This window comes from Sphingomonas sp., assembly GCF_036731925.1.
Taxonomy (GTDB): Bacteria; Pseudomonadota; Alphaproteobacteria; order Sphingomonadales; family Sphingomonadaceae; genus Sphingomonas.
Window position 1 is genome coordinate 1783125 of sequence record NZ_DAINDJ010000001.1, and the last position, 55940, is coordinate 1839064.

Genomic DNA, 55940 nt, shown 5'->3' on the forward strand with positions numbered 1-55940 from the left:
AGGTCGGGCGCAGCGACGGCAGCGTGTTCATCGCGTCGCCGATCGCGACACCGCCCGAACGGGTGAGGTCGGCCACGGTAACGGACGTCACCGGGATCGGCGAGTTCACGCCCGGTTGCGCAATGCGCGAACCAGTAACGACGATTTCTGCGGGCTCCTGCGTCTGCGGGGCACCGGCATCCGTGGTATCGGTTTGTGCGAATGCAGGGATTGCGACCTGGGCGGCGATGAGCGCCGCGAACGACGCGGTGAGCTTCAGACCGCTATGGCGGCCTGCGCGAACTGAACGCATTACAAACACCTCTTGATGGAAAACTATGGCACCGCGTGGACGCCACGCACGCTTCACCGATGTTGCCAATGTTTCCGGGAAGCGTCCAAGACGCATCGAACCCTGAGGCTGGAGCGGCCTTCTGAAATGTTACACCGATTTCACGTAAAGTGTGACAAACTCGCAACGCTCCGTTGCGCAGGCGCATCGGCGGAAACGAAAACGGCCGCCCCCGGGAGGGGACGGCCGCTGTCGCACTACGATCGCGGAGCGCGATCAGTAGCGGTAGTGATCCGGCTTGAACGGTCCTTCGACCGACACGCCGATATACGAGGCCTGCTTCTCGCTCAGCTTCGACAGGTGCACGCCCAGCTTCTCGAGGTGGAGCGCAGCGACCTTCTCGTCGAGGTGCTTCGGCAGCACGTACACTTCGTTCTTGTAGTTCTCGCCCTTGGTCCAGAGCTCGATCTGCGCCAGCGTCTGGTTGGTGAAGCTGGCCGACATCACGAAGCTCGGGTGGCCGGTGGCGCAGCCCAGGTTCACCAGGCGGCCCTTGGCGAGGATGATGATCTGCTTGCCGTCAGGGAACTCGACCAGGTCGGTGCCCGGCTTCACTTCGGTCCACTTGTAGTTCGACAGGGCGGCGATCTGGATCTCGCTGTCGAAGTGGCCGATGTTGCAGACGATCGACATCGGCTTCATCGCCTTCATGTGATCGGCGGTGATCACATCGGCATTGCCCGTCGCCGTCACGAAGATATCGGCACGCTTGACCGCCTCGTCCATCGTGACGACCTCGAAGCCCTCCATCGCCGCCTGCAGCGCGCAGATCGGATCGATTTCGGTGACCATCACGCGCGCGCCGCCGTTGCGGAGCGACTGGGCCGAGCCCTTGCCCACGTCACCGAAGCCTGCGACGCATGCGACCTTGCCGGCCAGCATCACGTCGGTCGCGCGACGGATCGCGTCGACCAGCGATTCCTTGCAGCCATAGAGGTTGTCGAACTTCGACTTGGTGACGCTGTCGTTGACGTTGATCGCAGGGAACGGCAGCTCGCCCTTCTTGGCGATCTCGTACAGGCGGTGCACGCCGGTGGTGGTCTCTTCCGAGACACCCTTCAGGTTCTGCACGGTCTTGGTGAGGTAGCCCGGATACTTGGCGATGAATGCCTTCAGCGCGCGCTGGAACTCGACTTCCTCGTCATTCTCCGGCTCGCCCAGCGTCGCGCCGGCTTCGAGCTTGGCGCCCCACAGCGCGAACATGGTCGCGTCGCCGCCGTCGTCGAGGATGATGTTGGCGGTGGTGCCGTCACCGTCCGCGCCCCAGTTGAAGATGTCGCCGACATAGTCCCAATACTCAGCCAGGCTCTCGCCCTTCACGGCGAACACCGGCACGCCGGTTGCGGCGATCGCAGCGGCAGCGTGATCCTGCGTCGAGAAGATATTGCAGGTCGCCCAGCGGACCTGCGCGCCAAGCGCGGTCAGCGTCTCGATCAGCACCGCGGTCTGGATCGTCATGTGCAGCGAACCGGTGATGCGCGCGCCCTTGAGCGGCTGCGATGCGCCGAATTCCTTGCGAAGCGCCATCAGGCCGGGCATCTCGGTCTCAGCGATGTTGATTTCGGCGCGGCCGAAATCGGCGAGGGCGATGTCCTTGATGACATAGTCGTTGGTAGCCACAGGCTGCTTCTCCAGTTCAAGCAAAATGCAGGCGCACCGGGAATCCACCCGGCCGCATGGTTGCGCCCCTAGCCGCTTCGCGAGGGCTGCGCAATGTTAATATAAAGATATCTTTATATGCCGTTTGAGGGTTTCAAGCGGTACCCGTGCTATTGGCCAGCAGCCGCGGATCGATGCCCGCGCCAACAAAGCCCTCGGCCCAGCGCTCGTACACATCTGTATCATACAGGAGTGCGAGGTCGGCCGGCGTATTGAACCAGCCGTGGCGGGTAAGTTCCGTCTCGAGTTGCCCCTCACCCCAGCCGGCATAGCCGAGCGCGACCAACCAGCGGCTTGGCCCCCGTCCCTCGGCGATGGCGCGCAGCACGTCGATTGTGCCGGAGAGCTGCCAGCGACCGGCAACATCGATCGTGTCCTGCCCGCTCCAGTCGTCGGAGTGCAGCACGAAGCCACGGCGCGGCTCCACCGGGCCGCCGAAATGCACGGGCACGTCCGGGACATCGCCCGGATCAATCTCGAACTGCTCCAGCAGATCGTGCAGCCCCAGCCCCTCGATCGTGGCACCGATGCCGATGCCGAGCGCGCCCTCGGTATCATGGGCACAGATCGCGATGACCGCGCGCTCGAAACGCGGGTCGCCGATCCCCGGCATGGCCAGCAGAAACTGGCCAGTAAGTGAAGGCGCCGAATCCATGATCCCTACCATATCGTTTGCACCCTCTACGGGCCACGCTTGAATTTGTTGCGTGGGATGCGATGGAAGCGGCGCGGCCATGCGGTCGCGGGATTCGTACAAGGAGAGAGCAGCATGACGATCCAGACCGGCGATCGCATTCCCGACGCCAAGCTCGTCAAGGTCAGCGCCGAGGGCCCGGACCAGATCGACGCCCCCGCCTTTTTCGCCGGCCGCAAGGTTGCGCTGTTCTCGGTGCCTGGCGCCTTCACCCCCACCTGCTCGGCCAAGCACCTGCCGGGATTCGTCGAGAAGGCCGACGAGATCAAGGCCAAGGGCGTCGACGAGATCGCCTGCACCGCGGTGAACGACTTCTTCGTGATGAAGGCCTGGGGCGACGCGAATGGCGTCTCGGACAAGGTGACGATGCTCGCAGACGGCAATGCGGGCTTCGTCGAGGCACTCGGCCTCACCCTGGACGGGTCGGCCTTCGGCCTGGGCACGCGCGGTCAGCGCTTCGCGATGATCGTCAATGACGGCGTCGTCGAGCAACTTTTCGTCGAGGCGCCCGGCGCGTTCGAGGTCAGCTCGGCCGAATATGTGCTGAGCAAGCTCTGATCCGAGTGCCCCCGCCCCGCGCGGGGGCATCTCGATCCGCCGACTTGCCAGAGTCATCTTCCGCGCTTAGCGATGGAAGATGACTCAAGCCTCCGATATCGTCGCCGACCTCGATCGGCTCTATCGCGCCTCGGTCGAACGACTGCAGCAGGCGCTCAACCGCTACATCACCGATGGCACCACGCCGGATCCCGAGACTCGGACCGACGGCAGTTTTGCCTATCCGGAACTCCGCGTCACCTATCGCGGCGGCGTGAACAAGCCGATCCCGCGCCGATCGTTCGGTCGGCTGGTGGAAGCGGGCGACTACCGCATCACCGTTACGCGGCCCGCAATGTTCGCCGATTACCTGACCGAGCAGCTGACGTTCCTCATTGAGGATTATGACGTCGAGGTGCACGCGGTCACCGGGCGGCAGGAAATCCCCTTCCCCTATGTGCTCGATCCGAACACGATTCTCAGCCTGGACGATGTTTCGGCTACGGAGCTCGGTCGTCACTTCCCGGCGACGGAATTGTCCCACATCGGTGACGAAATTGCCGACGGGATCTGGATGAGCCAGGACGAGACCCGGCCGCTGGCGCTGTTCGATGCGCTGCGCACGGACTTCTCGCTGGCACGGCTCAAACATTATACCGGCACGCCGGTCGAGCATTTCCAGCAGTACATCCTGTTCACCAACTATCACCGCTATGTCGATGAGTTCGTCCGCTGGGCCTGCGCCCAGTTGGGGCCGGACAGCCGCTTCACCGGCGTATCCGGCGCGGGCGGGATCGTGATCGAGGATGCGGCGGATGCCGACCGGCTGGTGAGCGACGGCGCGTGGCGGCGGCACCAGATGCCGGCCTATCACCTGATGGCCGAGGGCCGCACCGGCATCACGCTGGTCAACATCGGCGTGGGCCCGTCCAATGCCAAGACGATCACCGATCACCTGGCCGTGATCCGCCCCGAGGCATGGCTGATGATCGGCCATTGCGGCGGCCTGCGCCCGAGCCAGCGGATCGGCGACTATGTGCTCGCCCACGCCTACCTACGCGACGACCATATCATGGACGACGTGCTGCCACCGGAGATCCCCATCCCCGCCATCGCCGAAGTCCAGCAGGCACTGGCGCGGGCGGCGGAGACGGTCTCGGGCCAGTCGGGCGACGAGCTCAAGCAGCGCCTGCGCACCGGCACGATCGTCACCACCGACGACCGCAACTGGGAGCTGCGCTATTCGCAGTCGGCGCTGCGATTCTCGCTGAGCCGCGCGGTGGGCGTCGACATGGAGTCCGCGACGCTCGCGGCGCAGGGCTATCGCTTCCGCGTTCCCTATGGAACGCTGCTCTGCGTCTCCGACAAGCCGCTGCACGGCGAATTGAAGCTGCCCGGCCAGGCCAACCGCTTCTACGAGCGCGCGATCGCCGAGCATCTCAAGATCGGCATCGAGGCTTGCGAGGAACTTCGCCGCGAAGGCGCCAAGCTGCATAGCCGCAAGCTGCGTGCGTTCAACGAACCACCGTTTAGGTGATCCTGCCTGTCCTCCCCTTCAGAGGGGAGGCAGTCGCATTTGCTCAACACCTCCGTCATCCCCGCGGAGGCGGGGATCCGTTGGCGCTGAACCGGAGGTTCTTTCCCCGAGCGTCCAGGCGAATGGATTGCCGCCTTCGCGGGAATGACGAGTGTGGTTGCCTCGGGCTTGTCGTTACCCGTCGCAAGACCGATCAGAACACCGTTTCGAGCAGCACGACGCTGGGATCGCCCTCCACCTCGCGTGCGACGAAGCCCATTTCGCGCTCCAGCTCGATGGCGAGATGGTTCTCGCGGCTCTCGATCGATTGCAGCCGCTTCACGCCGCGCGCCTTGGCCTCGGCGGTGATGTAGTTGAGCAGGCTCCAGCCTACGCCCTGCCCCTTGCGGTCGGCGCGGATCGAAATCGCGACCTCGGCCGTCTCCAGCGTGTCGTCGCAGGCGAGCATGCCCGAGCCGACCAGCTCCCCTTCAGCGGTGAACGCCAGATAGCTCTCGGTCTTGTGGTGATCGACGTCGATCAGCGCCTTGGCCTGATGCGGCTGAAGGTGCGGGCTTGCGGTGAAGAAGCGGAAGCGGCGATCCTCGTTCGAGACGTGATCGAAAAAGTCCTTGAGCAGCGCCTCGTCGTCCGGACGCACGGTGCGCACGTCGATGACGAGCCCGGAGCGGGTCGGCAGCTGGACAGGCTGTGCGGTGGTCGCGGTCATGGCGGTATCTCCCGGTGTTTGCTGGCCAGTCCCGTACCATGGCGGGGCGGATCGGCCATCCGTAAACGCCCGATGGCTGGCAATTTCCGCGAAAAGCCCTATGTGCGCCAACGATCATGGCAACGCGACTCCCCGAAGCCCCCAAGGTGGGCATGGTGTCGCTCGGCTGTCCCAAGAATCTGGTCGACTCCGAGCGTATCCTGACAAAGCTCCGTTCGGACGGCTACGCGCTGTCGCCGGACTATGCCGGCGCGGACGTCGTGCTGGTGAACACCTGCGGGTTCCTGGACAGCGCCAAGGAAGAATCGCTCGAGGCGATCGGCGAGGCGATCGCCGAGAACGGCCGGGTGATCGTCACCGGCTGTATGGGCAAGGAAGCCGAGGTGATCCGCGCCCGCTTCCCGAACGTGCTCGCGGTGACCGGCGCGCATCAATATGAGGACGTGGTCGGCGCGGTGCACGAGGCGGCGCCGATGCCGCCCTCGCCCTTCGTCAACCTGGTGCCGGACAGCGGGCTCAAGCTCACGCCGCGCCATTACAGCTATCTGAAGATCTCGGAAGGCTGCAACCATCGCTGCAGCTTCTGCATCATCCCGTCGCTGCGCGGCGACCTGGTCAGCCGCCGGCCCGACGCGATCCTGCGTGAGGCCGAGAAGCTGGTGGCCGCCGGCACCAAGGAACTGCTGGTCATCAGCCAGGACACCTCGGCGTACGGGATCGACATCCGCAAGGAGCCACGCGCCTGGAAGGGCCGCGAAGTGGTGCCGCACATGACCGACCTCGCCCGCGAGCTCGGCCAGATCGCGCCCTGGGTGCGGCTGCACTATGTCTACCCCTACCCCCATGTCGACCAGGTGATCCCCCTGATGGCCGAGGGGCTGGTCCTCCCCTATCTCGACATCCCGTTCCAGCACGCGGCCCCCAATGTGCTGCGCGCGATGAAGCGCCCGGCCAACGAGGCCAAGGTGCTCGAGCGGCTGCGCGGCTGGCGGGAAATCTGCCCGGACATCGCCATCCGCTCAACCTTCGTCGTCGGCTTCCCCGGCGAGACGGAGGAGGACTTCCAGTATCTGCTCGACTGGCTCGACGAAGCCCAGCTCGACCGCGTCGGCGCGTTCCGCTTCGAGCCGGTCGAAGGCGCCTCCGCCAATGATCTCCCCGGCGCCGTGCCGGAAGAGGTCAAGGAAGAGCGCTATGCCCGGATCATGGAGAAGACCGCCGCGATCAGCGCCGCCAAGCTCCAGGCCAAGATCGGCCGGCAGCTTGCGGTGATCATCGACGCGGTCGACGCGGAAGGCGGCGCCACCGGTCGCAGCCAGGCCGACGCGCCCGAGATAGACGGCGAAGTATTCCTGCGCGACGCCGGGCATCTGGAACAGGGCGACATCGTCCGGGTCCTGATCGAGGATGCGGACGAGCACGACCTCTACGGCGTGCCGATGGACTGATGTCCGTTGGCAGGCTGCGCGGGCGGCGCTAAGCCTCCGGGATCATCTCCCGGAGGCCCGATGTTCCGTTCCGCTTTTGCCGCCACCCTGCTGATCGCCACTCCCGCCGCCGCGCAGCAGCTTACTGCCGAGCAGAGCGCCAAGGTCGACGCGATTGTCGCCGATGCGCTGAAGAGCAGCGGCGTGCCCTCTGCCTCGGTGGCGATCGTCCGCGACGGGAAGATCGTTTTCACCAAGGCCTATGGGGATCAGGGCCCCGGCATCGCCAAAGGCCCGGACGCAAGCGCCAAATACCAGATCGCGTCGGTCTCCAAGCAGTTCACCGCAGCGGCGATCCTGCTGCTGGAGGATGAAGGCAAGCTCAGCCTCGACGACAAGGTCTCGAAATGGGTGCCGGACGTCACCGATGCGGACAAGATCACCATTCGCCAGCTGCTGAGCCATACCGCCGGGCTGCAGGATTATTGGCCGCAGGACTATAGCTTCAAGGCGATGGAGACGGCGGTGACGCCGCAGCAGATCGTCGATCGCTGGGGCAAAAAGCCGCTCGATTTCGCCCCCGGCACGGCCTGGCAATATTCGAACACGGGCTATGTCGTCGCCGGCATGATCATCGAGAAGGCATCCGGCAGAAAACTGCTCGATTATCTGGAGGCCAAGATTTTCAAGCCGCTGGGGATCAAGGCAGTCGACCAGGACAAGGCCGTCGGCAAGGGCTTCCCCCAGGGCACCCACCGCTATGCGCTGGGCCCGGTGCGCCCGGCGAAGCCGGCGGCGGATGGCTGGCTGTGGGCGGCCGGAGAACTGGCGATGAGCGCCGCGGATCTCGCCAAGTGGGACATCGCACGGATCGATCGCAAGGTGCTGACGCCCGAGGATTGGGCGGTGCAGGAAACCGAAGTGAAGCTCGCCCACGGCGCGCCTACCCATTATGGCCTCGGCGTCTCGCTGGGCGAGCATGGCGGCAAGAAGGAAGTGTCGCATGGCGGCGAGGCGGTGGGCTTCCTGTCGAGCAATGTCGTCATTCCGGAGGAGAAGTTCGCCGTCGTGTCGCTGGTGAGCGCCGACTTCGGTGGCGCACATGACGTGATCGCGCAGGGCATCACCGATCTGCTCCTGCCCGTCGCCAAGCCCGCCGCCCCTCTCACCCTCGACCAGCAGCGAGACGCACTCGCCCGCAAGCTGTTCGACCAGCTCCGCGCCGGCACGCCCGATCGAAGCCTGATGACCGAGGATGCGAACTATTTCTTCGATGCGACGGCGCTCGGCGATTATCGCGACAGCCTCGCCGCGCTGGGCGAGCCGCTGGCCTTTGCGCCGATCGGCAAGCCGCGGCTGCGCGGCGGGTTCGTCAACCGCAACTACATGATCCGCTACAAGGACCGCATGCTGGTTGCCGTTACCTATGCGGAGCCGGGAGCCGAGGGCAAGTTCGAGCAGTTCCTGGTGATGCCGCGATGAGCGAGGAGGCCGAAAGCCGCGCGAAAGACCGGGCCGAAGCGGCCAAGGTGCGCCGCCGCTGGGTCACGCTCGGCGAGGTGCTCGGCGTCGCCGCCGTGCTGATTTCCGGCCTCACGCTCTGGAACAACTGGAGCGATCGTCGGGAAACCAGGGCGGAACAGGCGGCGACGGAGCAGCGGGCATCGGCAAAGGCGGCGAAGCTGGTGCTGCTCGCGGCCGATGGCGGCAAGCAGACGCTGACGCTGAAGCCGGCTGCCGCCGAACAATCGGTCCAGAGCCAGACCGTGCTGTTCCCCAGCGCGCTCGGCGTGTCGCCCGCGGCGACCACCGGCGAGCCGCGCATCGAGGGCGGCTGGTTCGACCATGCGCTGGTCAAGGCCCGCGAAGCCGCAGGGCTGCCCGACAACAGCCGCGGCGACGAGCGGCTGCCGGTGGTGATCGTCACCCAGTTCCTGGCGGACGGCGATCCGCACGAGGATGTGGCGCTGTACGACGTTGGCTATACCATCGCGGGCAAGTTCCTCGGCGGACACAGCGTCACGCTGCGCGGAATCTCGCTGATCGCGAAGGTGAAGCGCGACCATGCGCAGGCCAGGCTCGACGCACGGTGGAAGACGCTGCTGCCCGCGGCGAAGTGATCCGGCGACCCTGCCCAAAAAACCAGGGGGCACCGGACTAGGCGCGGGCCGCGCGGCGTCCTAGATCAGAGGCATGACGGATCTCAACACGCTCGTTCAGCCCGACCGCGGCCAGCCCGCTCGCACCATCCACCTGATCGACGCCAAGCGCTATGATGCCTGGCTCGCCGCGCAGCCGCCGCGCCACCGCGTCGCGGCCGCCGCGCAGAAGCTGGGCGGCGCGGCTTTCTCCAGCGCGATCCTGCCCGGCGACGCGCCCGAAGACTGGTCGGTCGTCAGCGTCGTCGCCAATGTCGAGAAGCTCGGCCCGTGGTGTCTCGCCAAGCTGGCAGAGACGCTGCCCGAGGGCAGCTACCGCGTCGAAGGCGTCGAGCCCGGCAAGGCAATCTATGGCTGGCTGGTCGCCCAGTACAAGTTCGACCGCTACAAGAAGGCCGATCCCAAGGCGCAGGGCCCGCGCGTGCTGCTCACCAGCGATCCGGTGAAGATGGAAGAGGCGGTGCGCATGGCCGCCGTCACCTTCAAGCTGCGCGACCGGATCAACACCGGCGCCAACGACATGAGCCCGGCCGATCTGGAAGACGCCGGCGCCGAGCTCGCCAAGGCCTATGGCGCGGCGCTTACCGTGGTGAAGGGGGATGAGCTGGCGCAAGGCTATGGCATGCTCCACGCGGTCGGCCAGGCCGCCGGCAAGGGCCGCGAGCCGCGCCTCATCGAGCTCGAATGGGGCAATCCCGAGCACCCGCGCATCGCGATCATCGGCAAGGGCGTGTGCTTCGACAGCGGCGGGCTGGACATCAAGCCAGCCAGCGGCATGCGGCTGATGAAGAAAGACATGGGCGGCGCCGCGCACGCCCTCGCGCTCGCCGAACTGGTGATGCAGAACAAGCTGCCGGTGCGGCTGCACATGCTGGTTCCCGCCGTCGAGAACTCGATCTCGGGCGAGGCGACGCGCCCTGGCGATGTCATGATCTCGCGCAAGGGCATCACCGTCGAGAACAGCAACACCGATGCCGAGGGTCGTCTGATCCTGGGCGACGCGCTGACCAAGGCCGAGGAGAAGGATCCGGAGCTGGTGTTCGACTTCGCGACGCTTACCGGCGCCGCGCGCGTGGCGCTGGGCGCCGACCTGCAGGCGCTGTTCGCCAACGACGATACCCTGGCGGCGGAGATCCTGGCAGCTGGCGAGGAAGAGGCCGATCCGATCTGGCGGATGCCGCTCTACGATCCGTACAAGGATCTGCTGAAATCCGACGTGGCCGACATGGTGAACGCCGCCGAAGGTCCGTTCGGCGGGGCGATCACCGCCGCGCTGTTCCTCAAGGAGTTTGTGCCGGCCAAGGCCCAGTGGGCCCATTTCGACATCTTCTGCTGGAACGGCAGCCCCAAGCCGGGCCGGCCCAAGGGCGCCGAGGCGGTGAGCCTGCGCGCCATTTGGAAGGTGCTCAAGGACCGTTACGGCGGATAAGCGCTTCGGCCGCCGGCGGCATCACGCCGTCGGCGAGCCAGTGCTCGACTTCTTCCTTGTCCATGGGACGGCCAAACAGATAGCCCTGCCCCTGTGCGCAGCCTAGCGCGCGCAGCATTTCGGCCGTCTCCAGCGTCTCGATCCCCTCGGCGACCACAGGCAACTCGAGGGTGCTGGCAAGCCCCAGGATCGCGCGAACGATCCGAAGCTTTTCGGCGCTCTCGCTCAGCGACTCGACGAACGACCGATCGATCTTGATCTTGTCGAAGGGCAGCATGCGGAGATGCTGGATCGAGGCATAGCCGGTGCCGAAATCATCAAGCGCCAGCTGCACCCCCTGGTTCTTGAGCGACTCGATGGCGTGGTGCGCCTTTTCCGCATCGATGATCAGCGCATTTTCGGTGATCTCCACCGTCAATCGTTGCGGCGGGAAGCCGGTGCGGGCGAGAACCGACAGGATCTTGTGACTCAACCACTCGTCGCGCAGCTGGCCCGGCGAGATGTTGATCGCGATGCTGGCCGGCACCGGCCAGTCGCGCGTCTCCGCACAGGCACGGTCGAGCAGGTCAAGCATCAGCGTATTGAGCAGCCCGCACTCCTCGGCAATCGGGATAAACTGGTCGGGCCCGATCTCGGCATCCTCGCGCCGCCAGCGGGCGAGCAACTCGAAGCCGGTAACGCGGCCGGTGCGGAGGTCGACGATCGGCTGGTAGCGCGGGTAGAACAGGCCCTGGGTCAGCCCGTCACGCATCTCCGCCTCGATCATCGAACGGCGGCGGATCTCCGCGTCCATCTGGCTGGCGAATGCGCAATAGCAGCCCCGGCCCGCTTCCTTGGCCTGGTACAGCGCGACATCGGCTCGACGCATCAGCGTATCCGCGTCGAGCGCGTCCTCGGGATAGAGGGCGATCCCGACGCTGGCGCCGATATGGTGCATGCGCTCGTCGATGAGAAAGGGCCGCGCCACCTCGCGCACGATCGCATGGGCCACGCTGCGCACCCGGTCCAGATCGTCGCCGTCGAATGCCAGGGTGATCGCAAACTCGTCGCCCCCCAGCCGGTAGCTGCGCCCCCCCTCACCCACCACCCAGCTCAGCCGGCCGGCGACTGCGCGGAGCAGCTGGTCGCCGATCGGGTGGCCGTGCACGTCGTTGATGGACTTGAACCGATCAAGGTCGACCAGCATCAGCCCGAAACGGTGCGGCTCGGCTCCCCGCAGATATTCGGTGAGGGCGCGGCGGTTGGGCAGGCCGGTCAGCGGGTCGTGATAGGCAAGCTGGTGGGCGCGCTGCTCGGCAAGGCGCGCGCGGCGCTGACCAGCGGCCATTTCCGCCCGCGACGCAAGCACCTCGACGAATCCGGCGTGGGTCGCCCCGAACATTCGAAGCACCACCGCGGAAACGAGGATGATGTTGATTCCCAACCCGATCAGGAACCGGTCGCCCGAAAGGATCAGGCAGACGATCACCGGCGAGGCGCCGCATGCCATCACCAGCCACGCCGCGATCGGAAAGGTCTGGAGACAGTAGCAACAGGTGATCGCGCCGATGAAGATATACAGCGCGATACAGGTTCGCCGCGCCAGGTCGGCTTCTACAAACAGCGCCAGCGCCCAGCCGCCGAACGCCAGGCTAAGTACCGCAGCCGCGACGATCGTACCCACCAGATATCCACGGATCCGGCGGAGGCTCGGCACACCATCGCTCCGGCGGGTGATCCAGAGAAGACTGCGGATCGCCGCCGCGATACCGAGCAGGATCGGCGCGATGACGCTGAGTTCCGTCGAAACCGACCCGTAGGACGCGAAGCCAAGGAACACCGCGTCCAGAAACACGAGCGTGTACATCAGCGGAATCTGCTGACCCAGAACCCGATATTGTTCGGTAAGGATCGCTCGATCGAGCCTGGTCCTTCCCGAACGTACGTGGTGAATCCGCTGCGGCATGGGAGCCTTGTAGCGCGAGACCCCCGACAACAGGTTAATCCGCTGTCGCTATCTTCGCGGCAGCTTCGATGATCGGCACGAACTTGTCGGCGGTAAGGCTCGCCCCGCCGACCAGCGCGCCGTCGACGTCGTCGACCGCGAGGATCGCCGCGGCATTTGTACCGCTCACCGAGCCGCCGTACAGGATCCGCATGTCGTTCGCCGAGGGCCCGATCATTCCCCGCAGCTTGGCGCGCAGAATTGCGTGCATTGTGGCGATTTCATCGAGCGTCGGCGTCTTGCCGGTGCCGATCGCCCAGCGGGGCTCATAGGCGACAGTCAGCCAGTCGGGCGCGGCACCGTCCGGCAGCGACTTTTCGATCTGAGACTGAACGATGCGTTCCGCCCGTCCGGCATCATGCTCCGCCTCTGTCTCACCGCAACACAGGATCACGTTCAGGCCATGCCGGCGGGCCGCGGCCGCCTTTGCCCAGGCGTGATGGCTCGTCTCCGCCTGGTCGGCGCGCCGCTCCGAATGGCCGACGATCACGACCTTGGCGCCGGCCTCGACCAGCATCGGCGCAGACACGTTGCCGGTGTGCGCACCATGATCATTCTCGTGGACGTCCTGCGCGCCGATCGTGAAATCCGGCGCGATCTCCGCGGCCGCGGCGATCAGCGTGAAGGGTACGCAGAGCAGCGTGTCGACTTGCGGATGCGCCTTGGCAGCAGCGGCGATCGCCGACACCTCCCGAAGGTGCGAGCGCATGCCGTGCATCTTCCAGTTCCCTGCGACCAGCTTCCGGCGCATCCATCACTCCCCTGTGGTTTCGGCACAGTCGATACCGATTGCGTCGCGCGGCACAAGCTTGAAGGCGCGCCGCACCGGCCCTAAAGCATCCGAAATTCCTCGAACGAACGGCTCTCCATGCTCAACGCCTTCCGGAACTTCACTAAGTCGCGCTACGGCCTGATCATCGTCTTCATCTTCCTGGGCCTGCTCGCGATCGCCTTTGCGGCGAGTGACGTCACCGGCATGCGCCAGGGGATCAGCGGCGCCAACAGCGGGACGCTGGCAACGGTGGCGGGCAAGGACGTGACCGAGCGTCATGTCCGCGAGACGCTGGAGCGTTACATCCGTGCCGCGCAGGCGCAGGGGCAGAACCTTACCATGGCGCAGGTGCTGGCGCAGGGCGGTTTCGAAATCGCGCTGAACGAAGCGATCAACACCGCGGCAATCGAGGCGTTCGCAAACCAGAACGGCATGGCGGTCGGCAAAAAGCTGATCGATACGGACATCGCCAACAATCCGCAGTTTGCAGGGATGGACGGCAAGTTCAGCCAGCAGACCTTCGAGCAGCTGCTCGCGCAGAACCGACTCGCCCCGGCGCAGTTCCGCGAGGGCATGACGACTCAGCGCTACGCCGCCTGGCTGGTCGGGCCGGTCGCGCTGCGTGCGCCCGCCCCCGCCGGCGTGGTGACCCCGTATGTCGCGACGCTGCTGGAGCGCCGCACCGGCATCGTCGGCTTCGTTCAGTCGCTGGCGATGGACCCCGGCCCGGCGCCCGACGCCAACACGCTCGCCGGCTATTATGCGCAGAACCGCAGCCGCTATCAGGTGCCCGAGCGCCGCATCGTCCGCTTTGCCCTCGCCCAGCCCGACGCGCTGAAGGCCCAGGCGACGCCGACCGAGGCCGAGATCGCCGCCGCCTACAAGAAGGACGCCGCCAAGTACGCCGCTAGCGAGAAGCGCGGCGTCGAGCTGGTCCAGGCGATCAGCCAGTCGGTTGCCGCCAAGGTTGCCGCCGCCGCCAAGGGCGGTGACCTGACCGGCGCCGCGAAGGCCGCCGGCCTCGAAGCCCGCACGATCGACGCAAGCGACAAGGCCGCGCTCGCCAAGCAGGTCTCCGCACCCTTCGCCGACGCCGCCTTCGCGGCGTCCGCAACAGGGCTGCAGGGCCCCGTGCAGCTGGGCGGCGCCTGGTTCGTCTACCGGGTGAGCAAGGTCGAGAAGGTCGCCGCCCGCAGCCTGGAGCAGGTCCGCGCCGAGCTCGTCGAGGAGGTGAGCAAGCGCAAGCTCGCCGCGCTGCTGGCGGATTCGCGCCAGGCGATCGAAGATGCCATCGGCGACGGATCGACCTTCGATGAAGCCGTGGCCAAGGCCAAGCTGACCGCCGTTCGCAGCCCGGCGCTGATCGCCAACGGCACCGATCCGGACAACGCAGCCTACCAGCCCGACGCTACGGTCGCGGCCGTGATCAAGGCGGGCTTCGGCTTCGAACAGGCCGGGGACGAGCCGCAGGTGGTGCCCGTAGGCCAGGATGGCAGCTTCGCGCTCGTCTCGCTGGAGAAGATCGTGCCCGCCGCGCCGCGTCCGCTCGCCCAGATCACGGAGAAGGTGAAGGCCGACTATCTGCTGGACCAGGCGCTGGCCAAGGCGCGCACCGCCGCCACCGCGATGCTGCCCAAGCTGCAGAAGGGCATGCCGATGGCACAGGCGCTGGCCGAGGCCGGTGCAACCAAGGGCGCCCCGCCGAAGCCGTTCGACTTCAAGCGCAGCGAACTGCGCGGCAAGGAGAACTTCATCCAGATGGCGTTCGACATGCCGGCGAAGACCGCCCGCCTCGTCGAGGCGCCGAACCGCGCCGGCTATTATGTCGTCTATGTCGACACCATCCAGCAGGGCACCATCGCCGGCGATCCGCAGGGCCCGCAGATGCTGCAGTCGATCACCCAGGCGCTGGGCCAGATGGGCGCGCAGGAATATGAGCGTCAGTTCGCCGCCTCGCTGGTGAGCGCGCTCAAGGTCCGTCGCAACGAAGCCGCGATCGCTCGCCTTCGCGCTGACCTGCAGCGCAATGGCGCGCAATGATCCAGGGCCTCGACGCTGCCCGTGACGCGCTCGCTGCCGGCCGGCCTGCATTGGTCTGGCGGCAGCAGGTTGCCGACACCGAGACGCCGGTTGCCGCTGCGCTCAAGCTGATCGAGCCGGGTCGCGGCGACTTCCTGCTCGAGTCGGTGGAAGGCGGATCGGTGCGCGGGCGGCACAGCCTGATCGGCCTCGCGCCGGACCTCGTGTTTCGGGCAACCGGCACCGAGGCCGAGCTCAACCGCCACTGGCTGACCGATCGTGCGGCATTCGAGCCGCTCTCCACCGATCCGCTGGCGGCGCTGCGATCGCTGGTGGCGGACTGCAGGATGGACGTGCCTGCCGAGCTGCCGCGGGCGCTTGCCTGCCTGGTCGGCTATTTCAGCTACGAGACGGTCGGGCTGGTCGAGAAGCTGCCGCGCCCGCCGCAGAGCCCGGTCGGCGTGCCGGACATGATCTTCGTCCGGCCGACGGTGCTGCTGGTCTTCGACCGACTGGCCGACACGCTGTTCTTCGTGGCGCCGGTCTGGCCGGGTGCCGATCCGGAAGCAGCGGCCGAGCGCATCGACGCCGTCGCCGCGCAGCTTGCCAGCGCGCGCCTGCCCGCGCCGGTTCGCGCCGACCCGCTCGCCATTCAGCCGACGCCGGTGCTGCCGGAAGGCCGCTATGGCGAGATGGTGGCTGCGGCGAAGGAATATATCGCGGCGGGCGATATCTTCCAGGTGGTGCTGGCCCAGCGCTTCACGGCGCCCTTCCCGCTGCCGCCCTTCGAGCTTTACCGCGCCCTGCGGCGGATCAACCCCTCGCCCTTCCTCTACCATCTCGACCTGCCGGGCTTCGCGCTCACCGGATCGAGCCCGGAAATCCTGGTCCGCGCCCGCGACGGCGAGATCACCATCCGCCCGATCGCCGGCACCCGCCCGCGCGGCCGCACCGCCGCCGAGGACGAGGCAAACCGCACCTCCCTGCTCGCCGACCCCAAGGAACGCGCAGAGCATCTGATGCTGCTCGATCTCGGCCGCAACGATGTCGGCCGCGCCGCCGCGCCGGGCACCGTCAAGGTGACCGACAGCTACACCGTCGAGTTCTACAGCCATGTGATGCACATCGTGTCGAACGTGGTCGGCCGGCTGCGCGACGATGCCGACGCGATCGATGCGCTGTTCGCCGGCTTCCCGGCCGGAACGGTGAGCGGCGCGCCAAAGGTGCGCGCCTGCGAGATCATCGCCGAGCTGGAGGCGGAGACGCGCGGGCCCTATGCGGGCGGCGTCGGCTATTTCTCGCCGGACGGATCGATGGACTCGTGCATCGTGCTCCGTACCGCGCTGGTGAAGGACGGCGTGATGCACGTGCAGGCAGGCGCCGGCATCGTCGCCGATTCCGATCCGGCCTATGAGCAGCGCGAATGCGAGGCCAAGTCGGGCGCCCTGTTCGCCGCCGCGCGCGAGGCGATCGCGCGGGCGAGCGAGGCGGGCTTCGGGCAATAAAGCGGCGTCGCTCAGGACCTTGCCCGCACGACAGCCGCTAGGGGCCACCCGCCAAGACCAACGTCATCCCCGCGAAGGCAGGGATGACGGCTGGTAGCAGGCGAAGCGCATGAGCGTCAGGGGACGCGCGAGCCCTTCACTTCGCGGTCCAGCTTGTCCTGATACCATTGCTGCAGCATCTGCCGGGTGCACCCGGTCTGGCCGCCCGAGCCGACCGGCGAGCAGCTGTTCGGCAGGCCGCGGCGGTTCACTTCTTCCACCACTTCCATGCGGCGCGACCAGCTGGTGGACGGCGCGTCTTCCTTGGGCTGATCGCGGAAGCGCTTGGGAATGCGATAGGGCGATTCGCCGGCGTTCGAGCAGACGACGATCTCGTCCGGGTTCGCGGGCTTGGGGCAGCTCTCCTGGCCATAGAGCAGAATGCTGCGCACCCGCTTGGGCGGGCCGTCCTGCGCCGTCTGGTCCTGGGTCTGGGCGAACGCCGGTGCGGCAAGCAGGGCGGTGGCAAGCATCAAACGGGCAAGCATGGGGATACTCCTGGAGGCGACACAACGTCCCTGCCCCGTCATCGGTGCCGCCGCACTGTGGCGGCCGCAAGGCCGGATTGTGCTGGGGCACGCGAGCGCCTAGGTCTGCGCGCATGATCCTCGTTCTCGACAATTATGACAGCTTCACCTGGAACCTCGTCCATTATCTGATGGAGCTGGGCGTGGAGGTGCAGGTGGTGCGCAACGATGCACTCACCGCAAACGAGGCGATCGCCACCAATGCGCAGGGCTTCCTGATCTCGCCGGGCCCCTGTACCCCGAACGAGGCAGGGATCAGCCTGGATCTCGTCGCCGCCTGCGCCGATCAGGGCAAGCCGCTGCTCGGCGTATGCCTGGGCCACCAGTCGATCGGCCAGCATTTCGGCGGCAGCGTGGTGCGCGGCGGGCTGATGCACGGCAAGACCTCGCCCGTCTCCCATGACGGTACGGGGCTGTTCGCGGGCCTGCCGTCGCCCTTCACCGCGACGCGCTACCATTCGCTGATCGTGACGGACATCCCGGACAGCCTCGTCGTCAACGCGACCGCGGAGGATGGATCGGTGATGGGCTTCCGCCATGCGTCGCTGCCGATCCACAGCGTGCAGTTCCACCCCGAGAGCATCGCCACCGAACATGGCCATGCCATGCTTGCCAATTTCCTGCGTCTCGCCGGGATCGAGGCCAAGGCAGTCGCCTGACCCTCTTCAGCCTCGGTTCATCGCAGCATCTGTAGGAGGAATGCCATGAAACCGTTTCTCGCCACCCTGCTCGCCGGTGCCGCGCTGCTTGCGGCCCCCGTTGCCAACGCACACTACCGGGACACGCCCGAGCAGCAGCTCGCCAAGCTGCTCAAGGGCCGAGTCGCGGGCAAGCCGGTCGACTGCATCAGCCTGGTCCGCACCGGATCGAGCCAGATCATCGACGGCAAGGCCATCGTCTACTCGGACGGCAGCACCCTCTATGTGAACGAGCCGCGCGGCGGCGCCGAGCAGCTGGACGACAACTCGATCCTGGTGACCAACACCTTCGGCTCGCAGCTTTGCAGCATCGACACAGTCCGGCTGATCGACCGGTCCTCCTACTTCCCGCGCGGCTTCGTCTCGCTCGGCCAGTTCGTGCCCTACGCCAAGCCGAAGAAGAGCAACTAAGGCACCCAAGCAGGATTTGCTCGACAGGCTGGCCGCGCCCCGGAATAGAGGCAGCGTGACCAGCCTGAGCCTGCTTCCCGATCCGTCCTCCCCGCTTGCCCGCGAAACCGCTGCGCAGGCGTTCGCCGACATTCTCGACGGCATCGCGCCCGAGGCGGAGATCGAAACCTTCCTTACCGCGCTGTCGATGCGGGGCGAGACCAGCATCGAAATCGCCGAGGCCGCGCGTGCGCTGCGCGCCCGGTTGATCCCGATCACCGCGCCGGCAGGCGCGATCGACGTGTGCGGCACCGGCGGCGACGGGCATCATACGCTCAACGTCTCGACCGCCGTCAGCCTGGTAGTGGCCGCTGCCGGCGTGCCGGTGGCCAAGCACGGCAACCGCGCCGCCTCCTCCAAGGCGGGGGCGGCGGACACGCTGGAAGCGCTGGGGCTCAACCTCGATCGCGCTGCGGCGCGGGCGGAGGAGAGCCTGCACGAGATCGGCATCGCCTTCCTGTTCGCGCAGCATCACCACCCCTCGCTGGGCCGGATCGCGCCGATCCGGCGGCGGATCGGGCGGCGGACGATCTTCAACCTGATGGGCCCGCTGGCGAACCCCGCCCATGTCCGTCACCAGCTGATCGGCATCGCCCGGCCCGATTATGCGCCGGTCTATGCCGAGGCACTGGAGCAGCTGGGCGTCGAGGCGGCGGCAATCGTTTCGGGCGAGGATGCGCTGGACGAGCTTTCCACCGAGGCGGCGAGCGTCGTGGTCAATGTCGGTCGCGCTGCGCTGCCCACGCGAATCACGCCTGAGGATGCCGGCCTGCCGCGCCATCCGCTGGCGGCGATCCGCGGCGGCGATCCCGAATATAACGCGGTCGCGCTTCGTCGACTGCTCCAGGGCGAGCCCGGCGCCTATCGCGACGCGGTGCTGCTCAACGCCGCCGCCGCGCTGATGGTCGCGGGCCGCGCGAGCGATCTGCGCGACGGCGTGGAAGAAGCCGCCGAAATGCTCGACAACGGGCTTGCCAACGCGCTGCTCGACTGCTGGATCGCGTTCGCATGAGCACCATTCTCGACAAGATCCTGGATACCAAGCGCGCCGAAGTCGCCGCCCGCAAGGCCGCGCCGCTGGCATGGTCGACGCCCTCCGCCCCGCGCGGCTTCAAGGCGGCGCTGGACGCGCGTGCGGCCGCCGGCGGCTATGGCCTGATCGCCGAGATCAAGAAGGCGAGCCCGTCCAAGGGGCTGATCCGCGCCGATTTCGATCCGCCCGCCCATGCCCGGGCCTATGCGGCCGGGGGTGCCGCATGCCTCTCGGTGCTGACCGACCACGACTATTTCCAGGGCCATGAGGATTATTTCGTCGCGGCCCGCGCCGCCTGCGATCTGCCGGCGATCCGCAAGGACTTCCTGATCGATCCCTGGCAGGTCGCGGAATCGCGGGCAATGGGGGCGGACGCGATCCTGATAATCGTCTCCGCGCTCGAGGACGGGCAGATGGCGGAAATCGAAGCCGCCGCGATGGAGCTTGGCATGGATGCGCTGGTGGAGGTGCACGATGCCGAGGAACTGGAGCGCGCGCTGAAGCTGAAGTCGCGGCTGATCGGCGTGAACAATCGCAATCTCAAGACCTTCGAGGTCGATGTGCAGAAGACGTACGACCTCGTGCGCCATGCACCGAAGGACTGCACCTTCGTTGCCGAATCCGGCCTCAACACCCGCGCCGATCTCGACGCCATGGCCGAGCACGACATCCGCTGCTTCCTGATCGGCGAGTCGCTGATGCGGCAGGCGGACGTGGAAGCGGCGACCCGGGCGCTGGTCGGGTGAGCGGGCTCACCCATCTCGACGAGACCGGCGCGGCGCACATGGTCGATGTCGGCGGCAAGGTGGTCACGGCGCGCGAGGCGGTGGCGCAGGGGCGCATCACCATGTCGGCCGAAGCGGTGACGGCGATCCGCGAGGGCAGCGTGAAGAAGGGCGACGTGCTCGCCACCGCCCGCATCGCCGGCATCATGGCGGCGAAGAAGACATCCGAGCTGATCCCGCTCTGCCATCCGCTGCCGCTCACCCGCGTCGCTATCGAGCTCGATCTGGACGCGACCGGCGTCACCGCCACCGCCACGGCGGCGACGGAGGGAAAGACGGGCGTGGAGATGGAAGCGCTTACCGCCGTGTCGGTCACGCTGCTCACGCTCTACGACATGGCCAAGGCGCTCGATAAGGGCATGGTGCTCGGCGACATCCGCCTGCTGACCAAGACCGGCGGCAAGTCGGGCGACTGGCGCGCCGAGGGTTGAGGGCCGGCGGCAAAGAATCCCTTAGCCGCTCCAAACCGATCCTCCATTGCTCCGCCGCGGCCATCGGGCCATGTGCGGCACCATGGCATCGCTTCTCGACCCCCATTCGCGCGGCCGCGTGATCCTCGTCGGCGCAGGTCCTGGTGACCCCGGCCTCCTCACCGTTCGCGCCGTCGAGGCGCTGAAAGCCTGCGACGTGCTGGTACATGACGGGCTGGTCGACGACCGGGTGCTCGATCTGGCGCCCCAGGCGCACCGCATTTCGGTGGCCAAGCGGCGCTCGAAGCACACGCTGCCGCAGGAGTCGATCAACGCGCTGATCGTCGCGCATGTGAAGACCGGCGCCGTCGTCGTTCGCTTGAAGGGCGGCGATCCGTTCATCTTCGGCCGCGGCGGCGAGGAAGTGGAGGCCGTGCGCGAAGCCGGGCTGCCGGTGGAAGTGATTCCCGGCGTCTCCGCAGCCCTTGGCGCCGCCGCCGAGGCGATGCTGCCGCTCACCCATCGCGACTGGTCGAGCGCGGTCAGCTTCGTCGCCGGCCAGTGCAAGGGACTGACCGACCAGAACTGGTCGGGCCTCGCCGGCAAAGGCCGCACGCTGGTGATCTACATGGGCGTCGCCACTGCCTCGGCGATCGCCGACAAGCTGATGGCCGACGGCGTCGCGCCGGACATGCCGGTGGCAGTGCTCGAACGCGCCACCCTGGAGGGTCACCGCGCGCTGCGGACGCTGCTCGCCGATCTCGGCCCGATGGTCGAGCAGGAGGAGGTGCAGAGCCCGGCGATCATCGTCGTGGGCGAAGTGGTGCTGCTCGCCGACGCCGAGGACAAGCTGGCCCGCTGGGCGCGCACGGCGGAGACTCTGGGGGAAGATCAGGCATGAAGCTGCTGACGGGCAACGATCTTTCGACCGGCGACGTGGTCTGGTGGACCGGCGAAGGCTGGTCGCGCCATCTCGCCGAGGCCGCCGATGTCGGCGACAGGGGCGATATTCTCGCCGCGACCGAGGAGGCCGCGCGCCGCGTCAACGTGCCCTATGTGATCGACGCCGAGGCAACGCCGGAAGGCCCCCGCCCCGCGCACATCAAGGACCGCATCCGCGCACTCGGCCCCACCGTGCGCCCGGACCTGACCCTCAAGCCCGCCGACCCCCAGGCCGGAAGCTGGGTGATCTGAACCATGTACAAGTACGACGAATATGATGCCTCCATCGTCGCCGCGCGCGTCGAGGAATTCCGCGACCAGGTCCAGCGCCGCCTTGCCGGCCACATGACCGAGGACCAGTTCAAGCCGCTGCGGCTGATGAACGGGCTCTACCTCCAGCTCCACGCATACATGCTGCGCGTGGCGGTGCCCTATGGCACGCTGAACAGCCGGCAAATGCACATGCTGGCGCACATCGCCCGCAAGTACGACCGCGGCTATGGCCATTTCACCACGCGTCAGAACCTCCAGTACAACTGGATCAAGCTGGAGGATGCGCCCGACATCCTCGCCGAGCTGGCGACGGTGGAGATGCACGCCATCCAGACCAGCGGCAACTGCATCCGCAACATCAGCTCGGACCAGTTTGCCGGCGCCGCCGCGGACGAGATCACCGATCCGCGCCCCTGGGCCGAGCTGCTCCGCCAGTGGAGCACCTTCCACCCCGAGTTCAGCTACCTTCCGCGCAAGTTCAAGATCGCGGTGATCGCCGCCGACGAGGATCGCGCGGCGATGCGGCTGCACGACATCGGCATCCAGATCGTCCGCAACGACGCGGGCGAGCTCGGCGCGCGCATCTACGCCGGCGGCGGCATGGGCCGCACCCCGATGATCGCGTCGCTGATCAAGGACTTCGTGCCCTTCGCCGATTTCGTGAGCTATCTGGAAGCGTGCCTGCGGGTCTACAATCGCCACGGCCGGCGCGACAATATCTACAAGGCGCGGATCAAGATCCTCATCCACGCGCTCGGCGCCGAGGAGTATGCGCGTCAGGTCGAGGAAGAATTCGCGGCCGTGAAGGCGCTCGGCATCGATCCGCCCCAGGGCGAGTTCGACCGCATCGCCGCGCACTTCGCACCGCCGCCGTTCGAGGCGAACGCGGCCGACACGGTGGACCGCAGCGACCCCGATTTCGCGGTGTGGCTCGACCAGAATGTCCATGCCCACCAGGCGCCGGGCTATGCGATCGTCACGATCAGCCTCAAGCCGATCGGCGGCATTCCGGGCGACGCCTCAGCCGACCAGATCGACCGGATGGCGGACCTTGCCGAGCGCTACAGCTTCGACGAGCTGCGGGTGACCCATGCGCAGAACATCGTGCTGCCGCACGTCCGCAAGGCCGATCTCTACACGATCTGGCAGGCACTCCGCGAGGCGGGGCTGGCCGAGGCCAATCTCGACCTGATCAGCGACATCATCGCGTGCCCGGGTCTGGACTATTGCAGCCTCGCCAATGCCCGCTCGATCCCGCTCGCGCAGAAGATCAGCGAACGCTTCGCCGATCCGGCGCGCCAGCGCGACCTGGGCGAACTCAAGCTCAAGATCTCGGGCTGCATCAACGCCTGCGGCCACCATCATGCCGGCCATATCGGCATCCTAGGCGTCGATCGGAAAGGCACCGAGAATTACCAGCTGCTGCTCGGCGGCTCGGGCGCGGAGGATGTCAGCCTGGCCGACATCACCGGTCCCGGCTTTAGCGAGGACGGCGTGGTCGACGCGATCGAGCGCGCGACGGACGTCTATGTGCGCGAACGCACGCCCGGCGAGCGCTTCGTCGACACCTATCGCCGGATCGGCATGGCACCGTTCAAGGAGGCCATTTATGGTTGAGTTCCTGCGCTACCGCGACGACGAAGCGCATGATGAGCCCGCCGTCACGCTCGACAGCTTCTTCGGCCAGTCGAACGCCACCGCCGTGCGGATCGAGGCCGGCGAGGATCCGCGTGCGCTGCTGCCGCACCTCGATCGCATCGCGCTGATCGAGGTGAGCTTTCCCAGCTTCCGCGACGGGCGTGGCTATTCCACCGCGCGCATCCTGCGCGAGGCCGGCTACGAGGGCGAGCTGCGCGCGCAAGGCGACGTGCTGGTGGATCAGATCCCGCTGATGCGCCGCTGCGGCTTCGACAGCTTCGCGCCCAGCGCGCCGATCGACGCCGAGACGCTGGCGGCCGCGCTCGATCGCTACGACTTCCGCTACCAGGCGGCAGCAGACAGCGTCGTGCCCTTGTGGAAACTGCGTCATGGCTGATGCGGCGCGCCACATCGACCGGATCGACGTGGCACCGCGCTTCACGGAAGCGGATGCAGCACGGCTCAACGCCCGCTTTGCCGGCGTGCCGACGCTGGAGATGCTGCGGGCGGTGCTGGCGGAGAAGCTGACGGGCGAAACGGCGATCGTTTCCTCGTTTGGCGCGGAGTCGGCAGCGCTGCTCCACCTGGTCGCCAGCGTCGATCGATCGGTGCCGGTGCTGTTCCTCGATACCGGCAGGCACTTTCCCGAAACACTCGCCTATCGCGATCTGCTGGCCGAGCGGCTGGCGCTGAACCTGCGCAATCTCCAGCCCGATCCGGAGCTGCTGGCCAAGCGGGACGCGACGGAACTCCGCTGGTCCTACGACCCCGATGGCTGCTGCGAGATCCGCAAGGTGCTGCCCCTCGAAGCGGGCCTAGTCGGCATCGAGGCGACGATCACCGGCCGCAAGGCGTTCCAGGCGAGCACCCGCGCCGCCCTACCCCGCTTCGAGCTCGACGGCGATCGGCTGAAGATCAACCCGCTCGCGGATTGGACCAAGGCTGATCTCGACACCTATTTCACCGCGCACGACCTGCCGGTGCACCCGCTGGTCGCACAGGGCTATCCCTCGATCGGCTGTGCACCGTGCACCAGCGTGGTGAAGCCGGGCGAAGACCCGCGCGCCGGTCGCTGGCGGGGCTGGGACAAGACCGAGTGCGGCATCCACACGCCGACGAGCGACGACGACGCCAACCAGCCGGTGTTCTGAGCCGCCTCAGAACCCGCCCTGGAGCCGCAGCGCAACCATGTCTGCCGGCCCGCGGCCCCGGTTGCAGCCGGGATTGCCGATGGACTGACAGGCGCGCGTCCCGTCGAGGCCGTCGCGCGGCTGCCGGTCACAAGCGGCTCTGGCGCTTGCCTCGCGGCCGCCGCCGGCACCGGCGGCGGTGGTGGGACAGTCAGCCGAACAGGCGGGCGAGGCTGCGCTCCAGCATCACCAGTTGCCACAGCGTGCGGCCATGCTCGGCACGCCCGCCGCGATGCTCCTCTGCGAGCCTGGCAATGGTGCGCGGCTCGAACCATCCGCTCTGGAGCAGCAAGGGCGAGCGGGCGAGCGCCGCGGCCTCATCGGCCAGCGCATGGCGGAACCACGCGCTGATCGGCGTGACGAACCCCATTTTCGGGCGGTAGAGAATCTCGCGCGGCAACCAGGGCTCCAGCGCCTTCTTCATCAGCCACTTGCCCTGGCCGCCTCGAATGCGAAGCGCGGGCGGCAGCGACGCCTCGAATTCCACCAGCCGGTGATCGAGCAGCGGCTCGCGCGCTTCCAGCCCCACCGCCATGCTGGTGCGATCGACCTTGGTGAGGATGTCGCCCGGCAGCCAGTGGCGGATATCGGCATATTGCGCCCGATCGATCGCGTCCCGCGCCGGCGCATCGCGAATCGTCGCCACGTAGCGCGCTTCCGCCCGATAGCCGTCGAGCGCGGCGCGGGCAGCGTCGCTGTAGAGCTGGTCGCGCAGCGCCGGCGTGGTGACCCCGACCGCCTTGGCATAGCCTTCCGCGCCGTCCTCGGCGAGCGCGAGCAGCGTCGTCTTGGCACGGAACGGACGCGGCGCCCAGTCGGCCTTGGGATAGAGCGCGCCCAGCCGCCCGAAAATCCGCGCCCGCAGCGCCGGCGAGAGCAGCCCGCGGACCCGTTCCTCGGCGGCGAAGAAGCGGTGGCGGCGATAGCCCGCCAGCGCCTCGTCCGCCCCGTCGCCGGACAGAGCGACGGTCACGCTCTCGCGGGCCAGCTGGCAGACCCGGTAGGTGGGCAAGGCGGAGGCATCGGCAAAGGGCTCGTCGAACGCGGCGACCAGCGCGTCGATCAGGCCATAGTCTTCGGCGCCAACCCGGCGGGTGCGATGGCTGGTGGCGAAGCGCTCGGCCACCTTGGCGGCATGGGCAGTCTCGTCGAGACCGGCCTCGTCGAAGCCGATCGTGCAGGTCTTCACCGCCGCCTTGCTGCCCTCCGCCATCAGCGCGACCACGGCCGAGCTGTCGACGCCGCCGGAAAGGAACGCGCCCAGCGGCACATCGGCAATCATGCGCGAGCGCACCGCGGTGCGCATCCGCTCGATCAGTTCGGCCTTCAGGTCGCGGGTGCTGCCGGTGGCGCGGGCGGTGAAGTCGATATCCCACCAGCGCACCGGCTGCGGCACGGGTCGCCCGCGCTGGAGCAGGAGGAAATGGCCGGCCGGCAGCTTGCGCACGCCGGCGACGATGCAGGCATCGTCGGGCACATAGCCAAGGCCCAGATAATCCTCGACCGCGTGGAAATCTGCGGCGCGGCGGAGCAGCGGATGGGCAAGAAGCCCCTTCAGTTCGGAGGCGAAGGCGACCGCCCCGTCGGCCAGCTCGGCATAATGGAGCGGCTTCACGCCGAACCGGTCGCGCGCGAGGAACAGGCTCTGCGTCGCGGCGTCGTAAAGGGCGAAGGCAAACATGCCGTTCAGCCGGGCAAGCAGGTCCGGGCCCCAGGCGCGCCAGCCATGGAGCAGCACTTCGGTATCGCTGTCGGTCACGAAGCGGGCGCCGAGCGCCGCCAGCTCGGCACGGACCTCGCGGAAATTGTAGATCTCGCCGTTGAAGGTCACCGCGAGCGACTGATCCGGCAGCGCCATCGGCTGCACGCCGCCTGCAAGGTCGATGATCGCGAGGCGGCGATGGCCGAGCCCCACCCCTGCCACGCACCACACGCCGGAGCCGTCCGGCCCGCGATGCGCCTGGGCGTCGCTCATCGCGACGATGCGGGCAGGGTCGATCGGCTTGGGGAGCCCGGGATAGAACAGGCCGGCGATGCCGCACATCAGCGCACGCCCTCTCGCTCGCCCATTCCTGCCCTAGCTTCGCCGTTCATGATCCGCATCGTAGCGGCCCGGTACCAAGCGATCGCAGCCGACGCCACCCCGGCGGTGGCGGGGCACCGCGGGCGCCTGCAGCAGCGCGTCGAGCGGTTCCAGGCGGGCGTCCCAGCCGTACCGGGCGATCACCCGCGCGCGCGCCGCCGATCCGAGGGCAGCGGCGATCGCCGGTTCGGCGAGAAGGCCGAGCACCGCGTCTCCGAACGCTTCCGGCCCTTCGGCGACCCGCAGCGTGCCCGCATGGTCAATGCCCTCGGCAGCGGCGGGCGAGGCAACCACCGGCCGCGCCATCGCCATGCCCTCCAGCACCTTGTTCTGGATCCCCCGGGCCAGCTGGAGCGGGGCTACCACCAGCGTGGCGGCGGCGAGCCAGTTGCGCACGTCGGGCACCGCCCCGATGACGCACACGCCCGGCCGCTCGGCAAGCGCCTGCACCGCCGGCGTCGGCGCCCGGCCGACAATGGCGAAGCGGGCATCGGGATGCGTCTCGTGGATGCGCGGGAACACACGGTCCGCGAACCAGCGCACTGCCGCGATGTTGGGGCGATAGTCCATCTGCCCGGTGAACACGAGCAGCGGGCCCGCGCCGGGCACCGGCTCGAATCGCCGGGCAGGATCGTAGAACGTCGTGTCGATACCGTTCTCGATGGCATGGATACGGGACGCCCCGGCGCGCGTGCGAAACAGCGCCGCCTCGGCCCCGCTGACGAACAGGCTGGCATCCGCATCCCGCGCGACGCGCTGCTCATGGCGGAGCAGCAGCGCCGCTTCCCGCCGATGGATCCACGCCATGGGCCCGCGTGCATTCCCCGCATAGGCGGCAAACTTGGCCGAATCCATGTCGACAAAGTCCATGATCACCCGCTGCGTCGGCGCCGCCGGCAGATACTGGGCCATCTGGCTGGAATAGAGGAAGATCGTGTCGATCGGGTGTGCGTCGAGCAGCGCGTCCACGGTCCGGCGCACTGCGGGATCGGCGAAGGCGACCAGCGACACCGGACGGCGCTGCAGCACCGCGCGCAGACCCGTCCAGGCGGTGGGTGCCTTCCGCCAGAAGATTTCCCGCGTTTCCGTATAGGGCGCAAGGCCCTCCTTGCCGTCCAGATCCGCCGGATCGTCGGCGAAGGCAACAAGGTGGACCCGGTGGGCCCGGGAGAGATGGCGCAGCAGGTGAAAGGCCCGGATCTTGTCGCCCCGGTCCGGCGGATAGGGGATGCGGTGCGCGAGGAACAGGATGTCGCCCATCAACCGAGCCCCCGTGCAATCCAGGGGCCGAGCTGGTTTGCCGCCCATAACGGCAGCCGCTTCCATGCCGCGACCTGCAGCCGATATTTGGGGTCCATCGGGTTGATGCTGCGCGGTGCCGCCCCTTCGGCGTGCCGCGAGAAATAGACCAGCGGTTCGGGCGTGAAGCCCCAGTTCTTCTTGAACGCCGCCGGGCCCGTACCCGCCTTCGATCGGCCGAAATCGAACCGTGCGCAGCCGCGCGCGCGGGCGTGCGCCATCAGCGCAAAATACATCCGGTCGTTGGCGCGCAGCCCCCGCGCCGCCGCGGTGCCGCCGCCCCAATAGGGGTAGACGGTACCGCGCCAATACAGGCTGAGTACGCTGGCCACCGCCCGCCCCTGGTGCCGGACGGTGAGGATGTCCGCCTCCGCGCCGAAGACGTCGAGCACGGCGGCGAACAGCGCCGCCGGGAAGACCGGTGTGCCGAGGTTGCGAACGCTCTCCCCATAGACGGCGTGGTGAGCACGCCGCGCCGCACGATCCGCGCCGACCTCCACCGTAAGATCGGCGGCGAGCGCCTTGCGCACTTCGGCGCGCTGCTTGCGCGGGATGGCGAGCAGTTCGGCCTCGTCGTCGGCGGCGAGGCGGCGCACGAAGCCGACATAGGTGGCGTCGTCCCGGTGCCACGCTTCGCCCGGACAGGGCCCCCCGCGCAGATCAAGCGTCGGGCAGCGCAGCTCGGTCGCGCGCTGCCAGGCGGCCTGGCCAAGTACGGCGGCCGCCATCCCCTGCTCGGCCAGAATGCCGCCAGCGACTCCGAACCCGGTCGAGACCAGCGCCCTGCCGAACAGTGGCGAGGCGATCTCGGTAAGCGGCAGGACGCCGACGATCCCATGCCGCCCCTCTGCCACCAGATAGTGACTGCGCTGCCGACAGCCTTTGGCGACGGCCATGCTCCACTCGGGCAGATGGAAGGGTGTGCCTTCGGGATGCGCATCGACCCAGGCGGCGAGACGCCCGCGCTCGCCGCTTTCCAGCAGATCGGCGCACCGGACCGAGAGGGTCACGCCAGCCGCTCCGCTGCCCGCGCCGCGACGGCATCCACCCGATCCCAGTCGTGCGCGGCGAGCAGCGTCCGCAACTTGGCGGCCATTGCGCCCAGCCGGGCGTAATGGCGCAGGCGCGACTTGAACGGGGCTGCATGGACCCGCGGCTGACCGGGGTCGATCTCCCAGGGATGGAAATAGAACATCGCCGCCTCTCCGCCCGCATTGGCGGTGCGGATCGCGCGATCCGTCACGCCCTGAGGCAGCAGGCGGAAGAAGCCGCCGCCTGCGGTCACTTCGCGGCCGAGCACGCGGGCGATGGTGATCGGCAGCTCGATCAGCCGCGCGTCGGGCAGCGGCCGGAACGGCGCGCGCGGGGCATCGGGCCAGCCATAATGATCATGCGCGATCGGCGCGATGCTGGAGGAATAGCAATAGCCCGCCTCGGCCAGCACCGCATGTGCCCAGGGGGTGCGCCGATCGATCGAGAAGCTCGGCGCACGATAGCCGTTCACGGCGACACCCCCGGCATCCTCCAGCACGGCGCGGGCACGCGCGAGATCCGCGCGAAACTGGTCCGGCGTAAGGGTGAAGACGCGGGCATGGTCCCAGCCATGGCTGGCGACTTCGTGCCCCGCCTCGGCAATGCGGCGGATCAGCTTCGGATGCCGCTCGGCCACCCAGCCGAGCGTGAAGAACGTGCCCTTGGCGCCGGCTTCCTCGAACAGTGCCAGCACGCGCTCGGTATTCGCCTCGACGCGCCGTTCCAGCCCGTCCCAGTCCCCCCGCGCGATCGTGGTCTCGAACGCGCCGACCTGGAACCAGTCCTCGACATCGACCGACAGGCCGTTCCGCACGCCCATGGCTCAGGCCGCGCTTCCGCGCAGGGTGTCGAGGTCGATGCCGCTGCGGCCTTCGTCCTTTTCCACCCAGTCCACCAGCAGCGACAGGACGCGTCGCAGCGCATCGGATTGCGAGGCGACCTGCGCCTCCAGCTCGGCGACGCGCCGCTCTAGCGCGCGAACCTCGGGCGAGCCTTCCGGCACCGACCGCAGCTCCGCAACGCGACCGGTGCGCACCGGCACGGGTTCGGGAACAGGCTCGGGCGCTGCGGCGATCACGTCCTCCTGCTCGATGTCGTCGATCACCGCGGCGATGTCCGGCGCGCCGAAATTCTCGATCTGCTCCACGGCACCGTACAGCAGCACGCGGCTGGCCAGCTGGTTGAGACGGCGCGGGATGCCGCCCGACCAGCGGTGCATCGCCGCCAGCGCATCGGCGGTGAAGCGGGGCCGCCCGTTCCAGCCGACCAGCGTCAGCCGGTGCATCAGATAGGCTTCGACCTCCTCCACCTCCATCGGCGCGAGGTGGTGCATCGCGATCACCCGCTGGCGCAGCTGCTCGAAGGCGGGCTGCTGCAGCACCAGCCGGAATTCGGGCTGGCCGAGCAGGAAGATCTGCAGCAGCGGATAGCCGCCGGCCTGGAAGTTGGAGAGCATGCGCAGCTCATCCAGGCTCTCGCCGGGCAGCGCCTGCGCCTCGTCCACCACCAGCAGCGTACGGCGGCCGGCGCGGGCAATCTCGTGCAGGCCGCGCTCGATCGCCAGCAGCAGCGACGCCTTGGACACGTCATCCCCCCGCAGGCCGAGCCCCTGGGCCACCAGCCGCAGCAGATCGTCGGCGCGCAGGTGGGTGGAGACGATCTTGATGACGTTCAGCCGCTCGCCATCGAGCTCCGCAAGCAAATGGCCCAGCAAGGTGGTCTTGCCCGCCCCCGGATCGCCGGTAATGACGACGAAGCCTTCGCCCTGGCTCAAGCCATAGCCGAGATAGGCCATCGCCTTGCCATGCGTGGCGGTGTCGAACCAGAAGCGGGGATCGGGGGTGAGCTGGAACGGCCGGCCGCGCAGCCCGTAATGGTCTTCCATCATGATCGCAGTCTCCGGCGCGACGCTGCGCCTTTGTTTCTAGAAGCCATAGCGCGCTCCGATCAGCGCCTGTGCCGATAGCTGGTCCGGGCCGTCGCGCATCGAGCCGTAGAGGCCCGTGGCCGCGGTGAGGCTCAGCTGCCCCACACGCCGGGTATAGGCGGTGTTCGCCCCCCAGCCGAACACGGCGGTGCTGCCGGGGATGTCGCCGTCATAATAGCTGGCCAGCAGGTTCAGTCCGATCGTGCCGTTCCTGCCGGCGGCCAGTGCGGCGAAGGCCTGTGCGTAGAAGCTCTCGTCCCAGCTGCCGCTGCCGGCAGACGCCGCGACGGGAGTGAGGAAATCGCGTCGGGCGAAGCCGCCGCCCAGCCCCAATCGGGTCGTGCCGCGGCTCCACACCGCGTTGGTCGTGAACCCGCGCCCGCGATAGGCCGCCGTCGCCGCCGAGGCGAAGGCGCCCGCGATGCACCCGCCCGCCGCCGCGCCGCTGGTGCCATAAATGCAGGCGCCTGCCTGCACGCCAAACGGATCGGCCGTGGTAACGAAGCCCACCGGCAAGGCGGCGAGGCTGCTGCCGACCTGCTGGCCATAGGTCTCGACGGTATCGTACACCGCCACCTGGATGCCGCTGCCGCTACTGCGCTGGAAGGTGAAGCTGCCCGTATAGCGCATCGCGCCGTAGCGGCGGCCGATCCGCAGCTCGAGCGCGGTGCGCCGGCTCGGCCGCCAGAGCACGCCGCCGTCCCAGAACATTCCGTCGAAATCATAGGCGAGCCGCATCGGCGATGCCGGATCGGTGACATAGCGCCCAGCACCGTCGATCACCGGTGCGCCGCCGGCGCTGCGCAGCGCATCGCGCTGACGGACGGTGACTCGTTCATAGCCTGCCCCGCCGACCAGCGCGACCGTGCGGCTGACCGGTGCGATCGCGTCGCCGCGGCCAGAGCTGCTGGCGAAGCGCTGGTCGAGCTGGCTGGCATTCTCACGCACCAGGCCGCCGGTGACGCTGAGGCCGATCGGCAGCACCGTGCCGGGCCTGGCGCCGACGCTGGCGTTCACGGCGTGCGAGGTTGCGTGATCGAACCGGTCGACCTGCGGCAGCGTGGAGGCCACGCCGGTCGCGGTACCGTCGTCGACCTTGGTGAAGCCGAAGCGGTAGGCCCCCTGCACGAACAGCGGCCCGGCATGCGTGTCGAGCTTCGGGCCGACAAAGCCCGAATAGAGCCGGCTGAGGTTGCGGGCATTGGCAGCATTGCCGCTCAGCGCATCGCCCCGGGCATCGGTACGGGTGCGCGTGGCGACGGCACCTGCTTCCAGGGTGACCGCCCGGCCCACCGCGATACGCGCCCGGGCGAGGCCGTTATGGCTGTCGCCCGATTGCACGCTGCCCTTCTCGGCGAAGCGATGCTGATACTGATAGCTCACCTGCACCTGCATCCGGCGCGTGCGGATGCTGCCGTCCAGCCCGGCGCCGAGCTGCGAATAGGTCAGCGTCTCGCCGCCGTTGAGCTCCGCGGTGGCGACCTGGCTCACCTCGATATAGGGGGTTATCGTCGCGCGGCGCTGGGCGGCCGCGGGCACGATCGCGGCGGCGCAGACGGCCAGCACGATCGCGCCACGAATCACCGGCCCGCCTGCGCGTAATAGCTGCCGAAGCGCCGCCCCTGCGGCTGGAACGAAACGGCGTTGAGGACCAGCTGGATATGCTCGCACCCGTCCAGCGCGGCGACGGCGGCGCGCAGGTCCTCCTCGCTGGTGCGGTCGGCGCGGACGACCATCATCGTCTGGCCGACATGCAGCGCCAGCACCGAGGCCGGCGAGGCGGCGAGCGCGGGGGGCGAATCGAAGATCACGATGCGGCGCGGATTGGCCGCCGCCAGCCGATCGAGCATCGCCCGCGCGCCGTCGCTGGCGAGCAGCTCGGTATCGCTGACGCTGCGGGTGCCGGCAGGCAGGATCGCGAGCTGCGGCACGTCGGTATCGACGATGCACGCCTCGACATCGATCTGCCCTGCCAGGGCGTCGAGCAGGCCCGGCCCTTCGCCCATGCCCAGCCGCCTGGAGACATCGGGCTTGGCGAAATCGGCGTCGACCAGCAGGATCTCGACATCCTTCTCCGCCGCGATCGACAGCGCGAGATTGATCGCGCAGAAGGTCTTGCCCTCGTCGGGCTGGGCCGAGCAGACCAGGATCATCCGCGCGCGATCGGCATCCACGCCGGCGACGCCGCGGGCGGTGAGCAGCAGCTGCCGCTTCACCATGCGGAATTCCTCGGCGAGCGGCGTGATCGCCCCCCCCGGCACCAGCATCCCCGTAGCGGCGAGGCGGGCGCGATCAATCGGTACCATCGGACGCTGCTGGACCGGCGGAGCTGCTGGCGCTCCGGCGGGGTCAGGCGTCTCCTCGACTGGAAGGCCCGGCATCATCGCCAGCGCGCGCTGGATCAGCGAGCCGTGGAAGCGTTTGGGGGAATGGTCGTTCATCGTTCAGGCCCCCGCGCCGTGATGGAGCATGCCCACCAGCAGAACCACGGCATAGGCAGCCCCCAGCCCCGCCGCGCCGCCCAGGAAGTGTCGCAACTGCCGCCGGCGGAGCGCGCGCTGCCGCGGCGTGACCACCTCGCCGATCGAGCCGATCACCGGCATGCCGCTGGCGCGTTCCAGCCGGCTCGCCGTGTCGAACGTCGTCCGAAGCTTGGCGAGCAGGAACGCCGCCGCGACGCCCGCGCCAAGGCCGGCGACCAGCACCGCCGTGAGCAGCATCGGCCGGTTGGGCGAGTTGGGCGCGCGCGGCTGCGTCGGCGGATCGATGACGCTGAACTTCACCGCGTCGGTCTGGCTCTGTGCCTGGCTGCTGATCCGAAGCTGCTCGCGGTCTGCCAGCAGCTTCGCATATTGGTCCTTCAGCACCTGATAGTCGCGGTCGATCTGGCCCTGTTCGGAAGCCGCCTGGGGCGCCTGGGTGAGCTTAGCGCTTAGCGCGGCGAGATCGCCCTGGATCTGCGCGCGGCGCTGGCTGAGCGCGGCAACTTGCGCGGCCTTGTCGGCCTGCATCGCGCGGAGGCTGAGATAGAGCGGATTGGCGAAGCTACCGCCCCCGTCGCCGGCCCTCGGCTCGCGCGCCGCCGCGGCCTGGGCACCGGCAATCTGCCGCTTGAGCGCGATCACGTCCGGATGCGCCTCGGTGAAGCCCCGCGCGCGTGCGTCGGCGAGCTGCGCCTGCAGGTCCGCCAGGCGCGCTTGCGCCGGGCCGCTTCCGGCTACCACCGGTCCCTGGCCGGCGACGCTCGCCGGAGTTCCCGCCATCTGCGCGTTGACCGCGCTGAGGCTGCTCTGCGCGGCCGCCAGATCGCCTTCGATCTGCTGGAGCTGCTGCTGCGCCGCGCCGATCCTGTCGTCGAGCGAACCCGTGCCCGGGAGGCTCCCGAGGAAGCGCGACTGGAAATCCGCGCGCTTGGCTTCTGCCGCCTGCAGCGCCTGCTGGCGCTCGGCGAGCTGCTGGTCGAGAAAGGCGAGCGACTGGCTGCTCTCGTCGCGGCTGTCGGCAAGCTTGTTGTCGCGGAACAGCGCGATCAGCTTTTCCACCACCTGGCGGCAGATCGCCGGATCGGCGCCGGTCACCGCGATCTCGAACAGATTGTCCTGCTGGGCGGTGAGCTTGATCGCCTTTTGCAGGCTGGCGATGCGGGCGCCGAGATCGGCTGGCTTGGTGATCGTTCTGGCAAGGTCGGTACCCCGCACCACCTTTTCGAGGTTCACCGAACTGGTCAGCGTCTGGCGGATGCGGTCGATGTCCTGCTGCTGGCCGGCGGTGCCGACGCCGCCGTCGCTCGGCAGCACCTGGCGCAGCTCTACCAGCACGCGTGCCCTGGATTCGTAGCTGTCGGGGATCCGCGACACCGCCACCCAGCCGACCACGCAGATCGCCCAGGCCACTGCCAGCGCCAGCGTCCGGCGCATCCAGACGGCGTGGATCGCGCTGCGGACCTCGTCGAACAGGCTTCCCATCAAAACATGCTCTGCGGGATAATGATCACGTCGCCCGGCTCGAGCCGGACATTGGCGGAGGTATCCCCGCTCTTCAGCAGATCGGCGAGGCGCAGCTTGTATTCGCGCTGCTTGCCGGTCTGCGGATCGTAGCGCACCAGCCGCGCGCGATTGCCCGCGGCGAATTCGTTGAGGCCGCCCACCGCGATCATCGCGTCCAGGATCGACATGTTGGCGCGATAGGGCAGCGAGGCCGGCTTCTCGGTCGCGCCGACGACGCGGACCTGCTGGCTGAACGTGCCCGAGAAATTCTCGACGATCACCGATACGATCGGGTCCTTGATATACTCGCTGAGCGCGAGCTTCAGGTCGTCGGCCAGCATGGCGGGCGTCTTGCCCACCGCCGGCATGTCGTTGATCAGCGGGGTGGTGATGCGGCCGTCCGGGCGCACCTGCACCTTGGTGGAGATCTCCGGGTTGCGCCAGACGAAGATGTTGAGCTGGTCGAGCGGACCGATGACATATTCCTCGCTCGGCGCTTCCTTGGCGCCCACGAAACCGGCGGCCGGCAGTTCGGGACGCGGCCCACCGCCGCCGCACGCTGAAAGCAGCGCTGCCAGCGCCAGCGTCGCCGCCGCGTGGAACCCTCGTGAAACCGCCATTGCCGTGCCTCCAAGCGGCAGCAAGGCGGGTTGCCGCACGCCTCTGCCGGACGGCGACCTATGGCGCAGGACGCGTAAATTTAGCGTTAGGCGTCAGCTTCCTGCTAGAAGCTCGCGCACCGGCGGATGGCCAAGAAACGCCTGCGGGCTGGCGCTGGCGCCATAGGCACCCGAGGCGAAGATCGCGATCAGGTCGCCCACCGCTGCGCGCGGCAGCGCCACGCGGTCCGCCAGCCGGTCGAGCGGGGTGCAGAGCGGGCCGACCACGGTGACGACCTCCTCGGCCGGATCCTGCATCCGGTGCGCGACGGCGACCGGGTAATTGCGGCGGACGACCGTGCCGAAATTGCCGGTCGCGGCGAGATGGTGGTGGAGCCCGCCGTCGACGACGAGGAAGGTCTCGCCCTGGCTTTCCTTCCGATCGATCACCCGGGCCAGATAGATGCCCGCCTCGCCCACCAGCCAGCGGCCGAGTTCGATGGCATAATGGGTGTCCAGCCGGTCCAGCTCCCCCGCCAGTGCCGCGCCCACTGCTTCGATGTCGAGCGGCAGATCGCCGGGAAAGTACGGGATGCCGAAGCCGCCGCCGAGATTGACCAGCGGCGGCAATGCGCCCGCCTCCTCCGCCAGCCGTGCCGCCAGGCCGATGGTCGCCGCCTGGGTCTCGATCACCGCCTCGGCGGAAAGTGCCTGCGAGCCCGCATAGATGTGGAAGCCGCGCCAGTCGGCCCCGGCCGCCACCAGCCGGCGGACCAGCGCCGGCACGCGCGCGGCATCCACTCCGAAGGGCGAGGCGCGCCCTCCCATCTTCATGCCCGATCCGCGCAGCTCGAAATCGGGGTTCACCCGCACCGCCAGCCGGGGGCGGACCCCGATCCGATCGCCGATCGCCAGCGCGCGCTCCGCCTCGCCTTCGGATTCGAGATTGAGCGTCACGCCTGCGCGGATCGCCGCCTCCAGCTCGGCGTCGCGCTTGCCCGGGCCGGCGAAGCTGATCGCCGATGCGTCCATCACCGCCAGCGCCTTGTCCATCTCGCCCGCCGAGGCGACGTCGATCCCGTCGACCTGCGGGGCGATGGCGGCGATCAGCGGCGGGAAGGGATTGGCCTTGATCGCATAGTGCAGCGCCACACGCGCCGGGATCGCCGCGCGGAACCGTGCGATCCGCGCCTGCACGGCGGCGGCGTCGTACAGATAGAGCGGCGTTCCCGCCCCTGCCCAGTCGGCCGCGCTACGTCCGGCGACCTGCAGTTTCTGCTGCCCGGCATAGTCGGCGGGGAGCGGCCCGATCGGCTTCGCGTTCATAGAATCTCCGTCTTCAGCCCGGATCGGTCGAGCTTGCCATTGGCGTTGCGCGGCAGGCTTTCCCGCCAGAGGTAGCGCGTCGGCTGCTGGAAGCTCGGCAGCTCCCGTCGCAGCCGCGCGCGCAATTCGTCTTCCCGGCTGCCGTCGCCCCGCGCAACCACCAGGATCGCCTGACCTAGCCGAGGATCGGGGACGCCGAATGCCACCGCTTCGCTGGTCTCGCCGCCGGCGACTACCGCTTCCTCGATCTCGGTCGGGCTGATCCGATTGCCCGAGGACTTGATCATCTCGTCGTCGCGGCCGACGAAACGCAGCAGCCCATTCGCGTCCTCCGCCACGGTATCGCCGGACCACACCGCCATCCCCTGATGCTCGGCAAAGCTCGGCGCGGGGCGGAAGCGCAGCGCCGTTCGCTCGGCATCGCGCCAATAGCCCTTGGCGACCAGCGGCCCGGCATGGACCAGTTCACCCTGCGCGGCACGCTGCCCCTCGGCATCGACGATCAGGATCTCGGCAAAGGGAATGGCGCGCCCGATCGAGTCCGGATGGGCGTCGACCAGCGCGGGATCGAGATAGGTGGAACGGAACGCCTCGGTCAGGCCGTACATCGGGTAGAGGTCCGCCGCCGGGAAGCGGCTGCGCAGGCCCTGCACCAGCGGCCGCGTGAGTGCCCCGCCCGAATTGGTCAGCCGCTTGAGCATCGCGGCGGTTTCCGCCGGCCAGTCCGCCTCGAGCAGCTGCACCCACAGCGGCGGCACGCCCGCCAGCGTGGTGATGCCGAACCGTGCCACCGCCTTCACCACGTCACGCGGCGCCATATAGTCGAGCGGCACCACCCGCGCACCCGCCGCCCAGGTCGAGAAGAGCTGGTTCTGGCCGTAGTCGAAGCTCAACGGCAGCACGCCCAATACCCGGTCCTCGGGCGCGAGCTCGAGATAATGCGCGACGCTGATCGCGCCGAGCCACAGATTGGCGTGGCTGAGCATCACCCCCTTGGGCCGCCCGGTGGAGCCGGAAGTATAGAGGATCGCCGCCAGCGCATCGACATCGCCGCGCGCGGGCGGCAGCCGGTCGGTGCCGGCGAGGTCCTCCTCGAGCACGATGCGGCAATCGGCCGGCACGTCGCCGGGGGCCAGCGCCGCGAGCCGTGCCGCCTGCGTCACCAGCAGCCGCGCGCCGCTGTCCGCCAGGATATGCGCCACCTGCGCGCGCTTGAGCGCGGGGTTGATCGGCACGTGCACCAGCCCGGCCCGCGGCCCGGCGAGCGGCAGCAGGCAGGCGGTGCGGGTCTTGGGCAGCCAACTCGCCACCCGCTCTCCCGGCGCCAGGCCGTACGCGGCAAGCGCATGCGCCATGCCGCCGACCGCCGCCTCCACCGCGGCATAGGTGAGCGTGCCGGCCTTGTCTTCCAAAGCAACAGCGTCCGGCGCGCCACGCAGCGGCAGCGCGTCTATAAGATGCGGGGCAGGATCCAGCGCGATCATGCCACACCCATAGTCTTGGCAGCGCCGCCGCCAAGCCTTACGGAAGCGCAAAATTTCTTGCAGGGGATCCCCATTGCGGCCTGAAGGCATGCTCGAAGTCGAAACCACGGTGCGCGGCGTATTGCGCGACGTCCTCGGATTGAGCGACGATCGGGTCGCTGCGTTCGACGAGAACACACCGTTGTTCGGCGCCCTGCCCGAGCTCGATTCCCTCGCGGTCGCCGGCGTGCTGACCGAAATCGAAGACCGGCTGGGCATCCTGATCGAGGATGATGAGGTGGACGGGGAGATGCTGGAGAGCTTCGGTACGCTCACCCGCTTTGCCGTCCAGAAGGTTCTGGGGTGATCGAACCCTATGACTGGCCGGGCGGTCGGGAGGCGATGTTGCGCTTCGGCCCCGGCAGCGGCCCGGTCGTCATAGCTGCCCTTCCCCTCTTCGAGGAGGCGAACCGCATGCGCGCGTTCGCCGTCACCATTCTTCGTACCCTGGGGGAGACGCACGGCATTGCGGGCGTGCTGCCGGAGCTTCCCGGCACCGGCGAGAGCCTCATCCCGAGCGAGCGGATCGCCCTTTCGGACCTGCGCGCCGGCTTCGCTGCAGCGGCGCGTACCGCGGGTGGCCGCGCCTATTCGATGGCCATCCGCAGCGGCGCGCTGCTGGACGGCAGCGTGGCCGTCCGCCACCGCTGGCATTTTTCGCCGCAGCCCGGCGACGCGCTGCTCCGCGCACTCCGCCGCCTGCACCGGACCGGAGACGCCCCCGGCTATGGCGGCCATCGCTTGCCGGACAGTTTTCTTGAAGAGCTCGGCGATTGCCACACCGAGCCGGCGCGGACGCTCCGGCTGGAGGGCGACACACGCCCGGCCGATCGCCTGGTGGCAGGCCGCGCGCTGTGGCGCGAGCCGGCGCCGGAAAACGACCTTGCGCTCGCGGCACTGCTCGCGGACGACCTCGCTGCGTGGGTGCGCGCGTGCGAAGCCTGATCGGCTTTCCCTGCCTCGGCGCGATGCTGGTCGGCACGCTCGACGGCGCCTCGGGCGATACCGGGCTGCTGATCGTCTCCGGCGGAAACGAAGTGCGCAGCGGCCCGCATCGGAGCATGGGGCAGCTCGCCCACCGCATCGCGGCGGCAGGCTATCCGGTATTCCGTTTTGATCGACGAGGTGTCGGCGATTCGGGGGGGAGCAATGCCGGCTTCCTGGAGAGCGCGCCCGACATCATGGCCGCCGCCGGCATCTTCCGGCGCGAAGCGAAGCTGCGCCGCGTCGTCGCTTTCGGAACGGGCGACGGCGCCACCGCGCTTGCCCTGTATCACGGCCAGGCTCGAATCGATTCGCTGTTGCTCGCCAACCCGATCGTCGTCGGGCCGCCTCCGCCTCCGCCCGAGGAAGGTGCGGCACCCGAGGCATCGCGCGGCTGGGTGCGGCAGATGATCGGCCGGGTCGGGACGCGCAAGGCGGACTCGCCGCCCAGCCTCGCTGCCGAGCTTGCAGCTGCGCTGATACAGGCAGAGGTGCCGGTCACCGTGTTGCTGGCAACGCGGGACGCGGTGGCAACGGCCTTTGCCGAATTCCTGCACAAGCCGGGTTTCGCGGCCGCAGGCACGCGCATCCGCCGCAAGCAGTTCGATACCGCGAGCCACGTCTTCGCCGGCATTGCCGACAGGGCATGGCTCTACGAGCGGGTGATCGAGGCGCTCGCCGAACAGCGAGCGCCCTGACCCTCGATCATTCGGCCGCCTGGGCCACCGTCTCGAAATCGGCCGCCGCGAGGAAGCGCTCGGCGTCGAGCGCGGCCATGCAGCCGGTGCCGGCGGCGGTGATCGCCTGGCGGTAATGCTTGTCCATCACGTCCCCGCACGCGAACACGCCCGGCACGCTGGTGTTGGTCGTGCCCTTCTCGACCTGGATATAGCCATCGTCATCGAGCGCGATGTGGCCGCGGAACAGCTCGGTCGCGGGATGATGGCCGATCGCCACGAAGCCGCCGTCGACCTCAATGGTCGACAGCTCGCCCGTCACGGTGTCCCGCAGCTCAATGGCGACAAGGCCCTCCGGCTGACCGCCGCCGATGAAGCGCGCCACTTCCTTGTTCCACAAGGTGGTGATCCGCTCGTTCGCGAACAGCCGCTGCTGCAGGATCTTCTCGGCGCGCAGGCTGTCGCGACGGTGGATCAGGGTAACATCATGGCTGTGATTGGTGAGGTACAGGGCCTCCTCGACCGCGGTGTTGCCGCCGCCGATCACCGCCACCTTCTTGCCGCGGAAGAAGAAGCCGTCGCAGGTGGCACAGGCGCTGACGCCCTTGCCCTTCAGCAGCTCTTCCGAATCTAGGCCCAGCCAGCGCGCCTGGGCGCCGGTGGCGATCACCAGCGTGTCGCCCAGATAGACAGTGCCGCTGTCGCCCACCATGCGGAACGGACGCTGGGTCACGTCGATCTCGACGATCGTGTCCCACATCATCTGCGCGCCGACATGCTCGGCCTGGGCCTGCATTTCCTGCATCAGCCACGGGCCCTGAATGACCTCGCGGAAACCGGGATAGTTCTCGACATCGGTGGTGGTCGTCAGCTGCCCACCGGGCTGGATGCCCTGGACGACGATGGGGGCGAGCCCGGCGCGCGCGCCGTAAATGGCGGCCGAAAGGCCGGCGGGGCCCGAGCCCAGGATCAACATGCGGGTAGAATGGGTGGCGGTCATGCTCTGCTTTCCGACGAATCTTCGATGCCGCTTCTAGAGACAGGGCATCGTCGGAAGCAACATGGCGTCGCGGGCCGTATCTGCAACGCCGTGCCGGAACGGAAAAGCTGTTACGGCACCTAGACGAACTTGGCCGCGATCAGCGCAGGATCCACACGGCGACGCTCGCCCAGAACAATACGCTGCCCATCGCCATGATCAACAGGCTGCGCGATGCGGCGGGATCGACACCCCGGCCCTCGACCTGTTCCGGCGGCAACTCATGCAATGCACGCATTTACGCGACTCCGTTCAAGCGATCCTCTTCCTGTTGTTCGTTATAGACGATCGAAGAAATCATACCGTTCCGGTATTATGCCTAATTTGTTACAGGCAGCGGCGGATACAATTCCAGATCGGGCACCGCGACAGGCGCGTCGTCGGGGTCCAGGAACCCGATGATCGCATCGTCGTCCTTCCCGCCCCTGAGCACCAGCGGAGTCGGCTCGAGCGCCGCGGCATCGGCGAACGAATAGAAGACGAGCAGCCGCGTCCGCGTTGCGCGGCCCCCATTGTGGAGGACCAGCGCCAGGCGATCGGAGGCGAGGCGCACGAGCAGGCCGGGCGGATACAGGTTGATGCTCCGCATGAACTGGAACAGCAGTGGCTGGTCGAAATGCCCTGCCCAGCTCCACATGGCGCCGAGCGCACGCGCCGGCAGCCAGGCCCGCTTGTACGATCGATGCGAGGTCAGCGCATCATAGACGTCGCAGATCGCGCCCATCCGCGCCGGCAGGCTGATCGCCTCCTCCTTCAGCCCGTGCGGATAGCCGGTGCCGTCCCAGCGCTCATGGTGGTGCAGGCACACCTCCATCGCCAGCGCGGGCATGGTGGGATCCTCGCGCAGCAGGGACAAGCCACGCTCGGGATGCTCCCGCACCAGGGCAAACTCCTCTGCGGAGAGGCGGCCCGGCTTGTCGAGCACCGCGTCCGGAATAGCCATCTTGCCCACGTCGTGCAGCAAGCCCGCCAGCCCCAGCGCGCGCACCGTCTCCTCGTCCATCCCCAGGTGCCGCGCCAAATTGACCATCAGCGTGCAGACGGCGACCGAGTGGAGATAGGTATATTGGTGCTTGCTCTTGAGCTGGAGCACGCGCAGCAGCGCGGAGGCGTTGCGATCCAGCTGGCCCGCAATGTCGTCGACCAGGAGGGCGACTTTCTCATGCGCGACGGCACGCCCGAGCCGTACGTCGTCGAACGTGCTCCGTACCGTTTCAAAGGCGCCCGCGACTACGGCTGCGGCCCTCGCCTGCTCCGCCGAGAAGCTGGCCCGCAACCGGACTGCGGGCTCCGCGTCGATGATGGCGGGCACCAAGGCCTCCGCCGATGCCTCGGGCGCGCCGGCATCCGCCGCGATGGGCGCGGCGGCTTGGGACTTGGCGACATCGATGATGACCCCGCCGCGAAACTCGCGAAGCTTGTGGAGATCCTGCAGGTCGGTAAGGAGAAATCGGGTCCGCCAGAAGGGATGTTCCCACCATGAGCCTTCGAAGCCATGGATGAACATTCCCAGCCGGACCTCGGACGACGGAACCGTCTTCAGCGCCGCCATCGCGCGCGCTCCCGTTTCTCCGATTGCGGCACCCCGAAAGAGCGCCCCTCCCCTGACACGTCGTCCAGCCTCCCGAAAGCCTGCACCTGCGCTCCCGCTTAGGGACGGGCGCCTAATCGACCATGTCCGAGAATCGTTAGCCAAAAACTAACCGGCCGGCGCCCGCATCCGACCAGAATCGCGCCCCCGCCAGCATTGCTATTGCATCTCGTTCGCGATAAATTGGAGCCGTGTATCTCTCGCGTCCCTCGCTCTCCGAACGATCCGCCGCAGCTACGCTGACGGCGTCGCTCGCCACTGCGCTTCTCGGCGCCGTCGTAGCCGTGTCGCGGCTTGGCGATCCTGCGTCCTCCGCCGAGAGCACGATTCGGATGTTCGACGTCGTGGGCGTCGCGCGCGCCCATGCCGCGTCGATGTCAAAACCGAAGGCCGCCGACCATGGGCGACCACCGGCGCCAGTCCAGGCGGTTGCCACGCCGATGCCGGACGTGCCGACAGCGACAGCCGAAGCCTCCGCCCCATCGCCCCCCTTGCCGCCCTCCCCCATGATCGCGGAAGCGACCGAAGGAGCGGCCCCGTCGAGCTCGGGGTCGGGCCCGACAGGCGCGGCCGCTCCCCCCGAAGCCGCTCCCCGCGCGCCTGGCACCAGCGCCACGCCGTCACAATCGGCAGCGGAGGCCGATTCCTACGGCCGCCTGGTGTTCCATGCGATCCACGCGCGCCAGAATTTCCCGTCGGAGCTGGCGCGGGCAGGCATGGAGGGCACCGTCGTCGTCGAGCTGCGGGTTTCGCCGCGGGGCCGGATCATCGCCGCTGCCGTCTTCCTGTCCTCGCGCATCCGGCAGCTCGATATGCTCGCGATAGCCCAGGTCTTGGCGACGCCCCTGCCCGCCCCGCCGCGAGCAGAGGCGCGGACGTTCCGGATCCCCATGCGCTACCAGGCCGACTGACGCTCACAGGATTTCCAGAAAGGCGACCAGGGCGGCACGCTCCTCTGGGGTTAGCGCCAGCTTCCGGAGCTGCGGGTCGCGTTGCGGCGGTGGCGCGCTGGTGGTGGGGCTCTGCACCGCCTGGTCGACGCCGCCTCCCGCGACGTACAGGTTCACCACCCCCGCCAGGCTGGGAAAGATGCCGTGGTGCATATACGGCCCGGTGCGCCGCACCGCGCGCAGCGACGGCGTCCGGAACCGGCCCACATCGGCGGGATTGTGCGTCACCGCATAGCGACCCAGATCCTCCCGACGCCGGCCATAGAAGCTGATGCCCAGATTATGGAATTTCTGGTCCGTCAGCAGCGGGCCATGATGGCAGTTGGCACACCGCGCCTTGGTGCGGAACAGGTGCAGCCCCTCCAGCTGCTGATCGCTCAGCACTTCGGTCCCGCGCGTGAAGACGCGGTCCCAGGCGGTCTGCGGCGGGCGCAGGCTTCGCTCGAAGCTCGCGAGCGCGCGCGCCACGTCCGCCATGCCGATGCGGCGGATCCCGAAGGCTGCCTCGAACGCCCGCCGATAGGCTTGGTCGCGGTTGATCCAGCGCTCGATCTGGCGGGACTGGCCCGCCATTTCGATCGGGTTGGCAATCGGCTGGAGCGCCTGATCCTCCAGCGAAGGACTACGCCCGTCCCAGAACAGGCTGTGCTGGAAGCCGGCCGTGTAGAGGCCGGGCGCGTTGCGCTGTCCGCGCCGGCGATCATGCCCGAAAGACGTGCGCAGCCCGTCGCCGAAGCCGAGTTCCGGGCTATGGCAGGACGCGCAGGCGAACTGCCCCGATGCCGAGAGGCGCCGCTCGTCGAACAGCCGCGCGCCGAGCGCGATCCGTTGGGCTTCCATGCCGTCGGGCGGCGGCGCCGCCGGCAGCGGCCCGAACTCCACGAAGTCCACGCCGGCATCCACCTCGGCACGCGGCCAGCTGGAGACCGGACCGGCATAGGCGCGGCGAAGGTCCGCTGCGTCCATCGCATGCCGCAGCCCCGCCGCGGTCAGGAACAACAGCGCCGAACCCAGCAGCGCGAGGCGGAACATGCCGTGCATCGCGCTCAGAACCGGTAGGCCAGGCCGAACCAGGCCGATCGGCCCATCTGATACGGATTGGCGATCAGCGCCGAATCCTGGACCGGCACGCGGTTGAGCAGGTTGGCGATGCGCGCGTCGAGCGTGAGGGTGCCGGCGCGGCTGCGGATCACGTCGAGCTGGGCGTTGAGGTTCACGTCCAGCCCCGACGCATAGTGCCGCAGCGCCACGACCTCGTAGCGCGCGCCGTTAACCGTCTGCCGGTTACCGGTCACCTCGATGCGATCGAAGCCATTGCGATACCGCGCGTTGACGTTGGTGGTCAGCCGATCGTGAAACCAGCGCCCGGTCCAGGTAAAATTGGCGAGGAACGGCGAGGCGAATTCGAGCCGCTGGTTCTGGTCGTTGATCGACGCGGCCGATACCAGCGCCCCGTTGTAGACGTAGAATACGGCCTCGTCCTCCACGTCGTCGCTGATCACGAAATAGTCGGTATTGCTGGTAAAGGCCTTGGAATAATTGACGTTGGCCGCGATGCTGTGCTTGCCGAACGCCCGCGTCCATTCCAGCGAGGCGCCCCGATACCGGCTGCGGCCGTCGTTGTTGGGCGTATAGAGGGTGTAGGTCGTCGTTGCGCCGGTCTCCAGCGTCCCCGTGACGCGCGTTGCCGACGACCGCGAGAACTCGTCCTTGGCCCAGCGAAATACCCCCTTCAGGCGGATCGTGCCGCCCAGCACACGGCCGGTGACGGCCCCGGTCAGCTCGTCCGAATAGGGCGTCTTGAGATCCGCGTTGGCATAGCTGGTGGAATGCGACGTGTCGTAGAGCGTCCATCCCGCATCCGAAAAGACGAGGCTGGCGCCGGAGCGGACGCCCGTACGCCGATAGGTGAAATTGTCCGGATATTGCTCGCGCAGCGCATAGCCGAGCATCGAGCGGCCATAGTAGCGATTTGCGCCTGCCGTGACTGCCCAGCCCTGCCACGGAAGATCCAGCGTGGCGGACAGGCGCGGCGCGACATTGTGATTACCCAGGAAGCTCTCATAGTCGTAGCGAAGGCCCCCGCGCAGATCGACCGGGCCGGCCTTCACCGAATATTCCGCCCAGGCCGATACGCTGTCCAACGCCGCCTCGGCACGATAGGCGCGGTATTCGCTATACTGGGTCAGCGCATATTGGCCGGTGGCGCACAACAGGCTGTCGCCGCTGCCGCAGGCGATGTTGGTCGCCGTCGTTCCGCGCGAAAAGGCATTGTTCGTCTGCGGGCGGCTGCGCATCGCCTCGACCCGCTGATAGTCGACACCGCCCCGAAGCTCGCCGGTGCCGATGTCGCGCGCTGCGGTGAAGCTCAGCCCGATATTGTTCTGCCACTGGTCGACATTGCCGAAGCCGCCGATCGTGCAATTGGTGCTGCTGCACACCCGGCCATTGGTGGAACTCGAGGGGATCGAATAGTTGTTCGGCGGAGCAGTGCGGCCGGAATCATTGTGGCTGAACCGCGCCTTGAGCGACCACCGCGTCGTGCCGCTGCCATCGAGCTGCAGCTGCCCGGCGAGGCCGCCCCCCTTCGACGTGATCAGATTGTTGATCCCGTTCGCCGCCGAGGATTGGCTTTCATACGGCGAATAGGTGAATTGCCCGGTCAGCTTGAGGCTGGGCGACAGGTCCGCCACGCCGCGCAGCATCAGATTGTCGCTGAGGCTGTGCTGGCCATAGGGCGTACCGCCATAGGTGGCCGCCCGCCGATAGGTCACGTCCGCGCGCGAGCGGTTTGCCGCAACGAGGAACGCGACGTCCTCCGAGACGGGGAGGTCGACGCTCGCACCGAAGCGCCATTTGCGGAAGCTCGGCCGCTCCGGCAGCGCGGCATTGCCCAGCGCCGCCCGCGAGGCTTCGGAGATCCGGTAGTCCACCAGCGCGTCGGCGGTGTAGCTCAGGCTCGCATTGCCGCCGAAGTGGCGCTTCGGATCGCGGGTGCGGATGTCGAGCGCGCCGCCGGTGAAGCGGCCGAACTCTGCCGACACGTTCGAATCGCGCACGACGATTTCGCCGACCAGGTTAGAATCGAGCCACAGATTCTGCGCCGCGTTCCCCGCCGGCTCGGCGAAATGCTGCGGGTTGTTCTCGGTTACGTCGAGCCGGGTGTTGGCATCGATTCCATCGATGGTGATCAGGTTCTCGTAGATGCGACCGCCCGAAATGGAGATGTCGGCGGGCCGAATGTCCTGGATCGCCTCGCGCGATGCCAGGCCTGCGCGGCGGTCGAACTGAACCGTGGGCAGTGCCTTCAGCAGCTGGTTCACGTCGCCGGACCCAGGCCCGCGCGCCTTGATCTCCTTCTCGCGGATCACCGTGGTTCCCGTGTCGTTGCCAGGCTGCAGTTCGTAGCTGGGGTCCGCCTTCTCGCCGCGGGCGACGGTCTCCGGCAGCACCTCCGCCTGCTGCGCCCGCACCTGGCCGGCCGAAACCAGCGCAATGGCGATAGCTGCCACCGAGCAGCAGAAACGAACGTGCATGTAGGACCCCCTTTTTGATTGAGGAGGGCCCCATATCAGCGCCAAACGCTAATGCAACTGATTCGCATATGTCGCACGAAGGGAAGGCAATGGCTCGCGCACATGACGCGCCGCCACTTCGCGGGAAGTGTCCGCGGACGGCAGCGCATATGCCGACAGGCAGGTCGCCAGCGCTAGGTCGGAGGGGTTCGCCTTGCGGGGAGCAACGGTACATCTGTACCGTCCGGGGGGGCTGATCGGCCCTGCCGCACCGTTCTCGATGCGGCTCGCCTGCGCCTTTGCGCGTTCGGGTATGGTAGCGGAGGAGGGACTTGAACCCCCGACACGCGGATTATGATTCCGCTGCTCTAACCAACTGAGCTACTCCGCCCCGAAGCGAGAGCGGGCCATCTATGTCGGTGCGCACGATCCGTCAAGCGAACATGTGACGAGAATGCAATTCCCAGGGGCCGCCGCGATACCACCAGCTGGCAAGCCCCGCTATTTCCACGGTTTTCGGTGTGAAATCCGCTTCCAGCGCGCGCAGCAGCGCCTTGGCAAGTACCGGCCGAACCTTGTTCTGCACCGTCACATGCGGCCGCCAGCGGCCCGCATCCTGGGGTGTGAGCAGCCCCGAAAACGCCTCCAGCAGGCCCGCGCGAATCGCATCGAGCTCGGGTGCCTCGATTCGGTAGGCGACGCCCTGCCCCAGCGACATCAACCCGCTGACCTGCGCACGCGGCGCGCGCATGCCGCGCGTCTCGTGGTTGAGGCGACGCTTGAGTTCCTCCGCCACCGAAGGCGGCAGATGGTGGAACAGGGTGAGGTGCGCATCGAGCTGGTTCCGCTCGGGCGGGAAGTGCGCGCGCCGAAGCGAATCGAACCACGCCTGATCCTGGCGTCCGAACAGCGCGGTGACGATCAGCGGGGCTGGCGCCCCGCTCAAATCTCCACCTGGCTGCCCAGCTCGACGACGCGGTTGGTCGGCAGGCGGAAGAACTCCATCGCGCTTTCGGCATTGCGCAGCATCCAGGCGAACAGCTTCTCGCGCCAGATCATCATCCCCGGCCGCGACGACGGCAGCAGGGTCTGTCGTGCCAGGAAGAAGCTGGTCTCCATCATCTTGAACTCGGCCCCGCACGCATCGACCGACTTGAGCGCCGCCGGCACGTCCGCCTCCTGCATGAAGCCGTAATAGAGGATCATGCGGTGGAATCCCTTGCCGAGATCCTCCACCACCATGCGCTTCTCCTCGGGCACATAGGGGACGTCGCTGATCTTAACGGTCAGCAGAATCACCCGGTCGTGCAGCACCTTGTTGTGCTTGAGGTTGTGGAGCAGCGCGTGGGGCACGCCGTCCGGCGTCGACGTCATGAACACCGCGGTGCCGCGCACGCGGGTGGCGGCGTTGGCGGCCGATTCGATGAAGATCTGGATCGGCATGGCGCTCTCGCGCAGCCGGGCAATCATCAGCTTGCGCCCCTTGGCCCAGGTGGTCAGCAGCGTGAACACGATGAAGCCCACCATCAGCGGGAACCAGCCGCCATCGGGGACCTTGGTGAGGTTGGCCGCGAAATAAGCGAGGTCGACCGTGAAGAACACCGCCAGCAGCGGAATCGCGTAGCGCTTCTTCCAGTGCCACAGGTTGAACAGCACCACCGCCAGCAGGCAGTTGTCGATCAGCATCGCACCGGTGACGGCAATGCCGTACGCAGCGGTGAGGTTCGACGAGGTCTGGAAGCTGAGCACCAGCAGGATCACCATGATCATCAGCGCCCAGTTGATGATCGGAATGTAGATCTGCCCGGCGGTCGCCGCGCTGGTATGGTCGATGCGCAAGCGCGGCACGAAGCCGAGCTGGATCGCCTGCTGCGTCACCGAGAAGGCGCCCGAGATCACCGCCTGGCTGGCGATGATCGCCGCAGCCGTGGCGACGAACACCAGCGGCAGCCGCAACGCCTCGGGGGCGAGCAGATAGAAGGGGCTGCGCAGCGCCTCGGCGTCCCGGATCAGCAGCGCGCCCTGCCCCATATAGTTGATCATCAGCGCCGGCAGCACGAACCACAGCCAGGAGACGCGGATCGGGTTGCGGCCGAAATGGCCCATATCGGCGTAAAGCGCTTCGGCGCCGGTCACCGCCAGCACGATGGAGCCGAGTGCAAGGAAGGCGCGCAGCGGATCGAGCGTGAAGAAATGCACCGCGTGGTGCGGCGACAGCGCCTGCAGGATATAGGGCGTCTGCACCATGCTGATCGCCCCCAGCGTCGCGATGACGAGGAAGTAGAAGATCATCACCGGCCCGAAGAACGCGCCGACGCGCGCGGTGCCGGTCCGCTGGATCGAGAACAGCATGACGAGGATCACGACCGCGATCGGCACCACCAGGCGGTGGAAGCCGGGCGCCGCGACGGCAAGGCCCTCGACTGCGGACAGCACCGACACCGCCGGGGTGATCATCGAATCGCCGTAGAACAGCGCGGTGGCGAACACGCCGAGCAGCACGATCCCCTGGGTCCAGCGGCGCTGGCCGCCTCGACCCGAGATCAGTGCGAGCAGCGCCAGGCTGCCGCCCTCGCCCTTGTTGTCCGCCCGCATGATGATTGTGACGTATTTCAGCGTCACCACCACCATCATCGACCAGAACATCAGGCTGATCGCACCCAGCACATGCGGCGTGTCGAGGGGCAGCTCGTGATGCTCGTTCGCGAAGGTTTCGCGAAACGCATAGAGCGGGCTGGTACCGATATCGCCGAACACGATGCCGATGGCACCGAGGGCGAGTTTCCACGTCGGGTCCTGGCCGTGATGACCATGCCCGCCATGCGGTTCCGAATCGGGGAGGAGCGCGGCAGCGTCTCCGGTCGCGGCGGTGTTCACCGTTGCGACTGACGCTGAGAGTAGCGAACCGACCTGGCCATAGAGACCTGTGTTCTCATCATTATCAGGATGCGGGCCGTTAGCATGCGCAACATGCCCTATCAACAAGCGTGTCCTGGGCGGCTAGACGCACCAGCGTACCGCCCGTTCCAACGAGGCCCAACATAGTCATCGCGCGGCCCCGAACAAGGCATCGCCTTCGCCGCGAGTCGGCACCTCGCGCAAGACGAAGCTGCTGTTGATCGTGACCACGCCGGGGAGCCGGCCGAGATGTTCGCGGTGGAGCCGCTCGTAATCGTCGAGGTCCCGGCACAGGATCTTCAGGCGATAGTCCTGTCCGCCAGAGACCAGCGCGCATTCCACCACGCCGTCGATCTTGCCGACCGCGTCCTCGAACTGCGCCAGATCCTCCTCCACCTGCGTGCCGAGCGTGATGTCGACCAGCGCCGTTACCCGGAAGCCGATCCGGCGATGGTCGAGTCGGGCCCCATAGCCCCGGATCATCCCGCCCGCCTCCAGCGCCTGGATCCGGCGCGTGCATGCAGATTGCGACAGCCCCACCCCAGCCGCGATCTGGCTGACCGGCGCGCGCGCGTCTGCGGCAAGCAGCTTGAGAATTGCCGTGTCGATTCGGTCCATCTTGCATGGAATGCGGGGAAACTTCGTCGAAACACAAGATCCATGCATAGCCACGCTGGAAGGAGCTTTGGTTTGCAGGGATTTGCGGTGCCGCTTCGCGATATAGGATGCCATCAAAACTTAGGAGAGTTCCCATGCGCATCGGCGTACCCAAGGAAATCAAGAACCACGAATATCGCGTCGGCCTCACCCCCGCCTCGGTGGCGGAGCTGGTCCATGCCGGCCACAGCGTGCTGGTCGAGACCAAGGCCGGCATGGGCATCGATTTCGACGATTCGGCCTACACCGCGGTGGACGCCGAGATCGCGCCCGATGCGAAGACGGTGTTCGCCCAGTCGGACATGATCGTGAAGGTAAAGGAGCCGCAGCCGCAGGAGATCGCCCTGCTCGAGCCCCGGCACCTGCTGTTCACCTATCTCCACCTCGCCGCCGACAAGCCGCAGGCGGAGGGCCTGATCAAGTCGGGTGCTACTTGCATCGCCTATGAAACGGTGACCTCGAATTCGGGCGCCCTGCCCCTGCTCAAGCCGATGAGCGAAGTCGCCGGCCGCATGTCGGTCCAGGTCGCCTCGCACTATCTCGAGAAGGAACAGGGCGGCCGCGGCGAGCTGCTGGGCGGCGTGCCGGGCGTGGCACCGTGCAAGGTCGCCATCCTCGGCGGCGGCGTATCGGGCATCAACGCCGCGCAGATGGCGACCGGCCAGCGCGCCGACGTGACGATCTACGACATCAACAACGAGCGCCTCGCCGAGCTCGACATGCATTTCGGCAGCCAGATCAAGACCGCCTATGCCAGCAAGTCGGCGATCGCCGAGGCGGTGCGCACCTCGCAGGTGGTGATCGGCGCGGTGCTGGTGCCAGGTGCTGCGGCGCCAAAGCTCGTCACCCGCGACATGCTGAAGACGATGATGCGCGGATCGGTGCTGGTCGACATCGCGATCGACCAGGGCGGCTGCTTCGAGACCAGCCGCGCGACCACGCATGACGATCCCGTGTTCGAAATCGACGGCGTGATCCATTATTGCGTGGCGAACATGCCGGGCGCGGTCGCCCGCACCTCGGCCTTCGCGCTGAACAACGCCACGCTGCCCTTCGTGCTGAAGCTGGCCAACCAGGGTGCGGAAGCCGCCATGAAGGCGGACCGCCACCTCGCCAACGGACTCAACGTCTCGGGCGGCAAGATCCGTCACCGGGCGGTGGCCGACGCGCTCGACCTGCCGTTCGAAGCCTGGGCCGGCTGACCCCGTTTGCGCCGCGCCCCGACCATCGTCGGGGCGGGGGGGGTAAAAGGTCAGGCTGCCTGCGCCAGCCGCTCGGGAAGATAATCGATCAGGTTGCCGAGGATCACGCGCGGCGAACGCAGGCGTGGATCGGCCATCGCGGCGAGGAACGCCCGGTATTGCGGGTGGGCCGGCACGAATACCGCCTTCTGCGCATATTCCTCCGACGAGAAGGTGCCCCAGTTGGTCATCTTGCCGAAATAAAGGCCGGTGACGCCAAGGCTCTCGGCGAGATCGACCGCTGCACCCATCTCGTGGAAATTATCCACCTGCACGGTGAAGCTGAGGTACAGCGCCTCCACCATCCCCTGCGCCAGCAGATCGGCGGCGAAGCGCAAATTCTGCTCCATCACCTCCCAGCGCGCGCCGCGACGGAGCAACTCATGCGTGTGCTTGGACGCCCCGTCGATGCTGATCTGCAGCGACTGGACGCGGGCATGCAGCGCCGGAAACTTCTCCCACTCCCGCGGCGTGAACAGCATCGCATTGGTCATGATGCGGAAGCGCAGATCGGGATACTCATCCGGTGTCAGCCGCTCCATCAGCTGGCGGAAATTCTTGCTGGCGAACGGATCGCCCGATCCGGTGATGAACACCGACTTCGCCTCGCGCAGCATCGGCAGGATCGCCCGCTCTTGCATCTCCGCATAGCGTTCGCGGGTGGCAGCGTCAGCCGCGACCTTCTCGGTACGGCAGCTTGGGCAGGAAAGGTTGCACGTCGCGTCATAGGCGAGGTTCACCTCTTCGGGTCCCGCTGGCATCGCCGTCTCGCGCTCCGCGATCAGCCTTGCCAGCGACGGCCAGCGCGCCATCGCTTCTTCTCGCGTCGGCAGCGTGCCCGCCTGGATTTCCGGACAGGCCATCTTGTTGCACTGCCTGAAGCTGCCGTCATGGATGCTGGCGCGCACTTCCTGCGCCGCGTCGGAATTCCATACGTCCTGCCAGTCCGCCTGCGCCAGGTTGCCGGCGGACTTGTACAGCCAGCTCGCGCAGCACTGGTGGGTCGATCGTTCCAGAACATGAAGCTCCTGGAACGGCTTGCTGCAAAAACGGCCTTCAAGGCGGTATTTCGGGTTCTCCGGATCCGCCAGGCCGTAAACGTAGAACAGCGCGCCCTGCACCGCCGGCGTATCGTTGGCGATCGTGGCGATATGGTTCAGGCGCGAGATAGCGTGACTCAGGTTGCCCTCATGGGCTTCGCACATCCCAAGGACGGTTTCGAGCGCGAGCGCGACCGGCAGGGTCACGGTCGCGTCGCCCTTCAAAATCTTGGCATGCGCGTTCCGCACCACTGTCGAAAACAGCGGGAGCGCCGAGAGGAACTGGGGGAACGCCGCCCACATTTCGGGGCGATCGTCGGGCGCCAGCAGATCCTCTAGCATGACCCACAGCATGTCTTCTGCCTGCGCATAGGCGGCGTGGTCGGCCTCGTTCAGGCCCTGCTGCTTCTGGCCGGCCGCCTTCACCTTCCCGATATGCATTCTCGCCCCTGTATACGCTGGAATCCTTGCACCGCGCTCTGGCGATGCTCGTTCCAATATAGAGGGATAACGAGTCGTTAGCGGGCAACCGGCGGATTTGGCGGTGCCGCGCCGGCTGCGGCGGCGGCGGCAAGACCCGGATCCAGCTTCAGCATCACGCGCACCATGTCGTCACGAAAGCTCGCCTCCTTCGGCAACAGGCGCATCGCGCTGCCCCATTCGCGACGCGCCGCCTCCAGGTCCCCGGAGCGGGCAAGCGCCACCCCCCGGAAAAAGGGCGGCCCCGGATGGCGAGGCGCCAGTTCCACCGCCTTGTCGAACGCAAAGCGCGCCGCCGGGGAAAGCTGGTCGCCGTCATGTTCGGCCAGTGCCAGGCCCAATCCTGCCCACAGGCCCGCGTCGACCGGCGCCTTGCGCACCGCCCCCAACATCACCGTTGCCGCCAGTTGCGGCGCCCCCGCCCGCGTCATCGCATCTGCGGCCATGAAATAGCTGTAGTCGAAGTTGAACCGGCCGAAGAGCCCTTCGCGCACCGCGATCAGATCCGGGTCGAGCGGACGGGCGCTGGCAACGGCTTCCACCGGATGGTCCGGAAGGCTGGGCTGCCCCTGCCAGGCGTAGCCGGCGCCGGCCAGCATGATGGCCATCGCCGGCAGCGTCCAAAGCCGTCGCGGGAAGCGAATGAGTAGCAATAGCATGCCCGCCATAAAGGTGAAGACGCCGAATACCAGCCACCCCATCAGGCCATCCTCCGGCGGAACAGGCGCCGCGCGATCAGCACGCCAAGGCCCAGCAGCACCAGCGGCGTGAGCCACAGCGGCACGGTAGCCCAGCTTAGCGGCGGGTCGTAGGTAACATAGTCGCCATAGCGTTCCATCAGCCACTTGCGGACCTGAGCCGGGCGCTCCCCCGCCGCGATCCGCTGGCGAACGAGCGCGCGCATTTCCCCTGCCATGTCGGCGTCGCTGTCGGCGATGCTCTGGCCCTGGCAGACGAGGCAGCGAAGCGTCTCCATCAGCGCCTTGGCCTGCGCCTCCTGATCGGCATCGGGCAGCTGGGTGTAGGCGAGCGGCGATGGGGGCAGGCTGGAATCCGCCTGCGCCCCGCCGGCGAGCAGCAGCGCGATCGGCAGCAGCGCTCGCCTCACCGGGCCTTCTCCAGCGCTGCCAGCAGCTTCGGCACATCCTCCGCACGAATATCCCCGACATGCTGGTCGACGATCACGCCCCGCGAGTCGATCACGAAGGTCTCCGGCACGCCGGAAGACCCGAGCGAGAGCTGGGCCCGCATCGCAGGATCGTCGCCGATCCGCGTGTAGGGATCGCCGTGGCGGGCAAGGAAGTCCTGCACGGCGGAGGCGGTATCGCGCACGGCGATCGCGTCGATCTGCGCGCCCGCCTGACGCAGTTTCAGCAGTTGCGGCGCCTCGGCCACGCAGGGGATGCACCAGCTGGCGAAGACGTTGAGCAGGCGGGGCTTGCCCTTGGGCCAGGCCGCAGTGTCGATGCCGGGCTTGCCCTGCACAATGGCGGGCAACTGCATCGCCGGCAGCGGCTTGCCGATCATCGCCGAGCGGACGATGCGGTCGCTCGGCTCGATCAGCCCGTTCACCACCAGTGCGAAGACCAGCAGGAACAGTGCGAGGGGCAGCCAGATCAGCAGCTTCTTCATGCCCATTCCTCCTGCGCCAGCGCATCGCGCCGCGCCCGCAGCACCCGGCCCAGCAGAGAAAGGATGCCGCCTAGCGCGATCAGCCCGCCGCCTGCCCAGATCAAGGTCACAAACGGCTTCCACCACAGGCGAAGCTGCCAGCGCCCCGCCCCGTCCGCCGCGCCGAGCACGGTATAGACCTGGCCGTCCCACAAGGTGGCGATGGCCGCCTCGCTGGTGTTCGTCGGCGGATTGGCGAAGAAGCGCTGCTGGGGCAGCAGCTCGAACGGTTCGCCCGCCCCCCGCTGCACCTGCAGCCGCGCTTCCATCGCCGACCAGTTGGGGCCGACGGTGGGCCGTACGTCGGCCAGCGTCACCTTGAAGGGGCCGACGGTGAGATTGTCGCCCACCGCGACCGCCGCCAGTCGCTCCTGCTTGAACAGCGTGTCGGCGGCCATGCCGGCAAGGCTCACCGCGATGCCCAGATGCGCGACGACCATGCCGTAGATCGGCAGCGGTGTGCGACGGAGCTTGCGCTTCCACAGCGGCGCCAGGCTGGCCGCGCCCAGCCCGAAGGCGAGCGCCAGCACCAGCACCGCGATGGGCGAGGCGAAGCCGGATATCGCGAAGAACAGCGCGAACGTCACGCCGGCCACCGCGACGGGGATGGTAAGGCGGGATAGCAGCGCCTGCGCCGAATCCTTGCGCCAGCGCAAGAGCGGCCCCGCCGCCGTG

Annotated in this window: 54 protein-coding genes and 1 tRNA gene (2 of these 55 cut by a window edge); 23 read left to right on the forward strand and 32 right to left on the reverse strand. The window is 67.8% G+C overall.

What is annotated here, in order from left to right; genetic code table 11:
* From V7E00_RS08655 to V7E00_RS08665, 3 genes are all read right to left on the reverse strand, one after another.
* On the reverse strand, positions 1-292 hold the 5' end (the start) of the coding sequence (locus V7E00_RS08655) for a TonB-dependent receptor domain-containing protein (protein ID WP_333572215.1). It extends 2753 nt beyond the left edge of the window; 292 of the gene's 3045 nt are visible here — the first part of the coding sequence; it begins with the start codon at positions 290-292; its stop codon lies off the left edge, out of view.
* 255 nt (positions 293-547) lie between these two features.
* Positions 548-1966 (reverse strand): adenosylhomocysteinase, encoded by a 1419-nt coding sequence (ahcY, locus tag V7E00_RS08660; RefSeq protein ID WP_333572413.1) that lies wholly within the window; start codon positions 1964-1966, stop codon positions 548-550.
* Positions 1967-2084: 118 nt separating this feature from the next.
* Positions 2085-2645, reverse strand: a complete 561-nt coding sequence (locus V7E00_RS08665; protein WP_333572216.1) for a YqgE/AlgH family protein — start codon at positions 2643-2645, stop codon at positions 2085-2087.
* A gap of 114 nt (positions 2646-2759) precedes the next feature.
* Between V7E00_RS08665 and V7E00_RS08670 the strand changes: the two genes are divergently transcribed.
* The gene (locus V7E00_RS08670) at positions 2760-3242 is read left to right on the forward strand and encodes a peroxiredoxin (protein ID WP_333572217.1); all 483 of its coding nucleotides are present in this window, start codon (positions 2760-2762) and stop codon (positions 3240-3242) included.
* 79 nt (positions 3243-3321) lie between these two features.
* Positions 3322-4758: an AMP nucleosidase gene (locus V7E00_RS08675; RefSeq protein ID WP_333572218.1), complete on the forward strand. Its 1437-nt coding sequence runs from the start codon at positions 3322-3324 to the stop codon at positions 4756-4758.
* A 193-nt stretch (positions 4759-4951) separates the two neighbouring features.
* On the opposite strand, the gene V7E00_RS08680 is transcribed toward V7E00_RS08675, so the two are convergent.
* Positions 4952-5467: a GNAT family N-acetyltransferase gene (locus V7E00_RS08680; protein ID WP_333572219.1), complete on the reverse strand. Its 516-nt coding sequence runs from the start codon at positions 5465-5467 to the stop codon at positions 4952-4954.
* Between the two features lie 116 nt (positions 5468-5583).
* On the opposite strand from V7E00_RS08680, the gene rimO reads away from it, so the two are divergent.
* From rimO to V7E00_RS08700, 4 genes are all read left to right on the forward strand, one after another.
* Entirely contained in the window at positions 5584-6915 is a 1332-nt protein-coding gene (gene rimO / locus V7E00_RS08685) for a 30S ribosomal protein S12 methylthiotransferase RimO (RefSeq protein WP_333572220.1), read from the forward strand.
* A gap of 60 nt (positions 6916-6975) precedes the next feature.
* Positions 6976-8376 carry a serine hydrolase domain-containing protein gene (locus V7E00_RS08690; protein WP_333572221.1) on the forward strand — a complete coding sequence of 467 codons (1401 nt, stop codon included), beginning with the start codon at positions 6976-6978 and terminating at the stop codon, positions 8374-8376.
* Positions 8373-9014, forward strand: coding sequence for a hypothetical protein (locus V7E00_RS08695; RefSeq protein ID WP_333572222.1), 642 nt, complete (start codon positions 8373-8375; stop codon positions 9012-9014). Before V7E00_RS08690 ends, V7E00_RS08695 begins: the two co-directional genes overlap by 4 nt.
* Before the next feature lie 73 nt (positions 9015-9087).
* On the forward strand, positions 9088-10482 hold the full coding sequence (locus tag V7E00_RS08700) for a leucyl aminopeptidase family protein (RefSeq protein WP_333572223.1): 1395 nt from the start codon (positions 9088-9090) through the stop codon (positions 10480-10482).
* Here V7E00_RS08700 and V7E00_RS08705 read toward each other — a convergent pair.
* Together V7E00_RS08705 and tpiA are read right to left on the reverse strand one after the other, a co-directional pair.
* A complete protein-coding gene (locus V7E00_RS08705) occupies positions 10460-12328 on the reverse strand; it encodes a putative bifunctional diguanylate cyclase/phosphodiesterase (RefSeq protein WP_333572224.1) in 1869 nt (622 codons plus the stop codon). The genes V7E00_RS08700 and V7E00_RS08705 overlap by 23 nt on opposite strands.
* Positions 12329-12461: 133 nt before the next feature.
* Positions 12462-13217 carry a triose-phosphate isomerase gene (gene tpiA / locus V7E00_RS08710; RefSeq protein ID WP_333572225.1) on the reverse strand — a complete coding sequence of 252 codons (756 nt, stop codon included), beginning with the start codon at positions 13215-13217 and terminating at the stop codon, positions 12462-12464.
* A 117-nt stretch (positions 13218-13334) separates the two neighbouring features.
* On the opposite strand from tpiA, the gene V7E00_RS08715 reads away from it, so the two are divergent.
* Positions 13335-15278: a peptidylprolyl isomerase gene (locus V7E00_RS08715; RefSeq protein WP_333572226.1), complete on the forward strand. Its 1944-nt coding sequence runs from the start codon at positions 13335-13337 to the stop codon at positions 15276-15278.
* Entirely contained in the window at positions 15275-16762 is a 1488-nt protein-coding gene (locus tag V7E00_RS08720) for an anthranilate synthase component I family protein (RefSeq protein WP_333572227.1), read from the forward strand. The genes V7E00_RS08715 and V7E00_RS08720 overlap by 4 nt, the downstream gene beginning before the upstream one ends.
* 116 nt (positions 16763-16878) lie before the next feature.
* Here the strand turns inward: V7E00_RS08720 and V7E00_RS08725 are convergent, their stop codons facing one another.
* Positions 16879-17289 carry a hypothetical protein gene (locus tag V7E00_RS08725; protein ID WP_333572228.1) on the reverse strand — a complete coding sequence of 137 codons (411 nt, stop codon included), beginning with the start codon at positions 17287-17289 and terminating at the stop codon, positions 16879-16881.
* Between the two features lie 113 nt (positions 17290-17402).
* Between V7E00_RS08725 and V7E00_RS08730 the strand changes: the two genes are divergently transcribed.
* From V7E00_RS08730 to V7E00_RS08775, 10 genes are all read left to right on the forward strand, one after another.
* Positions 17403-17987, forward strand: coding sequence for an anthranilate synthase component II (locus tag V7E00_RS08730; protein ID WP_333572229.1), 585 nt, complete (start codon positions 17403-17405; stop codon positions 17985-17987).
* A gap of 45 nt (positions 17988-18032) precedes the next feature.
* Positions 18033-18437, forward strand: coding sequence for a hypothetical protein (locus tag V7E00_RS08735; protein WP_333572230.1), 405 nt, complete (start codon positions 18033-18035; stop codon positions 18435-18437).
* A 55-nt stretch (positions 18438-18492) separates the two neighbouring features.
* Positions 18493-19488 (forward strand): anthranilate phosphoribosyltransferase, encoded by a 996-nt coding sequence (gene trpD, locus V7E00_RS08740; RefSeq protein ID WP_333572231.1) that lies wholly within the window; start codon positions 18493-18495, stop codon positions 19486-19488.
* Positions 19485-20255 carry an indole-3-glycerol phosphate synthase TrpC gene (gene trpC / locus V7E00_RS08745; RefSeq protein WP_333572232.1) on the forward strand — a complete coding sequence of 257 codons (771 nt, stop codon included), beginning with the start codon at positions 19485-19487 and terminating at the stop codon, positions 20253-20255. The genes trpD and trpC overlap by 4 nt, the downstream gene beginning before the upstream one ends.
* The gene (moaC, locus tag V7E00_RS08750) at positions 20252-20725 is read left to right on the forward strand and encodes a cyclic pyranopterin monophosphate synthase MoaC (protein WP_333572233.1); all 474 of its coding nucleotides are present in this window, start codon (positions 20252-20254) and stop codon (positions 20723-20725) included. The genes trpC and moaC overlap by 4 nt, the downstream gene beginning before the upstream one ends.
* 82 nt (positions 20726-20807) lie before the next feature.
* Positions 20808-21605, forward strand: coding sequence for a uroporphyrinogen-III C-methyltransferase (cobA, locus tag V7E00_RS08755; RefSeq protein ID WP_333572234.1), 798 nt, complete (start codon positions 20808-20810; stop codon positions 21603-21605).
* On the forward strand, positions 21602-21898 hold the full coding sequence (locus V7E00_RS08760) for a DUF2849 domain-containing protein (RefSeq protein ID WP_333572235.1): 297 nt from the start codon (positions 21602-21604) through the stop codon (positions 21896-21898). Before cobA ends, V7E00_RS08760 begins: the two co-directional genes overlap by 4 nt.
* 3 nt (positions 21899-21901) lie before the next feature.
* Positions 21902-23536 (forward strand): nitrite/sulfite reductase, encoded by a 1635-nt coding sequence (locus tag V7E00_RS08765; RefSeq protein ID WP_333572236.1) that lies wholly within the window; start codon positions 21902-21904, stop codon positions 23534-23536.
* Positions 23529-23954, forward strand: a complete 426-nt coding sequence (locus V7E00_RS08770; RefSeq protein WP_333572237.1) for a DUF934 domain-containing protein — start codon at positions 23529-23531, stop codon at positions 23952-23954. The genes V7E00_RS08765 and V7E00_RS08770 overlap by 8 nt, the downstream gene beginning before the upstream one ends.
* Positions 23947-24708, forward strand: a complete 762-nt coding sequence (locus V7E00_RS08775) for a phosphoadenylyl-sulfate reductase (RefSeq protein WP_333572238.1) — start codon at positions 23947-23949, stop codon at positions 24706-24708. Before V7E00_RS08770 ends, V7E00_RS08775 begins: the two co-directional genes overlap by 8 nt.
* 190 nt (positions 24709-24898) lie before the next feature.
* Here the strand turns inward: V7E00_RS08775 and V7E00_RS08780 are convergent, their stop codons facing one another.
* From V7E00_RS08780 to V7E00_RS08830, 11 genes are all read right to left on the reverse strand, one after another.
* Entirely contained in the window at positions 24899-26791 is a 1893-nt protein-coding gene (locus V7E00_RS08780; protein ID WP_333572239.1) for an XrtA/PEP-CTERM system amidotransferase, read from the reverse strand.
* A 33-nt stretch (positions 26792-26824) separates the two neighbouring features.
* The gene (locus tag V7E00_RS08785) at positions 26825-28090 is read right to left on the reverse strand and encodes a TIGR03087 family PEP-CTERM/XrtA system glycosyltransferase (RefSeq protein ID WP_333572240.1); all 1266 of its coding nucleotides are present in this window, start codon (positions 28088-28090) and stop codon (positions 26825-26827) included.
* Positions 28090-29139: a FemAB family XrtA/PEP-CTERM system-associated protein gene (locus V7E00_RS08790; RefSeq protein WP_333572241.1), complete on the reverse strand. Its 1050-nt coding sequence runs from the start codon at positions 29137-29139 to the stop codon at positions 28090-28092. The genes V7E00_RS08785 and V7E00_RS08790 overlap by 1 nt, the downstream gene beginning before the upstream one ends.
* A complete protein-coding gene (locus V7E00_RS08795) occupies positions 29136-29981 on the reverse strand; it encodes an XrtA system polysaccharide deacetylase (protein ID WP_333572242.1) in 846 nt (281 codons plus the stop codon). The genes V7E00_RS08790 and V7E00_RS08795 overlap by 4 nt, the downstream gene beginning before the upstream one ends.
* A 3-nt stretch (positions 29982-29984) precedes the next feature.
* Positions 29985-31049, reverse strand: a complete 1065-nt coding sequence (locus V7E00_RS08800; RefSeq protein ID WP_333572243.1) for an ExeA family protein — start codon at positions 31047-31049, stop codon at positions 29985-29987.
* Between the two features lie 36 nt (positions 31050-31085).
* Positions 31086-32672 carry a hypothetical protein gene (locus V7E00_RS08805; RefSeq protein ID WP_333572244.1) on the reverse strand — a complete coding sequence of 529 codons (1587 nt, stop codon included), beginning with the start codon at positions 32670-32672 and terminating at the stop codon, positions 31086-31088.
* Positions 32669-33529: an AAA family ATPase gene (locus V7E00_RS08810; RefSeq protein ID WP_333572245.1), complete on the reverse strand. Its 861-nt coding sequence runs from the start codon at positions 33527-33529 to the stop codon at positions 32669-32671. The genes V7E00_RS08805 and V7E00_RS08810 overlap by 4 nt, the downstream gene beginning before the upstream one ends.
* Positions 33530-33532: 3 nt before the next feature.
* On the reverse strand, positions 33533-35053 hold the full coding sequence (locus V7E00_RS08815) for an XrtA system polysaccharide chain length determinant (protein WP_333572246.1): 1521 nt from the start codon (positions 35051-35053) through the stop codon (positions 33533-33535).
* Positions 35053-35694 (reverse strand): XrtA/PEP-CTERM system exopolysaccharide export protein, encoded by a 642-nt coding sequence (locus V7E00_RS08820; RefSeq protein WP_333572247.1) that lies wholly within the window; start codon positions 35692-35694, stop codon positions 35053-35055. Before V7E00_RS08820 ends, V7E00_RS08815 begins: the two co-directional genes overlap by 1 nt.
* A 93-nt stretch (positions 35695-35787) precedes the next feature.
* Positions 35788-36999 (reverse strand): pyridoxal-dependent decarboxylase, exosortase A system-associated, encoded by a 1212-nt coding sequence (locus V7E00_RS08825; RefSeq protein WP_333572248.1) that lies wholly within the window; start codon positions 36997-36999, stop codon positions 35788-35790.
* On the reverse strand, positions 36996-38483 hold the full coding sequence (locus V7E00_RS08830) for an acyl-CoA ligase (AMP-forming), exosortase A system-associated (RefSeq protein WP_333572249.1): 1488 nt from the start codon (positions 38481-38483) through the stop codon (positions 36996-36998). The genes V7E00_RS08825 and V7E00_RS08830 overlap by 4 nt, the downstream gene beginning before the upstream one ends.
* 88 nt (positions 38484-38571) lie before the next feature.
* Between V7E00_RS08830 and V7E00_RS08835 the strand changes: the two genes are divergently transcribed.
* The 3 genes from V7E00_RS08835 to V7E00_RS08845 are packed head-to-tail and all read left to right on the forward strand — an operon-like array spanning position 38572 to position 40204.
* Positions 38572-38829, forward strand: coding sequence for an acyl carrier protein (locus V7E00_RS08835; protein ID WP_333572250.1), 258 nt, complete (start codon positions 38572-38574; stop codon positions 38827-38829).
* On the forward strand, positions 38826-39467 hold the full coding sequence (locus V7E00_RS08840) for a hypothetical protein (protein ID WP_333572251.1): 642 nt from the start codon (positions 38826-38828) through the stop codon (positions 39465-39467). The genes V7E00_RS08835 and V7E00_RS08840 overlap by 4 nt, the downstream gene beginning before the upstream one ends.
* Positions 39455-40204, forward strand: coding sequence for a serine aminopeptidase domain-containing protein (locus tag V7E00_RS08845; protein WP_333572252.1), 750 nt, complete (start codon positions 39455-39457; stop codon positions 40202-40204). The genes V7E00_RS08840 and V7E00_RS08845 overlap by 13 nt, the downstream gene beginning before the upstream one ends.
* Positions 40205-40211: 7 nt before the next feature.
* On the opposite strand, the gene trxB is transcribed toward V7E00_RS08845, so the two are convergent.
* From trxB to V7E00_RS08860, 3 genes are all read right to left on the reverse strand, one after another.
* Positions 40212-41183: a thioredoxin-disulfide reductase gene (trxB, locus tag V7E00_RS08850; protein WP_333572253.1), complete on the reverse strand. Its 972-nt coding sequence runs from the start codon at positions 41181-41183 to the stop codon at positions 40212-40214.
* Positions 41184-41322: 139 nt separating this feature from the next.
* Positions 41323-41460, reverse strand: a complete 138-nt coding sequence (locus V7E00_RS08855) for a hypothetical protein (RefSeq protein WP_294253435.1) — start codon at positions 41458-41460, stop codon at positions 41323-41325.
* An 81-nt stretch (positions 41461-41541) separates the two neighbouring features.
* A complete protein-coding gene (locus V7E00_RS08860; protein WP_333572254.1) occupies positions 41542-42774 on the reverse strand; it encodes an HD-GYP domain-containing protein in 1233 nt (410 codons plus the stop codon).
* A gap of 230 nt (positions 42775-43004) precedes the next feature.
* On the opposite strand from V7E00_RS08860, the gene V7E00_RS08865 reads away from it, so the two are divergent.
* Complete coding sequence (locus V7E00_RS08865; RefSeq protein ID WP_333572255.1) at positions 43005-43724, forward strand: TonB family protein; 720 nt, start codon at positions 43005-43007, stop codon at positions 43722-43724.
* Positions 43725-43727: 3 nt separating this feature from the next.
* On the opposite strand, the gene V7E00_RS08870 is transcribed toward V7E00_RS08865, so the two are convergent.
* The 6 genes from V7E00_RS08870 to V7E00_RS08895 form a co-directional block, all read right to left on the reverse strand.
* Positions 43728-44804, reverse strand: a complete 1077-nt coding sequence (locus tag V7E00_RS08870; protein ID WP_333572256.1) for a cytochrome-c peroxidase — start codon at positions 44802-44804, stop codon at positions 43728-43730.
* 5 nt (positions 44805-44809) lie between these two features.
* Positions 44810-47299: a TonB-dependent receptor plug domain-containing protein gene (locus V7E00_RS08875; RefSeq protein WP_333572257.1), complete on the reverse strand. Its 2490-nt coding sequence runs from the start codon at positions 47297-47299 to the stop codon at positions 44810-44812.
* A gap of 293 nt (positions 47300-47592) precedes the next feature.
* Positions 47593-47669, reverse strand: a tRNA-Met gene (locus V7E00_RS08880).
* 42 nt (positions 47670-47711) lie between these two features.
* A complete protein-coding gene (locus V7E00_RS08885; RefSeq protein ID WP_333572258.1) occupies positions 47712-48224 on the reverse strand; it encodes a 2'-5' RNA ligase family protein in 513 nt (170 codons plus the stop codon).
* Positions 48221-50155, reverse strand: a complete 1935-nt coding sequence (locus tag V7E00_RS08890) for a potassium transporter Kup (protein WP_333572259.1) — start codon at positions 50153-50155, stop codon at positions 48221-48223. The genes V7E00_RS08885 and V7E00_RS08890 overlap by 4 nt, the downstream gene beginning before the upstream one ends.
* A 168-nt stretch (positions 50156-50323) precedes the next feature.
* Complete coding sequence (locus tag V7E00_RS08895) at positions 50324-50794, reverse strand: Lrp/AsnC family transcriptional regulator (protein WP_333572260.1); 471 nt, start codon at positions 50792-50794, stop codon at positions 50324-50326.
* A 134-nt stretch (positions 50795-50928) separates the two neighbouring features.
* On the opposite strand from V7E00_RS08895, the gene ald reads away from it, so the two are divergent.
* A complete protein-coding gene (gene ald / locus V7E00_RS08900) occupies positions 50929-52035 on the forward strand; it encodes an alanine dehydrogenase (protein ID WP_333572261.1) in 1107 nt (368 codons plus the stop codon).
* Between the two features lie 50 nt (positions 52036-52085).
* On the opposite strand, the gene V7E00_RS08905 is transcribed toward ald, so the two are convergent.
* The 5 genes from V7E00_RS08905 to V7E00_RS08925 form a co-directional block, all read right to left on the reverse strand.
* A complete protein-coding gene (locus V7E00_RS08905) occupies positions 52086-53555 on the reverse strand; it encodes a radical SAM protein (RefSeq protein WP_333572262.1) in 1470 nt (489 codons plus the stop codon).
* A gap of 77 nt (positions 53556-53632) precedes the next feature.
* Positions 53633-54253 (reverse strand): tetratricopeptide repeat protein, encoded by a 621-nt coding sequence (locus V7E00_RS08910; protein WP_333572263.1) that lies wholly within the window; start codon positions 54251-54253, stop codon positions 53633-53635.
* A 41-nt stretch (positions 54254-54294) separates the two neighbouring features.
* Complete coding sequence (locus tag V7E00_RS08915) at positions 54295-54702, reverse strand: cytochrome c-type biogenesis protein (RefSeq protein WP_333572264.1); 408 nt, start codon at positions 54700-54702, stop codon at positions 54295-54297.
* Entirely contained in the window at positions 54699-55226 is a 528-nt protein-coding gene (locus V7E00_RS08920) for a redoxin family protein (protein ID WP_333572265.1), read from the reverse strand. Before V7E00_RS08920 ends, V7E00_RS08915 begins: the two co-directional genes overlap by 4 nt.
* A protein-coding gene (locus V7E00_RS08925; RefSeq protein WP_333572266.1) for a heme lyase CcmF/NrfE family subunit crosses the window boundary here: on the reverse strand, positions 55223-55940 show its end. Its footprint extends 1211 nt past the window's final position; the window shows 718 of its 1929 coding nt (coding positions 1212-1929); the start codon falls outside the window, past its right edge; it ends in the stop codon at positions 55223-55225. The genes V7E00_RS08920 and V7E00_RS08925 overlap by 4 nt, the downstream gene beginning before the upstream one ends.

What these genes read in the sequence shown, in the direction of transcription:
- V7E00_RS08665 (WP_333572216.1), bottom strand. Translation starts at nt 2,645, where the DNA reads ATGGATTCGGCGCCTTCACTTACTGGCCAGTTTCTGCTGGCCATGCCG.
- V7E00_RS08670 (WP_333572217.1), top strand. Translation starts at nt 2,760, where the DNA reads ATGACGATCCAGACCGGCGATCGCATTCCCGACGCCAAGCTCGTCAAG.
- V7E00_RS08675 (WP_333572218.1), top strand. Translation starts at nt 3,322, where the DNA reads ATGACTCAAGCCTCCGATATCGTCGCCGACCTCGATCGGCTCTATCGC.
- V7E00_RS08680 (WP_333572219.1), bottom strand. Translation starts at nt 5,467, where the DNA reads ATGACCGCGACCACCGCACAGCCTGTCCAGCTGCCGACCCGCTCCGGG.
- rimO (WP_333572220.1), top strand. Translation starts at nt 5,584, where the DNA reads ATGGCAACGCGACTCCCCGAAGCCCCCAAGGTGGGCATGGTGTCGCTC.
- V7E00_RS08690 (WP_333572221.1), top strand. Translation starts at nt 6,976, where the DNA reads ATGTTCCGTTCCGCTTTTGCCGCCACCCTGCTGATCGCCACTCCCGCC.
- V7E00_RS08695 (WP_333572222.1), top strand. Translation starts at nt 8,373, where the DNA reads ATGAGCGAGGAGGCCGAAAGCCGCGCGAAAGACCGGGCCGAAGCGGCC.
- V7E00_RS08700 (WP_333572223.1), top strand. Translation starts at nt 9,088, where the DNA reads ATGACGGATCTCAACACGCTCGTTCAGCCCGACCGCGGCCAGCCCGCT.
- V7E00_RS08705 (WP_333572224.1), bottom strand. Translation starts at nt 12,328, where the DNA reads ATGTACACGCTCGTGTTTCTGGACGCGGTGTTCCTTGGCTTCGCGTCC.
- tpiA (WP_333572225.1), bottom strand. Translation starts at nt 13,217, where the DNA reads ATGCGCCGGAAGCTGGTCGCAGGGAACTGGAAGATGCACGGCATGCGC.
- V7E00_RS08715 (WP_333572226.1), top strand. Translation starts at nt 13,335, where the DNA reads ATGCTCAACGCCTTCCGGAACTTCACTAAGTCGCGCTACGGCCTGATC.
- V7E00_RS08720 (WP_333572227.1), top strand. Translation starts at nt 15,275, where the DNA reads ATGATCCAGGGCCTCGACGCTGCCCGTGACGCGCTCGCTGCCGGCCGG.
- V7E00_RS08725 (WP_333572228.1), bottom strand. Translation starts at nt 17,289, where the DNA reads ATGCTTGCCCGTTTGATGCTTGCCACCGCCCTGCTTGCCGCACCGGCG.
- V7E00_RS08730 (WP_333572229.1), top strand. Translation starts at nt 17,403, where the DNA reads ATGATCCTCGTTCTCGACAATTATGACAGCTTCACCTGGAACCTCGTC.
- V7E00_RS08735 (WP_333572230.1), top strand. Translation starts at nt 18,033, where the DNA reads ATGAAACCGTTTCTCGCCACCCTGCTCGCCGGTGCCGCGCTGCTTGCG.
- trpC (WP_333572232.1), top strand. Translation starts at nt 19,485, where the DNA reads ATGAGCACCATTCTCGACAAGATCCTGGATACCAAGCGCGCCGAAGTC.
- cobA (WP_333572234.1), top strand. Translation starts at nt 20,808, where the DNA reads ATGGCATCGCTTCTCGACCCCCATTCGCGCGGCCGCGTGATCCTCGTC.
- V7E00_RS08760 (WP_333572235.1), top strand. Translation starts at nt 21,602, where the DNA reads ATGAAGCTGCTGACGGGCAACGATCTTTCGACCGGCGACGTGGTCTGG.
- V7E00_RS08765 (WP_333572236.1), top strand. Translation starts at nt 21,902, where the DNA reads ATGTACAAGTACGACGAATATGATGCCTCCATCGTCGCCGCGCGCGTC.
- V7E00_RS08770 (WP_333572237.1), top strand. Translation starts at nt 23,529, where the DNA reads ATGGTTGAGTTCCTGCGCTACCGCGACGACGAAGCGCATGATGAGCCC.
- V7E00_RS08775 (WP_333572238.1), top strand. Translation starts at nt 23,947, where the DNA reads ATGGCTGATGCGGCGCGCCACATCGACCGGATCGACGTGGCACCGCGC.
- V7E00_RS08780 (WP_333572239.1), bottom strand. Translation starts at nt 26,791, where the DNA reads ATGTGCGGCATCGCCGGCCTGTTCTATCCCGGGCTCCCCAAGCCGATC.
- V7E00_RS08785 (WP_333572240.1), bottom strand. Translation starts at nt 28,090, where the DNA reads ATGGGCGACATCCTGTTCCTCGCGCACCGCATCCCCTATCCGCCGGAC.
- V7E00_RS08795 (WP_333572242.1), bottom strand. Translation starts at nt 29,981, where the DNA reads ATGGGCGTGCGGAACGGCCTGTCGGTCGATGTCGAGGACTGGTTCCAG.
- V7E00_RS08800 (WP_333572243.1), bottom strand. Translation starts at nt 31,049, where the DNA reads ATGATGGAAGACCATTACGGGCTGCGCGGCCGGCCGTTCCAGCTCACC.
- V7E00_RS08810 (WP_333572245.1), bottom strand. Translation starts at nt 33,529, where the DNA reads ATGAACGACCATTCCCCCAAACGCTTCCACGGCTCGCTGATCCAGCGC.
- V7E00_RS08815 (WP_333572246.1), bottom strand. Translation starts at nt 35,053, where the DNA reads ATGGGAAGCCTGTTCGACGAGGTCCGCAGCGCGATCCACGCCGTCTGG.
- V7E00_RS08820 (WP_333572247.1), bottom strand. Translation starts at nt 35,694, where the DNA reads ATGGCGGTTTCACGAGGGTTCCACGCGGCGGCGACGCTGGCGCTGGCA.
- V7E00_RS08825 (WP_333572248.1), bottom strand. Translation starts at nt 36,999, where the DNA reads ATGAACGCGAAGCCGATCGGGCCGCTCCCCGCCGACTATGCCGGGCAG.
- V7E00_RS08830 (WP_333572249.1), bottom strand. Translation starts at nt 38,483, where the DNA reads ATGATCGCGCTGGATCCTGCCCCGCATCTTATAGACGCGCTGCCGCTG.
- V7E00_RS08835 (WP_333572250.1), top strand. Translation starts at nt 38,572, where the DNA reads ATGCTCGAAGTCGAAACCACGGTGCGCGGCGTATTGCGCGACGTCCTC.
- trxB (WP_333572253.1), bottom strand. Translation starts at nt 41,183, where the DNA reads ATGACCGCCACCCATTCTACCCGCATGTTGATCCTGGGCTCGGGCCCC.
- V7E00_RS08855 (WP_294253435.1), bottom strand. Translation starts at nt 41,460, where the DNA reads ATGCGTGCATTGCATGAGTTGCCGCCGGAACAGGTCGAGGGCCGGGGT.
- V7E00_RS08860 (WP_333572254.1), bottom strand. Translation starts at nt 42,774, where the DNA reads ATGGCGGCGCTGAAGACGGTTCCGTCGTCCGAGGTCCGGCTGGGAATG.
- V7E00_RS08870 (WP_333572256.1), bottom strand. Translation starts at nt 44,804, where the DNA reads ATGCACGGCATGTTCCGCCTCGCGCTGCTGGGTTCGGCGCTGTTGTTC.
- V7E00_RS08875 (WP_333572257.1), bottom strand. Translation starts at nt 47,299, where the DNA reads ATGCACGTTCGTTTCTGCTGCTCGGTGGCAGCTATCGCCATTGCGCTG.
- V7E00_RS08895 (WP_333572260.1), bottom strand. Translation starts at nt 50,794, where the DNA reads ATGGACCGAATCGACACGGCAATTCTCAAGCTGCTTGCCGCAGACGCG.
- ald (WP_333572261.1), top strand. Translation starts at nt 50,929, where the DNA reads ATGCGCATCGGCGTACCCAAGGAAATCAAGAACCACGAATATCGCGTC.
- V7E00_RS08905 (WP_333572262.1), bottom strand. Translation starts at nt 53,555, where the DNA reads ATGCATATCGGGAAGGTGAAGGCGGCCGGCCAGAAGCAGCAGGGCCTG.
- V7E00_RS08910 (WP_333572263.1), bottom strand. Translation starts at nt 54,253, where the DNA reads ATGCTATTGCTACTCATTCGCTTCCCGCGACGGCTTTGGACGCTGCCG.
- V7E00_RS08920 (WP_333572265.1), bottom strand. Translation starts at nt 55,226, where the DNA reads ATGAAGAAGCTGCTGATCTGGCTGCCCCTCGCACTGTTCCTGCTGGTC.